The sequence below is a fragment of the Paenibacillus sp. JNU01 genome (assembly GCF_059130585.1).
The window spans coordinates 173,014-230,684 of record NZ_CP169723.1; the positions used below are offsets into that span (position 1 = coordinate 173,014).

At 44.5% G+C, this 57,671-nt stretch carries 44 protein-coding genes (2 of these 44 only partly in view); 30 read left to right on the forward strand and 14 right to left on the reverse strand.

Features of this window, described 5'->3' with window-relative positions; genetic code table 11:
• Together NLBNIHML_RS00650 and NLBNIHML_RS00655 are read left to right on the forward strand one after the other, a co-directional pair.
• A protein-coding gene (locus tag NLBNIHML_RS00650; protein WP_339242315.1) for an NAD(P)/FAD-dependent oxidoreductase crosses the window boundary here: on the forward strand, window positions 1-54 show its 3' end. It extends 876 nt beyond the left edge of the window; the window shows 54 of its 930 coding nt (coding positions 877-930); the start codon falls outside the window, past its left edge; it ends in the stop codon at window positions 52-54.
• A 307-nt stretch (window positions 55-361) separates the two neighbouring features.
• Window positions 362-3,601, forward strand: a complete 3,240-nt coding sequence (locus NLBNIHML_RS00655; protein WP_494353511.1) for a bifunctional cytochrome P450/NADPH--P450 reductase — start codon at window positions 362-364, stop codon at window positions 3,599-3,601.
• A gap of 476 nt (window positions 3,602-4,077) precedes the next feature.
• On the opposite strand, the gene NLBNIHML_RS00660 is transcribed toward NLBNIHML_RS00655, so the two are convergent.
• Window positions 4,078-5,880, reverse strand: a complete 1,803-nt coding sequence (locus tag NLBNIHML_RS00660; RefSeq protein WP_494353512.1) for a collagen-like triple helix repeat-containing protein — start codon at window positions 5,878-5,880, stop codon at window positions 4,078-4,080.
• Window positions 5,881-6,144: 264 nt separating this feature from the next.
• Between NLBNIHML_RS00660 and NLBNIHML_RS00665 the strand changes: the two genes are divergently transcribed.
• From NLBNIHML_RS00665 to NLBNIHML_RS00675, 3 genes are all read left to right on the forward strand, one after another.
• Window positions 6,145-6,732 carry a TetR/AcrR family transcriptional regulator gene (locus NLBNIHML_RS00665; RefSeq protein ID WP_339242321.1) on the forward strand — a complete coding sequence of 196 codons (588 nt, stop codon included), beginning with the start codon at window positions 6,145-6,147 and terminating at the stop codon, window positions 6,730-6,732.
• Between the two features lie 68 nt (window positions 6,733-6,800).
• Entirely contained in the window at window positions 6,801-8,282 is a 1,482-nt protein-coding gene (locus NLBNIHML_RS00670; protein ID WP_339243053.1) for a DHA2 family efflux MFS transporter permease subunit, read from the forward strand.
• 304 nt (window positions 8,283-8,586) lie between these two features.
• The gene (locus tag NLBNIHML_RS00675) at window positions 8,587-9,234 is read left to right on the forward strand and encodes a serine/threonine-protein kinase (protein ID WP_339260908.1); all 648 of its coding nucleotides are present in this window, start codon (window positions 8,587-8,589) and stop codon (window positions 9,232-9,234) included.
• 85 nt (window positions 9,235-9,319) lie between these two features.
• On the opposite strand, the gene NLBNIHML_RS00680 is transcribed toward NLBNIHML_RS00675, so the two are convergent.
• Entirely contained in the window at window positions 9,320-10,297 is a 978-nt protein-coding gene (locus NLBNIHML_RS00680) for an alpha/beta fold hydrolase (protein ID WP_494353513.1), read from the reverse strand.
• A 202-nt stretch (window positions 10,298-10,499) separates the two neighbouring features.
• On the opposite strand from NLBNIHML_RS00680, the gene NLBNIHML_RS00685 reads away from it, so the two are divergent.
• On the forward strand, window positions 10,500-11,477 hold the full coding sequence (locus NLBNIHML_RS00685) for an MBL fold metallo-hydrolase (RefSeq protein ID WP_494353514.1): 978 nt from the start codon (window positions 10,500-10,502) through the stop codon (window positions 11,475-11,477).
• A 51-nt stretch (window positions 11,478-11,528) separates the two neighbouring features.
• Here the strand turns inward: NLBNIHML_RS00685 and NLBNIHML_RS00690 are convergent, their stop codons facing one another.
• Entirely contained in the window at window positions 11,529-12,110 is a 582-nt protein-coding gene (locus tag NLBNIHML_RS00690) for a LysE family transporter (RefSeq protein ID WP_339242329.1), read from the reverse strand.
• A gap of 130 nt (window positions 12,111-12,240) precedes the next feature.
• Here NLBNIHML_RS00690 and NLBNIHML_RS00695 point away from each other — a divergent pair, with 130 nt between their 5' ends.
• The gene (locus NLBNIHML_RS00695; protein WP_494353515.1) at window positions 12,241-12,795 is read left to right on the forward strand and encodes a helix-turn-helix domain-containing protein; all 555 of its coding nucleotides are present in this window, start codon (window positions 12,241-12,243) and stop codon (window positions 12,793-12,795) included.
• Between the two features lie 199 nt (window positions 12,796-12,994).
• Here NLBNIHML_RS00695 and abnB read toward each other — a convergent pair whose 3' ends face one another.
• Window positions 12,995-15,412 (reverse strand): arabinan endo-1,5-alpha-L-arabinosidase AbnB, encoded by a 2,418-nt coding sequence (gene abnB / locus NLBNIHML_RS00700; RefSeq protein ID WP_494353516.1) that lies wholly within the window; start codon window positions 15,410-15,412, stop codon window positions 12,995-12,997.
• Window positions 15,413-15,807: 395 nt separating this feature from the next.
• Between abnB and NLBNIHML_RS00705 the strand changes: the two genes are divergently transcribed.
• Window positions 15,808-19,545, forward strand: coding sequence for an alpha-L-arabinofuranosidase family protein (locus tag NLBNIHML_RS00705; protein WP_494353517.1), 3,738 nt, complete (start codon window positions 15,808-15,810; stop codon window positions 19,543-19,545).
• Window positions 19,546-19,680: 135 nt separating this feature from the next.
• Here the strand turns inward: NLBNIHML_RS00705 and NLBNIHML_RS00710 are convergent, their stop codons facing one another.
• Together NLBNIHML_RS00710 and NLBNIHML_RS00715 are read right to left on the reverse strand one after the other, a co-directional pair.
• Window positions 19,681-21,078 (reverse strand): TrkH family potassium uptake protein, encoded by a 1,398-nt coding sequence (locus NLBNIHML_RS00710; protein ID WP_339260919.1) that lies wholly within the window; start codon window positions 21,076-21,078, stop codon window positions 19,681-19,683.
• Entirely contained in the window at window positions 21,062-21,727 is a 666-nt protein-coding gene (locus tag NLBNIHML_RS00715; protein ID WP_237175555.1) for a potassium channel family protein, read from the reverse strand. The genes NLBNIHML_RS00710 and NLBNIHML_RS00715 overlap by 17 nt, the downstream gene beginning before the upstream one ends.
• A 310-nt stretch (window positions 21,728-22,037) precedes the next feature.
• Between NLBNIHML_RS00715 and NLBNIHML_RS00720 the strand changes: the two genes are divergently transcribed.
• The 5 genes from NLBNIHML_RS00720 to NLBNIHML_RS00740 all read left to right on the forward strand — a co-directional run bounded on the left by NLBNIHML_RS00720 (window position 22,038) and on the right by NLBNIHML_RS00740 (window position 29,141).
• Window positions 22,038-22,943: an ABC transporter permease gene (locus tag NLBNIHML_RS00720; RefSeq protein ID WP_339242339.1), complete on the forward strand. Its 906-nt coding sequence runs from the start codon at window positions 22,038-22,040 to the stop codon at window positions 22,941-22,943.
• A gap of 15 nt (window positions 22,944-22,958) precedes the next feature.
• The gene (locus tag NLBNIHML_RS00725; RefSeq protein ID WP_339242341.1) at window positions 22,959-23,849 is read left to right on the forward strand and encodes a carbohydrate ABC transporter permease; all 891 of its coding nucleotides are present in this window, start codon (window positions 22,959-22,961) and stop codon (window positions 23,847-23,849) included.
• A gap of 96 nt (window positions 23,850-23,945) precedes the next feature.
• The gene (locus NLBNIHML_RS00730; RefSeq protein WP_339260923.1) at window positions 23,946-25,694 is read left to right on the forward strand and encodes a sensor histidine kinase; all 1,749 of its coding nucleotides are present in this window, start codon (window positions 23,946-23,948) and stop codon (window positions 25,692-25,694) included.
• Between the two features lie 4 nt (window positions 25,695-25,698).
• Window positions 25,699-27,378, forward strand: coding sequence for a response regulator (locus NLBNIHML_RS00735; protein ID WP_339260924.1), 1,680 nt, complete (start codon window positions 25,699-25,701; stop codon window positions 27,376-27,378).
• A 119-nt stretch (window positions 27,379-27,497) separates the two neighbouring features.
• Window positions 27,498-29,141, forward strand: coding sequence for an extracellular solute-binding protein (locus NLBNIHML_RS00740; RefSeq protein ID WP_339242350.1), 1,644 nt, complete (start codon window positions 27,498-27,500; stop codon window positions 29,139-29,141).
• Between the two features lie 81 nt (window positions 29,142-29,222).
• Here NLBNIHML_RS00740 and NLBNIHML_RS00745 read toward each other — a convergent pair whose 3' ends face one another.
• Both NLBNIHML_RS00745 and NLBNIHML_RS00750 read right to left on the reverse strand, forming a co-directional pair.
• Entirely contained in the window at window positions 29,223-29,483 is a 261-nt protein-coding gene (locus NLBNIHML_RS00745) for a hypothetical protein (protein WP_339242352.1), read from the reverse strand.
• Window positions 29,484-29,578: 95 nt separating this feature from the next.
• On the reverse strand, window positions 29,579-29,707 hold the full coding sequence (locus NLBNIHML_RS00750) for a DUF4023 family protein (RefSeq protein WP_047842809.1): 129 nt from the start codon (window positions 29,705-29,707) through the stop codon (window positions 29,579-29,581).
• Window positions 29,708-29,911: 204 nt separating this feature from the next.
• Between NLBNIHML_RS00750 and NLBNIHML_RS00755 the strand changes: the two genes are divergently transcribed.
• From NLBNIHML_RS00755 to NLBNIHML_RS00770, 4 genes are all read left to right on the forward strand, one after another.
• Window positions 29,912-30,664 (forward strand): TrmB family transcriptional regulator, encoded by a 753-nt coding sequence (locus NLBNIHML_RS00755; protein WP_339260927.1) that lies wholly within the window; start codon window positions 29,912-29,914, stop codon window positions 30,662-30,664.
• Window positions 30,665-30,787: 123 nt separating this feature from the next.
• Complete coding sequence (locus NLBNIHML_RS00760; protein WP_472478415.1) at window positions 30,788-31,951, forward strand: MFS transporter; 1,164 nt, start codon at window positions 30,788-30,790, stop codon at window positions 31,949-31,951.
• A gap of 218 nt (window positions 31,952-32,169) precedes the next feature.
• The gene (locus tag NLBNIHML_RS00765) at window positions 32,170-32,736 is read left to right on the forward strand and encodes a sugar O-acetyltransferase (protein WP_479491861.1); all 567 of its coding nucleotides are present in this window, start codon (window positions 32,170-32,172) and stop codon (window positions 32,734-32,736) included.
• 38 nt (window positions 32,737-32,774) lie between these two features.
• On the forward strand, window positions 32,775-33,362 hold the full coding sequence (locus NLBNIHML_RS00770) for a sugar O-acetyltransferase (protein WP_494354649.1): 588 nt from the start codon (window positions 32,775-32,777) through the stop codon (window positions 33,360-33,362).
• 199 nt (window positions 33,363-33,561) lie between these two features.
• Here the strand turns inward: NLBNIHML_RS00770 and NLBNIHML_RS00775 are convergent, their stop codons facing one another.
• Window positions 33,562-34,995 (reverse strand): glycoside hydrolase family 1 protein, encoded by a 1,434-nt coding sequence (locus NLBNIHML_RS00775; protein WP_339242358.1) that lies wholly within the window; start codon window positions 34,993-34,995, stop codon window positions 33,562-33,564.
• A gap of 362 nt (window positions 34,996-35,357) precedes the next feature.
• On the opposite strand from NLBNIHML_RS00775, the gene NLBNIHML_RS00780 reads away from it, so the two are divergent.
• Window positions 35,358-36,326, forward strand: a complete 969-nt coding sequence (locus NLBNIHML_RS00780; RefSeq protein ID WP_494353518.1) for a LacI family DNA-binding transcriptional regulator — start codon at window positions 35,358-35,360, stop codon at window positions 36,324-36,326.
• Window positions 36,327-36,537: 211 nt separating this feature from the next.
• Window positions 36,538-36,831 carry a DUF3817 domain-containing protein gene (locus NLBNIHML_RS00785; RefSeq protein WP_339242362.1) on the forward strand — a complete coding sequence of 98 codons (294 nt, stop codon included), beginning with the start codon at window positions 36,538-36,540 and terminating at the stop codon, window positions 36,829-36,831.
• A gap of 100 nt (window positions 36,832-36,931) precedes the next feature.
• Here NLBNIHML_RS00785 and NLBNIHML_RS00790 read toward each other — a convergent pair whose 3' ends face one another.
• Window positions 36,932-37,069 (reverse strand): hypothetical protein, encoded by a 138-nt coding sequence (locus tag NLBNIHML_RS00790; RefSeq protein ID WP_339242363.1) that lies wholly within the window; start codon window positions 37,067-37,069, stop codon window positions 36,932-36,934.
• 119 nt (window positions 37,070-37,188) lie between these two features.
• Between NLBNIHML_RS00790 and NLBNIHML_RS00795 the strand changes: the two genes are divergently transcribed.
• The 6 genes from NLBNIHML_RS00795 (at window position 37,189) to NLBNIHML_RS00820 (ending at window position 43,764) form a co-directional block, all read left to right on the forward strand.
• Window positions 37,189-37,533, forward strand: a complete 345-nt coding sequence (locus NLBNIHML_RS00795; RefSeq protein WP_339260935.1) for a thioredoxin family protein — start codon at window positions 37,189-37,191, stop codon at window positions 37,531-37,533.
• 135 nt (window positions 37,534-37,668) lie between these two features.
• Window positions 37,669-38,691, forward strand: a complete 1,023-nt coding sequence (locus NLBNIHML_RS00800) for a LacI family DNA-binding transcriptional regulator (RefSeq protein ID WP_494353519.1) — start codon at window positions 37,669-37,671, stop codon at window positions 38,689-38,691.
• Between the two features lie 116 nt (window positions 38,692-38,807).
• A complete protein-coding gene (locus tag NLBNIHML_RS00805; protein ID WP_494353520.1) occupies window positions 38,808-39,797 on the forward strand; it encodes an ABC transporter permease in 990 nt (329 codons plus the stop codon).
• 15 nt (window positions 39,798-39,812) lie between these two features.
• Complete coding sequence (locus NLBNIHML_RS00810) at window positions 39,813-40,700, forward strand: carbohydrate ABC transporter permease (RefSeq protein ID WP_017688674.1); 888 nt, start codon at window positions 39,813-39,815, stop codon at window positions 40,698-40,700.
• A gap of 37 nt (window positions 40,701-40,737) precedes the next feature.
• On the forward strand, window positions 40,738-42,381 hold the full coding sequence (locus tag NLBNIHML_RS00815) for a type 2 periplasmic-binding domain-containing protein (protein ID WP_494353521.1): 1,644 nt from the start codon (window positions 40,738-40,740) through the stop codon (window positions 42,379-42,381).
• A 36-nt stretch (window positions 42,382-42,417) separates the two neighbouring features.
• The gene (locus tag NLBNIHML_RS00820; RefSeq protein ID WP_494353522.1) at window positions 42,418-43,764 is read left to right on the forward strand and encodes a glycoside hydrolase family 30 protein; all 1,347 of its coding nucleotides are present in this window, start codon (window positions 42,418-42,420) and stop codon (window positions 43,762-43,764) included.
• Between the two features lie 113 nt (window positions 43,765-43,877).
• Here the strand turns inward: NLBNIHML_RS00820 and NLBNIHML_RS00825 are convergent, their stop codons facing one another.
• Entirely contained in the window at window positions 43,878-44,285 is a 408-nt protein-coding gene (locus tag NLBNIHML_RS00825) for a hypothetical protein (protein WP_244660886.1), read from the reverse strand.
• A 307-nt stretch (window positions 44,286-44,592) separates the two neighbouring features.
• On the opposite strand from NLBNIHML_RS00825, the gene NLBNIHML_RS00830 reads away from it, so the two are divergent.
• Both NLBNIHML_RS00830 and NLBNIHML_RS00835 read left to right on the forward strand, forming a co-directional pair.
• Window positions 44,593-45,582 (forward strand): CgeB family protein, encoded by a 990-nt coding sequence (locus tag NLBNIHML_RS00830; protein ID WP_494353523.1) that lies wholly within the window; start codon window positions 44,593-44,595, stop codon window positions 45,580-45,582.
• A 57-nt stretch (window positions 45,583-45,639) separates the two neighbouring features.
• Window positions 45,640-46,728 carry a glycosyltransferase WbsX family protein gene (locus NLBNIHML_RS00835; RefSeq protein ID WP_494353524.1) on the forward strand — a complete coding sequence of 363 codons (1,089 nt, stop codon included), beginning with the start codon at window positions 45,640-45,642 and terminating at the stop codon, window positions 46,726-46,728.
• A gap of 26 nt (window positions 46,729-46,754) precedes the next feature.
• Here the strand turns inward: NLBNIHML_RS00835 and NLBNIHML_RS00840 are convergent, their stop codons facing one another.
• Window positions 46,755-47,600 carry an AraC family transcriptional regulator gene (locus NLBNIHML_RS00840; protein ID WP_339302608.1) on the reverse strand — a complete coding sequence of 282 codons (846 nt, stop codon included), beginning with the start codon at window positions 47,598-47,600 and terminating at the stop codon, window positions 46,755-46,757.
• A 122-nt stretch (window positions 47,601-47,722) separates the two neighbouring features.
• Here NLBNIHML_RS00840 and NLBNIHML_RS00845 point away from each other — a divergent pair, with 122 nt between their 5' ends.
• On the forward strand, window positions 47,723-49,180 hold the full coding sequence (locus NLBNIHML_RS00845) for an alpha-L-fucosidase (protein ID WP_494353525.1): 1,458 nt from the start codon (window positions 47,723-47,725) through the stop codon (window positions 49,178-49,180).
• Window positions 49,181-49,302: 122 nt separating this feature from the next.
• Here NLBNIHML_RS00845 and NLBNIHML_RS00850 read toward each other — a convergent pair whose 3' ends face one another.
• The gene (locus NLBNIHML_RS00850; protein WP_494353526.1) at window positions 49,303-50,232 is read right to left on the reverse strand and encodes a carbohydrate deacetylase; all 930 of its coding nucleotides are present in this window, start codon (window positions 50,230-50,232) and stop codon (window positions 49,303-49,305) included.
• A gap of 360 nt (window positions 50,233-50,592) precedes the next feature.
• Between NLBNIHML_RS00850 and NLBNIHML_RS00855 the strand changes: the two genes are divergently transcribed.
• Window positions 50,593-51,978: an exosporium glycoprotein BclB-related protein gene (locus NLBNIHML_RS00855; protein ID WP_494353527.1), complete on the forward strand. Its 1,386-nt coding sequence runs from the start codon at window positions 50,593-50,595 to the stop codon at window positions 51,976-51,978.
• Between the two features lie 130 nt (window positions 51,979-52,108).
• Here the strand turns inward: NLBNIHML_RS00855 and NLBNIHML_RS00860 are convergent, their stop codons facing one another.
• Entirely contained in the window at window positions 52,109-52,543 is a 435-nt protein-coding gene (locus tag NLBNIHML_RS00860) for a hypothetical protein (protein ID WP_339260955.1), read from the reverse strand.
• Window positions 52,544-53,546: 1,003 nt separating this feature from the next.
• Between NLBNIHML_RS00860 and NLBNIHML_RS00865 the strand changes: the two genes are divergently transcribed.
• On the forward strand, window positions 53,547-57,671 hold the 5' portion of the coding sequence (locus NLBNIHML_RS00865) for a S8 family serine peptidase (RefSeq protein ID WP_494353528.1). Its footprint extends 1,128 nt past the window's final position; the window shows 4,125 of its 5,253 coding nt (coding positions 1-4,125); the start codon lies at window positions 53,547-53,549; its stop codon lies off the right edge, out of view.

Here is a 57,671-nt window from a genome sequence, read left to right on the forward strand (position 1 = left end):
AGTATTAATACTGAATTGAATTTTGAGAAGTGGGATGAGCCAAGTCAGCATTAGATTATATGAATCAGTGTTATAGAACCAATAGAACCATAGCGATAGCGTCACAAGTTCACACAGTAGGGGATTGCATATGCAATCCTCTACTTGTTGTTTTCAGCCTTAACGTTGAACGATTCCAAAGAGAGGGAGCAACCGGAAGAAAATTTGATATCAAGTTTAAATTGATTTATCATATTATTAAATGATAGATATAACTATCAATTATAAGCAAAGGAGAGGTCATACATGAATGAAAACAGAGCAGCCATCCCTTGGTTGGCGAATACCTTGCTCCATGACGTACAGATAAGAGGTGATCATCATGAATAATACAACTCACATACCACAGCCTAAAATGTATGGACCGCTTGGAAATCTGCCTTTGATTGATAAAAATAAACCAACGTTGTCGCTAGGTGCACTGGCTGAACAGTATGGACCGATATATCGACTTACCGTGCCCGGTTATTCCGGTTTAATCGTATCTGGGCCAGATCTTGTTGCTGAGTTATGTGATGTGTCCCGTTTTGACAAGTTTGTATACAATGAACTCGAAAACGTCCGTGCTTTTGGAGGCGATGGTTTATTCACTAGTAGAACATCAGAGCCCAACTGGAAAAAGGCCCATAACATTCTGCTTCCGACTTTCAGCAAGCAGGCCATGAAAGGTTATCATCCCATGATGGTGGATATTGCCGAACAGTTAATCAACAAGTGGGCACGCCTCAATTCCAACGATACGATTGATGTTGCAGACGATATGACACGTCTTACGTTGGATACCATTGGACTATGTGGATTCAATTATCGGTTTAACAGCTTTTACAGACAGGATCACAGTCCTTTTATTGAGAGCATGGTCAGGGCACTAAATGAAGCGATGCAGAAAAGCTCGCGTTTGAAAATTCAGAATCTGCTGATGGTCAAAACCAAACGACAGTTCCAGGACGATATTCAGACGATGTTCTCTCTGGTAGATCAAATTATAGAGGAACGTAAAGCGAGTTCAGCATCTGAAGAGGTTGACTTGCTCGCTCGTATGTTGAATGGCAAAGATCCAGGGACTGGAGAAATGCTGGATGATGAGAATATCCGTTATCAGATTATTACGTTTCTGATTGCCGGACATGAAACAACCAGTGGTTTGTTATCTTTTGCCCTGTATTTCTTATTGAACAATCCTGAATCCCTTCAAAAGGCGTACGACGAGGTAGATCAGATTTTGGTCAGTGACTCACCACAGTACGAGGAAATTCTTCAGCTTGCCTATATTCGCATGATTCTAAGTGAATCGCTACGTCTATGGCCAACAGCCCCGGGTTTTGATGTATATGCCAAAGAAGACACCGTCATAGGTGGCAAATATCCCTTGAAGAAAGGGGAGAGTTGCAGCATTCTTCTTCCCCAGCTTCACCGTGACAGAGAGGCTTGGGGAGAGGATGCGGAGCTGTTCCGTCCAGAGCGATTCGAAGATACGACGAAAGTGCCTCATCATGCGTATAAACCTTTTGGTAATGGGGAGAGAGCATGTATCGGCATGCAGTTTGCTTTATATGAAGCAACTCTTGTGCTTGGCATGGTTCTCAAACATTTTGAGCTGATCGATTATAGCAATTATGAATTGGATGTTAAACAGACGCTGACGTTGAAGCCGGGAGACTTCCGAATCCAGGTGAAAGCGCGCGCGGCTACGCAGCCGATGAATAAGGCAACTGTATATGCAAAAGAGAAACCTGATGTTGTTCATAAAAATGTAGCAAGCGACCGTCAGATGGGAGAAAATGTGTTCGTTGAAGCAGATGGTGATCCATCACTCCTGGTGTTGTATGGTTCCAATCTGGGAACGGCAGAAGGCATTGCCAGGGAACTTGTGGAGAAAGGTCGTTCGTATGGCATCCCAAGTGAAGCTGCAACTCTGAATGAATGGATGGGCCGTTTACCCCGTCAGGGGGTGGTTCTCATCGTCACTGCTTCGTATAATGGTAAACCACCACAAAATGCTACAGCATTTGTAGACTGGTTGAAGGAAGCGGAGTCAGAGGATGCACGGGATGTGAACTATGCAATTTTGGGCTGTGGAGATCGAAGCTGGTCGGGAACATACCAGAGTATTCCGCGATTAATGGATGAGAAACTTGAAAATTTAGGTGGCAATCGATTGTTATCCCGCGGTGAAGCCGATGCCGGAGGTGATATCGAGAAACAAGTCGAGGCATGGCAGCATATGTTGTGGCCGCAGGTGTTGAACGCTCTGGGAATCAACGCGGAAGTAGTGAAGCCAACCCGGCCAAGCACAAGGGGAATTCAAATGGAGTTTGTCCATCAGGAAGCTGAGATGCCGCTTGCACAAACATATGATGCCAGCTATGCCACGGTATTAGTTAATAAAGAACTTCAGGAGATGGGAAGTGGGAGAAGCACACGTCACATTGAGGTGTTGCTTCCTAAAGGTATGACCTATAGAGAAGGCGATCATCTAGGCGTGTTGCCTAACAATCAGTCGCAGAATGTGGACCGGGTTCTGAGTCGGTTCGGGTTAAGTGGAGATGTCCATGTACAATTAACTTCGGACACGAAACACCTTACACATCTTCCCCTTAACCGTCCCGTCAAGGTACAAGAGTTGCTCACTCAATGTGTGGAACTGCAAACACCTGCTACCAGAACACAGTTGCAGGAGTTGGCTAATCATACGGTATGCCCCCCTCATAAGCGTGAACTGGAAGGCATGTTGGACGAGAACGGCTATAGGGATTATATTCTTGCCCATCGAATCACCATGTTGGACCTGTTAGAAAAATATGAGGCGTGTGAGTTGCCTTTTGAAAAGTGTATTGAACTATTACCGCCGCTTAAACCCAGATATTATTCAATATCCAGCTCACCACGACTGAATTCGGAGCAAGCAAGCATAACCGTATCGGTAGTAAGAGAGCCTGCGTGGAGTGGCAGGGGCGAATACCTTGGCGTTGCCTCATCATACCTCGCCAGTTGCCAATCCGGAGAACGTATACTGATGTTTGTACGGACGCCGGAATCCGAATTTGTTCTATCGGAAGAAGCCGATGTTCCCATGATCATGGTGGGACCGGGAACGGGGGTTGCACCGTTCAGAGGGTTCCTCCAGGCAAGAGCTGTCATGAAACAGAGAGGTTTGCCGCTGAGTGCGGCGCATTTGTTCTTTGGATGCAGGGATGATTCAGATTTCATCTATCGTCAGGAGTTAGAACGATTCGAACGAGAAGGCATTGTTAAGTTACACACTGCTTTTTCTCGTGCGGAGGGCAAGCCCAAAACGTACGTACAGGATCTGATGAAAGAGGATTCCGAGCAGTTGCTTCATATGCTCATGAACAATGGAAGAATCTACGTATGTGGAGATGGAAGCCAGATGGCTCCTGCGGTGGAAGAGGCTTTGCAGCAGGCGTATCAGAAGGTGCAGGGAGCAACGAGCCAGCAAGCGAAAGAATGGCTCATTCAGCTTCAGGCTGAAGGACGTTATTTGCAGGACGTGTGGGCAGGTAATAAACGAACAGTTGAAACCTCTGAATGTATCTATTAAAACTTAAAATGAAAGAGTAGTTCACATAAAATAAATAAAATATTTTTAAAATATGAAAAATATTACATTTTGATAGAATAATATCATATTTGATGAAAATGTACTTAAATACGAAAGGGAGATGAAGATGAAAAAGAAACTTATGATTGGTCTATTAACCGTCGTTGCATGTTTCAGTCTTGGCTCCACATCTCTTGCAGCCAGTATACCTTCAACTTCAATCAATTCCAACGCTTGGTGATATTCCAATGACAGCAAGTTATAATGTTGATCCATACTGGGGACAACCTCACACTAAAATCAGTTGATGGTCAGACAGGTTACACATGGACCGTGATATACGCAGGTTATGTTAACTATTAAGTAGTAATGGAACATTGCTGTTAATCTAAAAACAGCCGTTCGATCTGGACTTTCACATCCAAATCGGCGGCTGTTTTTTAGATTAGGCACTTTGTAAGAGCGAGAAATGATTCTTATCTGGAATCCTGAATTGTTGCAGAGCTATTATTGGCACTCAGATCGGTAAGCGGATCGAAAGGAGGCCCTGTTATTGTACCTGCGAGCAGTGCAATATCCACCGCATTGACTGGACTGCCCCATGAATTTCCAGAGAAAACCATAACGGCCTGATCATTCACAAATCCTCTGGTATTATAAACTACATTACTGATGATTTCTCCAGTCGTGTTAGGGTTGAAGTATGCTGGTTGACGCAAGGAATAAAAAATATTATTGCGTACAATTAATCCGGTCATATTTCCAATCTGGGTGACGAGACCACGATTAACAACCCAACCTGAAGAGGGACCTGCTTGAGGAGGACCGAATATGGTATTGTTTTTTACGGTGTGGTTGGTTCCGCCTAATTGAATAAACTCAACAGCATAAGGATTGTCACTGGTGATCGTTAATCCGTCTACAGTTACTCCGCTTCCAATGATGGTGAAAGGGATAACAGCAGCTTGTAACAGGATAATTGTACTAGGATAGCCCATTAAAGTTACTCCTGCTTTATTAATAGTAATATTTGCAGTAATAGGGTATGTGCCACCAAGAATATGAACGGTTCCCGTTGGAGATACCGCGGTTACACCTTGTTGAATCGTTCCAAAGGGACTAGCTTGTGTTCCATTTCCACCCACCGCGCCTTGTAAAACATATACGTTAAAGGGATCGGGCAGTACAGTACCCGTAGCTCCCGTAGCTCCCGTAGCTCCAGTGGCACCAGTGGCACCAGTGGCACCAGTGGCTCCGGTGGCTCCAGTAGCTCCGGTGGCCCCGGTGGCTCCAGTAGCTCCGGTGGCTCCAGTAGCTCCAGTAATCCCCGTAGAACCAGTAACTCCGATGGCACCTGTTGCACCTGTATTACCCGTTGCACCCGTAGGGCCTTCTGGACCGCCTGATGGACCAGTATCACCCGTTGCACCCGTGACGCCCGTCGGACCTGTATCCCCAGTAGCGCCTGTTGATCCTGTAACACCTGTCGGACCTGTATCCCCAGTGGCACCCGTCACCCCTGTAACACCTGTTGAACCGGAAATACCTGTAGCTCCCGTAGGACCTGATGCCCCAGTAATGCCGGTGGCCCCCGTAATACCGACCGCACCCGTGAGACCTGTCGCTCCTGTATCCCCAGTGGCGCCCGTCACCCCTGTAACACCTGTTGAACCAGAAATACCTGTAACTCCAGAAATACCAGTAGCGCCTGTGATGCCCGTTGCCCCAGTAGATCCTGTGGCTCCAGAGACACCAGTAGGTCCTGTAGATCCTGATGCACCCGTAGCTCCAGTCGTGCCGATGGCACCAGTGAGCCCCGTTGCGCCAGTAGCACCTGTATTTCCTGTAGGTCCAGTAGGTCCTGTAAGTCCCGTAGTTCCTGTAGCGCCTGTTGTACCGGTAGCCCCGGTAGCTCCATTAAAATTCTCACTGCCAAATAATTCGGAATAAACAAGTCGATGAGCAGCAACTAAAGAGCCGGCACTGTTTTTCCCCCAAACAGAAACTAAAATGTCCTCAGGGGTTGCGCCTGTATCTGTAATAACGAATTCAAAGCTGTTGATATCGGCAAAATAACTACGTGTAGCTACTGCGCCAGGTAAAATGGTGAATTGCTCACTCACATATAAAGCTCTGGTTGTAATTAATGAATATCCCTGTATGAGTATAGTCGCGGCGTTTACAGCACTCTGATTTTCAATTTTAATTGAAACCGTCTGGGTGGGTCGTACGCCATTTACTGGACTATTATCAATAGGGCCAGTTAGCAGGATTGCCAAGTTTCTCACTCCTTTTCTCAGAAATCGTGATTATGTGTAATTCACTCACACTGATGTATGTTTATTCTGGATTAGAGAAATGTGCCCTACTTTCTGAGAAACAAATGTAAGAAAGGTAACAATAAAAAAATAAAGATGGCGTGATGAATCCATATGAAAATGCTTACATCTAAAATTTGAAATAAAAAGGATTGACAGTGCCTATTTAAGCGGGTTTAATTATATAGACCGATTGTTATAATTATTTGAAGGAAGTGGCTTTCGTTGAGTGAAAAGTCTAATGCTAGGGAGTCCATTGTCAGCACAGCAGCGAGACTGTTTTTTTCACAAGGATATCATGCGACCGGTCTGAATCAGATCATCAAAGAGAGTAATACGCCAAAAGGGTCGTTGTATCATTATTTCCCTCATGGCAAGGAAGAGCTTGCGCACGAGTGTATTCAAAAAGCCAATGAACAGATCCTGCAGACATTTGAGAAAACATTTGCAGCCCATGATAATACAGGGGACGCCATTCAGAGATTTATTCATGATTTGGCTCATGAAACAGAAGCAGCCGGGTTTACCGGATTTCTGCCATTTAGCTTCTGGGCAGCTGTGGAGACATCGTGTATTAGTCAGCAGTTGCGTATTGCATGTCAGGGTGTATTTGCAGATTGGCAGGATATCATTAAGAAACATCTGATTCTGGATGGCGTTGGTGAAGAGAAGGCGCGGGAGACTGCACTTCTGATCATTTCTTTGATGGAGGGAGCACTGATTATCAGCCTGACCAATCAGGATAAACAGCCTCTGCTGACGGCTGCTGAGTATTTGTCGGTTGTGACGAAGAACGCCAAACAGGTTCAATGAGTTATAGCAAGAGCCAGAGAAAAAGAAAGTTCGATACGTTTGAGGAGGATGGGATCGTGGAGGTTTCCATGAAGGCTGATTCTGCACAGAATCAACAAGAAACGAAGCAATACAAGGTATTTCCGATTTTGTTCGCAATGCTGCTGAGCGGCTTTATTGGTCTGTTTGGGGAAACGGCATTAAACGTGGCTTTGACGCCACTTATGGGTCTGCTTGAAGTAGGACCTACAACGATTCAATGGTTAACCACAGGTTACTTGCTTGTGTTGGGAATCCTGGTGCCGGTATCCGGTATGCTGTTGCAATGGTTTACAACCAGACAGCTATTCACAACGTCCCTGATTTTCTCCATTGCAGGCACATTTGTTGCTGCGCTTGCACCTAGCTTCGAAATTTTGTTGGTGGCACGGGTACTACAGGCTGTAGGTACAGCACTGTTGCTGCCGCTGATGTTTAACACGATATTGGTTATTTTCCCGATTGAAAAACGTGGTGCTGCCATGGGATTAATCGGTTTGGTTATCATGTTTGCGCCAGCAAGCGGGCCAAGTATCTCCGGTCTGATCCTGGCTAATCTGAGCTGGCACTGGATCTTCTGGATTTCGCTGCCGTTCTTCATTATCTCACTGGTATGCGGCTTGCTGTTCTTGCCGAATATTTCGAAATTGACCAAGCCCAAAATCGATGTACTATCCATTATCCTTTCTACTCTAGGTTTTGGTGGTATCGTATACGGCTTCAGTAGCGCAGGTGGACATGGGGATACCGGTGGGGGCTGGACAAGTCCGATCGTTGTATCCACATTGGTTGTTGGTGTGCTGTCCTTGTTACTGTTCAGCATCCGTCAGTTGAGAATGAAACAGCCTATGATGGACTTGCGTGCCTTCAAGTACCCAATGTTTACGATTGGTTTGATTCTTGTCTTCATCTGTATGATGATGATTCTGTCTTCCATGTTAATCCTGCCTATGTATCTTCAGCAGGGAATGGCTGTGACAGCGTTGACTGCTGGATTGGTACTATTACCAGGCAGCTTGTTGAATGGATTTTTATCACCAGTCATGGGACGTTTGTTTGATAAGTTTGGACCGAAATGGCTTGTGATTATTGGAATGACTGTCGTGGCAATTGTTCTGTTCTTATACACAGGTATTGAAGCGACGACTTCCCTTGGTACGATTATTACGTTGCATGTGTTCATGATGGTCGGCATTTCGATGATTATGATGCCTGCACAGACCAATGGTTTGAACCAGTTGCCTCGTGAGTATTATCCGCACGGTACTGCAATCATGAATACATTACAGCAGGTATCCGGAGCAATCGGTACTGCGGTGGCGGTAAGTATATTGAGTGCAGGGCAATCCAGCTTTCTAAGTAGTGTGGCGAATCCGGAAACCCCGGAGAATCAACTGGCAGGTTTCACATCAGGAGTACAAAACGCTTTCGTCTTTGCTTTGGTTCTGGCGATAATCGGTTTGATCACTTCACTCTTCGTAAAACGAGTCAAGGTTGGATCTACACCAGAGCAACAAGGTCCAATGCATTAATATTATACCTATGCAATATAAAGAGCGATGCGTTCCTTAACCATAAGGATGCATCGCTCTTTTATTAGGTGAAATTTATTAGTTAATAATTTGTGTTGACGTGAAACGGGTTTCAGCCATTAGAGTAAGTGTATAGCCAGTCTTCGGCAGCACAAAACATTGAATTTCTGAGCAAATACTTCATGTTCCTGCAAGATTGTATATGTTCATACTAATATAACAGGGTAATATAGAATATATTCGTGCAATTTTAATTAATCGAAAACGATTTATATCTTTTATCTTTATGCAAGGAGACCTCATTATGATAATCATTCATCCCATCGATAACACGATCGAAAAGATGCTGTTACACTACGAAAAAAATGGCCATCTCACACTACAGGCTTCGCTTATTAGTAATAGCTCGGTTGTATATAGATTGCAAGACTATTGTCTCAAGGTATACGCTTCACGAGCAAGATTGGATGGGGAGATGGAAAGTGAAGCAATTAGGTCATTGCAAAATAACCCTTATGCACCTAAATTGTATGCGTATTCACCAGGGGAGTACATCCTGACAGAGTGGATTGACGCATGTAATCTGAAACAATACCGTGCGGCGTATGGACATATTCCTCCAAGCTTGATATATGATATGTTCTCGACAGAGCTTCAGCAGATTCAAGCCGGATATTGGGATTGGGATGTTATCCGATACGAAAATTTACTTTGGACGGAAACCGGAAATGTGAAAAGAATAGACTTTTGGTTGTGTGAGCCTGTAAGAGCCAGACGCGAGAGCCTGTATGAGCAGGTCATTCAAAAGATTGAACAGATCTACAATGGGGATCGAATCGAAATGGAGGCAATGGCGCAGTATTTCATTCGTCACCAGCTTACTTCTTCAGAGATCCAGCAAGCCTTCAACGATTTCCGGTCTCAACGGCCAAGACTGGCGATAGCACAATAAATCATACTTAAAACCCCAGAGATATGGATAATCTTTGGGGTTTCTTTTTTTACTATAGCCTTGCATTACTTTGGCAGATTGTAAGTTACTTCTTCACCATAGCCAATATTTCATCGGCAACGAGGTCAGGATGATATTGATGGATGTAATGGTCGGTATCTTTAATGGTTACCTGTTTCGATTCATCTGACCAAGATTTGAATTCTGCTTGTGTTTTATCCCATTCGGGCTCACTTGCACCAAAGTAGTCAGCCGTCAGTATGGTGAGTGGAAACGCAAATGGTTGCTTGTGATCTACGACCACTTTTCCATTTTCAGCTATTTCACGCAATTCATCCAACGTGTTTTCATTACCATAGTTGTGTAGTAGGGCAGTTGTATCCAATTTTTTTAAATCTTCAGGTACAAGTTTCAGTTCATTACGGTTGGCATTGGATGTTTCGACAACCAAGTCAGATTGCATGGAGAGGCGGAATAGTCCGGTTTGGATACGTAATTTATTAGCAAAACCACCAATTGTGTCTGCCAAAGAGTCATCGTCCTTCGAATAATATTCAGGGCTTCCACCATCAATCATGACGATACCCTTAACGAGATCCGGGTATTTTTGTGCGAAACGGATGGTCTCCAGCGAGCCGAGCGAATGTCCAACTAATACATAAGGTGGCTTCTGTCCAGATACCTGCAACAACTCGTGTAATTCTTCAGCTATGGTATCAACATCACGTTTCTTATCGGTCTGATCACTGTATCCATAGCCAAATCGATCATATACAGCGAATTTTGTGTTGGGAGCGAGCTTTTCATATAATGGATAATAATCTACATAGGGATTAGCGGTACCCCAGCCGGAGGCGAGCACTACGGTTACATCGCCTTTTCCACCCGTATATAGATGCATATTTTCACCATGTACTTTGTACAACTCTCCAGGGGGCACAAGTATTTTTGCATCTTGTCTTGCACCTATTTGTTGGTAGATTACCCCTGTACCGAGAAGCAACAGAAGCACCGCCAGGTCGAATATCAAAAACTTGACTAATCTTTTACGCCATTTCTTCATGGTTTCTCACACACTCTCTCGATGTATTTTCTCAATTATATATGCCCAATCTTATACGAGAGAAAACCGTGCCTTAATTCTATCTTAATTAACCGAAAATTGAATATCACCAGCCAATGAATTAATATATAGCTACGATATGAATATATGTTATCCAAATGTTTAATCATAGATTGATTATATAGAACAGAAGGTATGAACAATGACAAAATACGAAAATCAGCTTCCGACATCAGCTGGCATGAACTTTAAGTCCTTGGTCAGTATATTGAGAGATTCCATGCGTGGAGATGTTGAGCGGAGGCCATCAGGTACGATGCCGATAGTGATGTGTGAACCTGCAGAGTCATTCAGTGCATCCGATCATCCGCAGGTTACATGGTTCGGCCACTCGGCGTTTTTGCTTGAAATCGAGGGTCACAGGTTGCTCTTTGATCCGATGCTGGGCAATCGTCCATCCCCTGTATCCTGGGTGGGTACCAAACGTTACAGCACGAATCTACCGATTCAACCGGAGGATTTCCCGGCTCTGGATGCAATCATTATATCGCATGACCATTATGATCATCTGGACTATGACTCCATTCGCAGATTGAAGGATAAAACAAAGCGATTTATCGTGCCGCTTGGCGTCCGTCGTCGACTGATTCAACTGGGCGTGCCTTCGGAGCAGATTACCGAGCATAACTGGTGGGATGAGTTATCGTTCAAGGGTCTGACATTTGCTTGTACGCCAGCACGACATTTTTCAGGCAGAGGATTATTCGACCGCAATTCTACCTTATGGTGTTCGTGGGTCATCGTTGGACAACATACAAAAGTGTTCTTTAGTGGTGACAGCGGATACGGTCCTCACTTCAAGGAAATTGGCAGTAAATACGGTCCATTTGATCTGACTTTGATGGAATGCGGGCAATATGACGAACGGTGGTCCAACATTCACATGATGCCGGAAGAGACGGTGCAAGCGCATTTGGATGTAGGTGGCCAGTTGCTTATCCCGATTCATTGGGCCGCATTTACGCTGGCTTATCATGCCTGGAATGAACCGGTCGAACGGATCACCAAGGCAGCACATGCTATGAATGTTAAGATTGCAACACCTAAAATTGGCGAGAAGGTTGTACTTCATACGGATCACTACCCTACACATCCATGGTGGAGACCGGAACTCGGTTGAAATTAAAAGCGTTCAGCTCATTCAATGAGTGGACGCTTTTTCTGTTGCATTTTACATCAGGATCGATAGGGCACTGTAGATTAACATTATACCCATCACGATATTAACTGGACGTTCATATCGCAATAGAAAGCTCTGGAATAATAGTCCACCAAAAGCCCAGGTCATATTGGCGCTAATCCCGATGAAGGTGAGCAGCAAGGAAAATGCGATAAGTTGAACATGGGATTGCCCAAGAGGCAGAACAAAAACGGATATGGCCGTAAGTCCATACAGAATGACTTTGGGATTAATGAATTGCAGGGTGAACCCAAATAGAAATGAATAATGATTCACTGTGTTTTCTTCCGTATCTGCAGGTTTGCTTCGCATAATTTTGATTGCCAGGTAAAGCATGTACACACATCCCAACAGGTTCAAAACGGGTGTGATCTTGGGGATATATTGATGCAGAATAAGGTTGAAATAGCTGGACAAAAACATAATAAGCAAGCAACCGGCTGCAACTCCACTAATAAACGGTAGGGTCTTGCGGAAACCCTTATTTCTTGCATGCGTCATGGAAATGATATTGTTGGGGCCCGGTGTAAATGATGCGATGATTGCGTATGTCACCAAAGGTATGATGTTCATGTGTCCTCCATGTCTTCTCAAGTTGTGTGATATAATAAACTAAAATGTGCGCTATAACGTATGTTCTTTATAATTGTACAATACGTACGCTATAAAGCACAACTTGTTTATATATGGAGGAGGATGGATTTTGAAGAACATTAATAATATTCTTGCCCAAAACTTGAAACAGCTTAGGGAACAAAGAAAGCTTAGTCTGGACAAGGTTGCCGAAATGTCCGGTATCAGTAAGACCATGCTGGGTCAGATTGAACGTGGCGAATCCAATCCATCGATTGCAACCGTATGGAAGATTGCCAACGGCCTGAAAATTTCTTTTACTGCTTTGATCCACGAACCGAAGTCAGATACTACCGTTGTAACGGGCGATGATATTCAAGTATTGGTGGAGGATGAGGGAAGGGTACGAATATATCCTCATTTTCCTTTTGAAGAGGGGCGGCGTTTTGAAATATATATGATGGAGATGGACTCTCAGTCTGCGTTAAATGCAGAATCGCATATCGAAGGTACGGAAGAATTTATTACGGTCTTTGAAGGGGAAGTTACGATTCGAGTTGGGACGGAAGAATATACGGTGAACCAAGGGGAATCCATTCGTTTTGGAGCGGACAAGCCTCATGCCTATGTTAACGCTGGTGCTAAGACCAATAAATTAAACATGGTTATTCATTATTCGAAGTGAACGCCAAGAGCCAACTGTGAAGGTAACGAACGATGAACGAATGTATGCATACATGAATGAAATGACAATAAAGCAGCCTGGTCATTGAACTGCACCTCCTTCAGTCTGACAAATGACAAAGAGGATACCGTTCAAACCATTGGCTGCTTTATTGGTGTGTGTGTTCGTTATGCAGAACAGCGACTATGTTATGGCTGGGTTAAGGCTTTTCTTTGGCCTGACGCTGAATTTCCTTGGCTGTTAATGCTTTATCGTACACTTTAACATTATCCAGACTACCTTTGTAGAACGGATCAGCCTCATAACGACTTTTGCCCAGATAAGCTTCTGTCACTTGCAGATCCTTCGGATTAAAGGAGATCTCAGAGCTGCTTGCAACAGATGTACCATTCACATATAGAGTAGCCACATCCCCTTGAAGAGTTACAGCCACATGAACCCACTCCTTGGAAGGCAAGGGATTTGCAGCAATCAGACTCTGATCCCGTCCCTCATTATGGATGGTGAATTGTAATGCTCCATTATGCTGGGATGGAGTAAGGAACATGTGTCTCGTCAAGCCATTTCCAAAGTCGAAAATACGCTGCCAGGACCCGCCACCATCCCAATTGACCCAAGCGCTAAACGTAAAATCCGTGGTATCAGTCAGGAGTCCAGGCAACTGGATGTAACTGTTGGTCCCGTTAAATGTGGCAGCCTGATTTTTGCCACCTGCAGCAGAACTCACCACATTATAGGCTTGTCCATGATATTTGTTCTTACTGTCATCCTGTGCGATTTTTGCAATTTTCTTGTGTTCAAACGTATACTCCCCGAGCAATGGGCTTACCGCTTGCTGCGGAATAATCACGTTGAACGTTTTGAAGCTTACCGCAGTACCTTTACGAATAGTAGCAGTTAATTTCACTTTGGCATCCCCCTTGCCAGCGCGTGGTCGCTGCACTACACCAGTAGCTGATAGAGCCGAAGGGTTTGAGCTTTTCCACGTAATGTCTGCATCACTTGAGCCCTTTGAAGGCAGTGAGAGATTAAAGAACACATGATCCGTATTACCAATGCTCAGATCATTTTTTATTGCATCTACAATGTCCTGATCACTCCGTTCAACACCTTGACTTCCCCAGACGGCAATCCCGGAGGAGGAGAGGGCGCTAAAGGTCAGAACCGTACTTTGGGATTCCGAATTCCATTCATGTGTGAAAACGCCGTTGTACACAACGTTATTCGATGTAATCTGAACTTTGTTGTCTGTGCCGAGACTCCATGTTCCTGTCACGGCACCATGAATCTTCCCATCTACTGTGAACTGAACGGCCTGCGATGGCTTGATGTCCGCCGTGATGTCCTTACCGTGATTCACCCACTGGTACTGACCGGAGATATCCTGAGCTGTCAATTGCGTTGTATCCTCTCCCAAGGCAGCATAGCGATACGGAGAAACGACGGGCCAACCGTCTGCATTCATATGCATCTCATGTACGCGGACTTCATGTTCTTCACCACGCCCTGGAAAACGGGAATGGAAGATCAGATATTGTTTGCCTGTCTCCGCATCAATATAAGCTGAGTTGTGTCCCGGTGATACATAACCTGTTCCCAGGCCTGTGCCTGGATCGCCAATCTGTCTCTCGAACAGGAAGTTCCCCATTAATTTGACTCCAAAAGGCTCAATGGAACGATCATCAAATAGCGGTTTATCCTTGTCCGCTTTAACGTTGATCATATCGTTTCCTTCGGCATCTAGGAAAGGACCATCCGGCGTTTGGGAACGAGCAACTCGAATGTTATATCCTCCGTCAGCACCCAGTCCGCCGTAAGACAGGTACAGATAATAATAATCGGTTTCGGGACTGTAGAGCATATAAGGTGCTTCAATACGACTATGGTTTCCTCCGGTCAGCTTTTTGCCATAACCTTGATTCGGCAGCGGTTTGCCTGTCGTCTCATCCATCTCCAGAATGAAAATTCCCCCGGAGTAGGAGCCATACACCATCCATAACTTGCCGTTTTTATCATAAAAGACATCAGGATCAACCACATTGGGATGAATCGTTGCATCGTAAATGGTACCATCCTCACTGATCTGATCCCACATGCCAGATTTCAACAGTATGCCTTGGTCCTTATAAGGTCCTTCAATGTTATCTGCGACAGCAATTCCTAGGGCTGAGCGTGGAGAGTCTCCTTTACAGGCATTGTAGTACATATAAAATTTACCGTCTGCGAGCTGAATGACATCTGCCGCCCATAACGTATCTGTCTGTGCCCATTCCAGCGCTTCAGCGAATTCCTTGGTTACATTGGGGACAACAGGATTGTTATCCGTAACGCCGGAGGCGACGAGGTCCCAGTTCAGAAAATCTTTGGACTTGGCTACTTGCAGGTGTGATCCAAAAATATAAAAGGTATCCTCCACCTTAATGACAGAAGGGTCATGAACAGAAACATTTTTGAATGATGGAGCTGGATTTACGATTGGTGTAATGGAAGTCTGTGCGTTACCCACAGTTGCCCCTGAACCATTGGCGAACACCGAGACCGGCGTCAAAGTTGTTGCTGTAAGTAATACGGTGCTTAGTACAGAAATGTTAAGTACATTTACCCAATAACGTTTCATATTTTTCCCCTTTCCTAATTCCCGGAATGAAAAATAACGCGATACTTGGCAACACACGATATAAGGTTCAGCAGACCTCCTTTGAGTATCCTATCATAATCAAGCGCTTTCATTTGATATATTATCAATTGGTTTATATGTTTGTAAACCATAAATATGATGGATTTATAGCAAAATGAATAAAAATAAGAGCAGAGAGATGGACCGACCAAGCTTCTTACATAGAAATAAACATAAATAAAACAGGAGTCATTTTTAAATTTAGGATTGAAATGAGGCTCTGTAATGCGATAGTATTACGTTTAGATTATGTCTTTAAACTTTTATCAATCATTTTATAATTATGCGAATCAAAATAGGGGAAGACAATTCTACACTACATAGGAGGTTAGCACATGACTTCGTATCAAAACCAATTAATCGCACGGTACACATTCGAAGATGCTGTTCAGATCGGTAAAGACAACTCCGGGAATGGGCATGATAGTTTGGCAAAAGGCGAGATTCTGCCAGTGGGATCCAAAGTGAAAGGCAGATCGGCTGTAACTTTTAGCGGGGGAGTGAATGGAACTTCTTATCTGCAGTTACCTTCGGATCTACTTCGGAATGTAAGCGATAACACAGGAATTACAATTGCCACTTGGGTGTTCCTGGGCAAGGGGTCTAATGTGTGGGAACGCATTTTTGACTTTGGCAAAGGAGAGAAGGGACCGTATATGTTTCTGACGCGTCAGCTCCTGGGTACGTTATATGCCGGAGATAATCTGGTTGTTCACCCAAGTGGGGGAGTTGTAAGCGGTGAATGGATGCATATTGCACTCTCCGTGGCAGGCAGCCAAGGAGGGACGCTCAGCAGTGCAGGTCCGATTGTGTATGTGAACGGGGAGAAAGCCGCAGACGGTTCGATCAGTCAGACATCCAGTGGCAATTATGCCAAACTGCGCAATTGGTTTGATACGTTCAAGGACCCTGAGAATTATAACCAGAACTATATTGGACGCTCCCAATACGCAGCTGATGTGGATTTTGCAGGTTCGTTGTCCGACTTTCGGATCTATGGGGCAGCGCTCACCATGGATCAGGTGATTGAAGTGATGTGTGAATCACTGACAGATGAAGCGATTGTGAAGCTAGCGGCAGACAAGTATTTGTCCTTCCCTAACCGAATTATCACCAAAGATGTGTCACTACCCACACATTTACTGGGTGATAAAGTGACGGTACAGTGGAGTTCCAGTAATCCGGAAGTCCTGTCTGAGAATGGAGAGGTTCAGGCAATTACATCAGCACAAGAGGTTACGCTCCGTGCGCTTCTGAACAAAGGTGATAGCAAGCTGAGCCAAAGCTTTGACGTGTCTGTTGTGCCGGCGCACGTCCCGCCGTATACGATCACCATCCATGGAGATCAGAAGGTGGCTGACATCAGTGAAGTGATGTATGGTTTGTTCTATGAGGATATTAATAACGCCGCTGATGGCGGGATCTATGCGGAGCTTGTTCAGAATCGATCATTTGAATCTTTTGCATTTGATACATATTCACATGATTCGGGGGAATGTGGTTGTTCGACAGGTCGAAATCGTGAACCTTTGTTTGCCTGGTCAGGGGATACCGAGAAGATGCTCGTGCAGCATACGGAGGGATTAAATACACATTTTAACGTGCAAGATCCCGAAGTAAATGCTTATTATGTCACCGTTCAGGATGGGGCAACGATTCGAAATCGTGGATTCTCAGACTCCAACCAGCATTGTGCCATGTCTATCAAGCAGGGTGAGGCGTATGATTTTACCGTATGGGCAAAAGCAGAGTCGGCAGGAACAATCACTGTTCAATTACAGGATAGAGAAGACACTTCCATCAGTGATTCGGTAACGTTACATGTTGAAGGCGGGAACACATGGAAGAAATACGGCTTGTCACTTACCGGAAAACATACTGTACTTGGTCAACTGGCACTTACGTTTGCGAGTGACATATCTGTTGATATGGTGTCTTTAGTGCCTCAGAATGTATGGGGAGCTGATCCGACAGAAGAAGGAATATCCGCTACAGCACATGCCAACTACACAGGTAATCCGAACTATCGATTGAGAAAAGATCTAATTCAGGCACTCGCAGATCTGCATCCAAAGTTCCTGCGTTTTCCGGGAGGATGTATCTCGGAAGGGTCCTTCATATGGGACAACGTATACGATTGGAAGGATTCTGTAGGACCCGTTGAGCTGCGCAAAGAGAATTATAATGTCTGGGGTTACATGATGACGATGGGGCTTGGTTATATGGAGTACTTCCAGTTGGCGGAGGATCTGAATGCTGCTCCGGTTCCGGTGATGGCTTGCGGTGTGTTATGTCAGGCACGTTCGGATTATGCTCACCCTGCGGGTGGCGCATTAAGGGAATATTATATCCGCAACTTCACCGACCTGATCGACTTTGCACTCAGTACAGATGTTGAACACAACGAATGGGCGGCGGTACGAAGCCAGATGGGACATCCTGAACCGTTCGATCTTCGTTATCTGGGTGTAGGTAATGAGAACTGGGGCACTGAATTTTTTGCCAATTTCGAAGTATTCAAAAGCTCGATAGATGAGTACATGAAACGGAATTATCCGGATCATGAGCTGCACATTATCTCGACGGTTGGTGCTCAGGCGGATGATGATGCGTATCAGGAAGGATGGAAGTTCCTCAGCGGAAATCTGACCGGATCAGCCCAAGTTGCTTTTGCAGATGGTACAGAGGTCATTGAGGAGACCGTAACCTGGTATGAGAATCAGGACAATTATATGGACACCATCGCAGATGAGCACTACTATCGATCCAATGAATATTTGCTGAATAACGTGGATCGTTACAACTACTATGACCGGGCCTATCATGAAGACGGAAGTGTCGACTGGAAAGAAACATCCAAAGTGTTTGTGGGAGAGTATGCTTCCACGGACAAAAATACACTGGCAGGTGCGGTTGCGGAAGCTGCGATCATGACCGGCTTTGAAAATAATGCGGACGTTGTTCGTCTGGCTGCCTATGCGCCATTGTTCAACAAAGTACTAACGGACGGGACCTACCGCTGGACGCCGGACTGCATTTGGTTTGATGATGAAACGGTGTGGTACACACCGAATTATTATGTGCAGCAGCTTTTTGCAAAATATATAGGGGATCAGGTCCTTGCGACTTCGTTCTCCACATATAGCAAAGGCAAACCGCTGAATCTCATTCCACGTGGCGGCATCGAGATTGCGACAGGGAATGCAGACATCGTGGTGAAACGAGTCACCGTCACGTCCAATGTGGATGGCAGCTTGATATTTGAAGAAGATTTCAGGGAAGGTACAGAGCTTAGTGAGGCATGGAGCCAGATTCCCGGATCGGAAGGATACATGTTAACCGCAGGAAAAGGGCTCATCTTGAGAGCACAAACTACTGGATTAAATGGACTGTACCTGCTGAATGGCGAATGGACCAACTACAAGGTGCACGTTGAGGCGGAGAGAATTTCGGGTGAGGATGGTTTTTACATCGGCGTGGGATTGACGGATATCTCACCTGAGAACAAGGATGTCATCGAGTACGCAATCAGTTACGACGGGAACGCAACAGGCGTGAAGGTGTACAAACAAGGGGTCGAGGGTTATACACTGGGAGATTACTCATCCAGTTCAGCAGCAGGTAATCTGAGAGCGGCCAATTATGAACCAATCGAGAATGGGACCGATTATAGGATTACGGTTAACTATGGTGGGGATACAGGAAAGAATCTGATCTGCTCGTATACAGATGGTCTCCATCCCAGCAAAGTTCTGGATTACAAGCTGGAAGCCTACAACCGGGAAGTATTCCAATCCGTTACGAAGGACGCACGGCATGTGTATGTGAAGCTGGTGAATGCAGATGATGTGGATAAATCAATCCGGATTTGCCTTCAGGATCTGAATGTGGAAGCTTCAGCCAGACTGCTCACGCTTACCGGAGAAGATCATTTGGTGCATATTCCAAATGTGAATCAGAAGAATGATGAGAAAGTGGTTCCCCAAGAACAGGAGATAAAATTGAATGGTGAATCAGTGATTGTTGATTTGTCAGCTCATTCGGTAAATGTTCTTATTATGGATCTTCAGTAAGAAAATATATAAACAAAGGCCCCTTTATGTAGACATCAGTTGTCTCCGATAAGGGGGCCTTTTGCTATTGAACTTGTTTTGACATAAAAAGCAATTAACTTTCGCAATAGGATTAACATGTCGTAGTCCGGTATGTTAACCAATAAGGACATGGTCCTCTGCATAACCGATTTTGGATGTGCGTTTCTTCTGAGCCAGTGCAAAAGCCAGAGTTAATGGTCCCAATCGTCCTGCAAACATCGTAATAGAGACTATAATTTTACCGGCAACACTCAACTCACTCGTCAGACCCATCGAGAGTCCTGTGGTGCTAAATGCTGAAGTAGCTTCAAACAAAACATCCAGAAAATGATTTTCTAGAATGCCTTCGGATATGGATAGCAGAATGGAAATCCCAAGCACAAAGGCGAGAGAACTTAAGACAACAGCGAGTGCACGCATTACTGTTTCTTCTGCAATTTTACGCTCAAAAGCATGAATCTGTCCGCCGCCCCGAAATGTTTGTATGGTCGCAAGAATAAGGACCACAAAAGTATTGATTTTAATTCCTCCACCTGTTCCGCCGGAAGAAGCCCCAATGAACATTAGGATAATAATGAAAAATTGGGATGTGGCCAACATACTTCCAATGTCAATGGTATTGAATCCAGAGCTTCGAGGAGCAGTACCCTGAAACAGAGAAGCCCATATACGTTCACTGTAAGATAAATCAGCAAACGTAGAAGGGTTCCAACTCTCGAGTAAAAAAATAGTGAGAAATCCAAACAAGTACAGAGAAAAACTACCGATTAACACAATTTTTGAATGAAGGGAGAGCTTTCTCCATGAACGTTTGCGGAATACATCCACAACCACAATGTAACCCAAGCCGCCAATGATAAAGAGCGTAATGACTGTGAGATTAACAATCGGGTCACCAACAAATGGGGTAAGGCTATCACTCCAAAGAGAGAAACCCGCATTATTGAAGGCAGAGATGGAATGGAATATGGCGTAATAGAAAGCTTGTCCCCATCCCAAATCACTCTGCCAGCGCAATGTAAGAACCACCGTAGCCAGAGCTTCAAAAGCAAAGGCTATAAGTACAATATACATGGATAACTTAACCAGACCTTGAGCAGAGGAGGTGTTGGTGGCTTGTTGAATAAGAAGCCTCTGTTTTAAACCAATCCGTTTCCCCAGAATAATGGCAACCATTACACCTAGTGTCATAAACCCCAGTCCACCAACCTGAATCAAAATCATGATGATGACCTGTCCGAATGTTGAAAAGACACTCCCTGTATCCAGTACGATAAGCCCGTTTACACAGATTGCAGAAGTAGCTGTAAACAGAGCATCAATTAACCCGATTGATTTTCCGTTACTGGAAGATACCGGTAGTGCTAACAATATGGCTCCGATCCAGATAAGGGTGAAGAAGATGATCATGATCAGTTGAGGAGGGCTCATATTATTTTTTAGCTTGTTCACAATGGATTCAATCTTATCTAGCGGCGAATTTCCATGTGTGCTTTTATTTCTTTGGTTCATAGTCACTCTCCAGATTCCGAATGTCATCGTTACTGCCTATTAACAGGAGCATATCTCCCGCACGGACTATGTCTTCTGCCATGGGTGAGATATTCAGGTTATTCCCCGTTTTGATGGCGATAACGGTACATCCATATTCTGCCCGAATGTTGAGTTCCAGAAGTGTCTTCTGATTCATACTTAAGGGTGCTTTGATTTCAACCAGATTATAATCTGAAGACAATTCAATGGAATCAATAATGTTGTCTGAGCTAAGCTGATTCCCCAGCCTTGTGGCCATGTCACGTTCAGGATAGACGATCTGATCCGCACCAATCTTGCTAAGCACACTACCATGGTTATCATTTTTTGCTTTGGCTGTTACTTTGGGTACATTAAGTTCTTTCAATAACAGAGTGGTCAGTATGCTTGCTTGCAGATCTTCGCCAATCGCGACAATGGCGTGTGAAAAATTGCTTGCTCCAAGCTCCATAAGGACTGATTTGTCAGTGCAATCTGCTTGTACCGCATGGGTTGCCACCGTTGAAATCTCCTGAACAAGAGTTTCGCTTTTGTCTACAGCGAGCACTTCATGCCCATTTTTAATGAGTGTGTGTGTCAAGCTTGAACCGAATCGTCCAAGACCAAGTACCATAAATTGTTTTTTCATAATATCCCTCATTGTAATCAAAATAAATAACAGTTTACTCTACACCCTAATGGTAAATATTACATTACGTACACTGGAATGTAAGGTTTCATATCGTAGTTGCAAATTCCTTCCACCATGTCTATGTATAAGCATATCTCAAAAGAGTTCATTCTAATGGCTTAACAATAGAATTGCAACTGATTCGTTTCTTTTTTGGTATGCTATTGAACTGTGGAAAGCAGTCAACAAAAGATACCTAAAGTAAATAGCCCACACTGTTGCGGTGAAAGGGCTGCTCCTATAATAAACGTTGAAGGAGGAGTCAGCTATGCGTTCCAACTACAAACAATTCATCCGAAACGTTCCGCTTCATCTTATGATTCTACCCGGACTGCTGATTATTATTGTATTCGGTTACATTCCGATGGCGGGGCTCTCTATTGCCTTTCAGGATTTCTCTCCCATTGCCGGATTCAAAAATATGAACTGGGTGGGGTGGGATAATTTCAGGTATCTGTTCGATCTGCCCGGTTTCTCGCAAGTTGTATGGAATACGGTGTTTATATCAACGATGAAAATTGTGTCCGGCTTGGTTATTCCGGTACTTGTAGCCTTATTACTCAACGAGGTTCGCAAGACAGGTTTCAAAAGAACGATTCAGACTGTAATTTATATGCCTCACTTTTTCTCTTGGGTTATTCTGGCGGGAATCATCGTGGATGTGTTATCTCCCAGCACGGGGATCGTTAATATGTTGCTAAAAGCCCTCGGAATTGACCCAATTCAATTCCTGGCCAGTAACGAGTGGTTTCCATACATACTTGTCATCACAGACCAATGGAAAGAATTCGGATTTGGTACGATTATCTATCTTGCTGCCCTCACGAATATTGATAAGTCACTCTACGAGGCCTCTGTTATGGATGGAGCGGGAAGATGGAAACAGACATGGCATATCACACTGCCCGGCATTCGCCCGATCGTCATTTTGATGGTAACGCTTAGTCTGGGGAATGTACTCAACGGCGGTTTTGACCAAGTGTTCAACCTCTATAATCCATTGGTATACGAATCAGGAGATATTCTCGATACGATGATCTATCGGATCGGATTGCAGGATGCACAGTATTCTGTATCCACAGCGTTGGGGCTGATCAAATCTGTCGTTTCGTTCATTTTTATCGGACTTGGTTATTTCTTGGCCTATCGGTTCGCGAATTATCGGATATTCTAGAAAGGAGGCAGAGTCATGCACCACGCTTCAAGAGCCTATCGGTGGTTCCTAGGGTTTAACTACGTCATCCTGACGATTCTTGCCTTGTTATGCCTGTTCCCGATTGTGAATATATTAGCGATTTCATTTAGTTCAAGTGATGCGGTCAAAGCGGGGAGCGTCACATTCTGGCCTGTGGATTTTACATTGTCCTCCTATCAATACATTCTGGAAAATCAGCAATTCCTGAACTCATTCGGCACGAGCCTGCTACGTGTCATTCTGGGGGTTACGACCAATCTGATCTTCACAATTCTGGTAGCTTATCCGCTCTCCAAAGAGGCTGCCAAATTCCGTTCAAGAACAGTCTATGCCTGGATATTCGTATTCACCATGTTATTCAGTGGAGGATTGATCCCGGGTTACCTGGTGGTTAAGGAAGCGGGCTTGTTGGATTCCATCTGGGCTCTAATTTTGCCGGGTGCTGTTCCGATCTTTAATGTACTTCTAATGCTTAATTTCTTCCGGGGATTGCCGAAGGAACTTGAAGAGGCCTCCTGGATGGATGGGGCAGGACATTTCCGCACGCTATGCAGCATCTATCTTCCTATTTCACTTCCCAGTATTGCGACCATCACGCTGTTCGCCATGGTGGGACACTGGAACGCCTGGTTCGATGGCATGATCTACATGAAAAGTCCGGAAGGTTATCCGCTTGCTACATATCTTCAGTCCATGTTACAGCAGGTGACGATGATTCAGAGCGAGATGATGACGCTGGAGGATGCGACACTCTTAAGTCAGGTATCGGATAGAACTACCCAAGCTTCCCAGATCTTTTTGTCCGTTATTCCGATTCTACTTGTGTATCCGTTCCTGCAGCGATATTTCGTTCATGGGCTTGTCGTCGGAAGTGTAAAGGGATAAGATCGGTAGGAGGAAAACCAATCGATTGAGGAGCCGATTTCTGGCTCCTTTTTTTGCTATTGAGGTGAGAAGAAAGAGGAGAGGAGAGATGGAGCATTGAGATTCATTTGGGGGAGATGGAGAGAGTCATCCATTGTCGTCAAACTGATGATTGCTTTTATACTGGTCATTCTGCCCCTGTACGGGATAAGCATTATGATTACACAACTCAGCTCCAAACAAATGCAGACGGAGGTGGAGAAGGCCCATGAGTCCAAATTGTACTTCTACCATAATCATCTGCAATTCGAATTGGAGCGGATGAGTGCGCTGGTTACTGAATTTTCATTTGATGAACCCATGTCCACGCTAAGTACAAGGGCTGCGATTATGAGTAGCTATGAAATCACGTCCAGCCTGAACAACATTCACAATAAGTTGGGTCAGATCATGGTGACGAGTCCTTATATTAGTGATGTTGTGTATTACGTTCCCGCTCTGCATAAACGAGTCAGTGCGGCGGACGGGATTCGGGATGTAGAGGATACCGAGTGGAAGAATCTGCTCGCGACAATGGGGAATCTGAATGGCGAATTATCGCATTCCAATAACGTTCTCTATTTCCTGAAAAGCAATCCGTATAACATGAACCATGAGGAGCCACCCAATTTCATATTAGGAATACGCTTGTCTGCTGAAGAACTGAAACATCGTTTGCAGCAACTGTCGGAAACGGGTGAAAGTGAGATTACACTGAGTTTTGGTGAACACCATAATGTAGTCATCTCTTCTTCAGAGCAGGCAGCACCTGTAAAACCGATTCGAACAGTTCCGCCTGAACCGTCTGAGTCCATGCAAGTTACAAAGTTCCAATCTGATTCATATCTCTATTATTCTTTACACGATAAAGATCATTCGTTCACGCTGACAGCCACTATTCCGCAGGATGTGCTGAGCGCACCACTGGAACAATATAACGTATGGTTATGGATGGTGACCTTCATGTCAGTTGTAATTATTATTGTCTTCTCTTTTTCGATCTATAGATCGATTCACCAACCTTTATCGTTGCTCATCCGAGGATTTAGAATGGCTGAACAGGGCCAGACAAGTGTATATATTCCTTCATCCAGAAGGGATGAATTCGGTTATTTGTACTCCCGATTCAACCATATGATAGAACGCTTACATATTTTGATCGATGAGAATTATGTTGCGCGCATTCGAACAAGTGAGGCGGAACTCAAACATCTGCAATCCCAGATTCAACCTCACTTTCTATACAACAGTCTGTTCAGCATCAAGCAAATGGCTGAGGTGGAGAATGTGGAGCTCATTCAGGAATTCACCGACTACCTGGGTCAATATTTCAGGTATATGTCTCGGGATTCTCATACGGAGGTATCGTTGGGGGCTGAGATTGACCATGCGCTGGTCTATGCATCCATTCAAAAAATCCGGTTTGGTTCGAGGATTCAATTGGAATTAGAGGGTCTGGACGCAAGATACAGAGTCATTTCCGTTCCCAGAGTCATGATTCAGCCGATCGTAGAGAATGTGTTTGAGCATGCACTAGCCAAACGCAGCGAAGGAGGTATCCTACAGATCTCGTACCAAAAGGGCCTGGACAATCTGTCCATTCGCATTGAGGATGATGGGGATCAGTTAAGTGATGAAACATTGATTTATCTGCAATCTGCATTTGAGGAAACAGAGCGGAAACATGGAAACGAAGAGATAACCGGGCTCATCAATGTGAATCAGCGATTAAGAATCAAATTCGGGGCTGGTTATGGTCTTACAGCGCAGCGAAGTGAGCTCGGTGGGTTGTGCATTATAGTGAAGATTCCATGGGAGGGGGAGTAACGTCATGCAGAGAATGCTCATAGTAGATGATGAACCCGTTATTCTGGACGGACTGTATGCGTTTTTTCAAAAAGCAAATCTTCAGGACATGGAGATAATCAAGGCATACTCGGCCTATGAAGCTATCGATTGGCTGAACTTGGTAAAGGTTGATATTGTACTCAGTGATATCTGTATGCCTGGCATGGACGGCATGGAATTAATTGAACAGATTATGGATCGGTGGCCACGATGCAAAGTCCTCTTGCTGACAGGTCATAACGAATTTGATTATGCACACCAAGCTATTCGGAATCCTTGCGTTGTTGATTACCTGTTAAAGACAGAGGGCATGAATCACATTCGTGCTGCGGTAGAACGGGCATTAACACAAATCTCCGAAGAGAATGATTTTCGCTACCAAGCTGCATGGTTTCGGAGTAAATTGCCCCGAGCGCTGCCCCAGTTGCAGCGTCAATTGCTGCTGGATGTGCTTAAGCGAACGGAAAGCCATGATAACATTTCACTTCAGGAAGAACTTGATGCTGTACAGCTACCTTTCGAATCCGATCAACTCGTTATTCCAGTAATCATCCGGGTAGAAGAATGGAACAACTATCAGTCCCAGGCCGATCGCAGCCTAATCCGCTATGCCGTTGCCAATGTTGCAGAGGAACTGCTGCAGGACAAGGCCAAGGTGAAGGCAATTGATCTGGACACTCAGGTCATCGCTTGCTTTATTCAATCGCAGGGGGTGCATCCGCCCCACGTATCTAATACTGAAGGGGAGCGAGGAAGTCAGCTGGATAACTGGCAACAAACTCTTCGTTTTGTCTATGGCACACTGGAGTCTGTGCAGCAATCCTGTGCGGACTGTTTGAACCTGTCCGTATCCATCATGGTTAGTGAGCAGGCGGTAGAATGGAACAGGGTTAATCAGGCTATTGCGCAGTTGCGTCTATCGATTCATGAGAGTCCGGGGCTGGGGATGGAGAAGCTGCTGCGTGTCAAAATCCAGGATAAATTGCCTTACACTCCTAGCATGATGAATCAACAGGGTGTCGTAGTTCTGCATCTGGAGCACATCAAACAGCGAATAACAGCAGGTGACCGGGAGTGGATGGAGTCCTTCCATAAATGGACCGAGGCTGCGAAGAAAGGACTTCAAGATCCGTTCTTTCGAATGAAAACCTATACTGGCGCAGCCAATGTGTTCATTGAAGTCCTGCACGAATTAGGGCTGTATGAATCGGCAATGGAAGAGATAGCGCTGTCCCGAATGCTGCATTTTGACATCCATACCGCATGGTCCGAACTGGTTATCTTTTATCAATCTGCATACGAATGGATGATCTCCAAACGAAGCAATGCTCGTCTGAATGACCAATCACAGATTCTGATCACGATCCATCATTATATCAAGCACCATCTGGAGGACGACCTCTCACTCACACGGATCGCACAGGAAGTCTCTCTTAACCCTTCTTATCTGTCACGTTGGTACAAACGGATTACAGGCAAAGGCATATCCGACTACATCCATGACCTTAGAGTGGAGCGAAGCAAAGAGTTGCTTCTGGGTTCGACCTGTAAGATGCATGAAATATCTGCGAGGGTTGGGTTTAGCGATCAGCATTATTTTTATCGTTTCTTCAAAAAAGCGACAGGCTGCACCCCTCAAGAGTATCGGGATCAGAAAAGTTAGAGGATTTCTCAAAGGGTAAATCAAAGATACTAGATGTAAACGGGGTACACTCGAAGTGATAGCGCTTCCTTTGTAATATAAAATTATACCTCACGGGAGGAGAAAAAAGGGGGATTCGCATGAATATATCATTCAAGAAGTTCTCATTATTAACATTAACCATGGTACTAGCCACCACACTTGCAGCCTGTTCGTCCGGTGCGGGAAGTGCCGAGAATGAAGCTGAGCCAAACACACAGCAGGATGCGGGAGGACCACTTACGAAATACGACCCACCCATTAAATTAACTTCTACCATGAATGAAACGGGGAAAGAATCGCTAGCCGAAGGAGATACACACGCCAATAACATCTGGACCAGAGGGTATAAGGATGAACTCGGTATTGATGTATCGTACGAATGGATTGTTCCGGATGCCAATTATAACGATAAGATGAATGTTACGCTCGCGAGTGGTGATCTGCCGGATGTACTGAAAGTGAGCGCTGTGCAATTCGAACAACTGCATGAAGCGGGAATGCTGGAGGATCTGACCGAAGTATATGACAAGTATGCATCCGAACTGGTGAAGGAGTTCATGTCTGCTGAAGATGGAGCAGGTTTGAAGCCGGTAACCAAGGATGGAAAAATATACGCCATGGTTAGCTTCCCAGGTTCGTTGGATTCCTCGGATATGATCTGGATTCGTCAGGATTGGCTGAAAAAGGTTGGGCTTGAGGCACCTAAAACCATGCAGGATGTCATCCAAATTGCGGAAGCCTTTACCTTCGAAGATCCAGACGGAAATGGCAAAGATGATACGTACGGCATTGCCTTAAACAAGGATTTACCTATCAACGCGTTCTTGCTCGGCTATCATGGTTATCTCGAAACCTGGATTAAGGATGCTTCAGGTCAAGTCGTGAATGGAACGATCCAACCGGAAGTGAAAGAAGGATTGCGTGAGCTCCAGACTCTGTATCAGAAGGGCGTTCTTGATCCCGAATTTGGCGTTAAAGATTTTGCTAAAATGATGGAGGATGTGAATGCTGGCAAGTCAGGCATGTTCTTCCTGCCACAATGGGCACCTTTCCAGGTTAGCAGTATGATTAAGAAAGACAAGAACATCGACTGGATGCCTTACCCGGTTCAATCGATTGATGATCAGCCAGCAAAAACACAGAACCATCTTAGTCTGGGCGGCATATTTGCTGTTCGCAAAGGTTACGAGCATCCCGAAGCGTTAATTAAATTGCTCAATTTCCAGGCTGAAAAAATGTTTGGTGAGTCTGCGCAGGAAGAACGGGCTGCTTACTTAAATGGACTGACAGGTCTTGGTTTTCATAATGCGACGGTTTCTAACCTGCCAGCCAACAAAAATGTGAAGGCGCAGGACGAAGTGGAGCAGGCGCTTCAAACAGGAGATACGTCCGGATTGGAACTCGAAGCGAAGCTGTTCTATGATGATATTATGGATTATCGGAATGGTAATCTCGACAAGTGGCATATGGAGCGGATATTTGGCCCAGAGAGTTCGCAAGGTGTGATTAAATATTATCGGGATAATGACCTGATTGTCATGAATGAATTCATCTATGCACCAACGAGAACAATGAATACCAAGCAAGCTACGCTGGATAAATTGAGAGCCGAGACGTTCCTGAAAATCATCTATGGTAACCTGTCGATTGACGAGTTCGATAACTTTGTTGCCAATTGGAAGAAACTCGGCGGTGATGAGATTACACAGGAAGTGAATGAAACAATCGCTGCTAATCAATAAAGGATTAATTGTTATAATCCAAGAATGAAAAATGAGAAAATGGTGCTCTCCTAAAGGGAGCACCATTTTTTTCGGGTCTGATTATCTGCGTTTCAATAACAGAACTCCACTGATGGCTGATGTTTTCTGGCGGTATACCACTTTGAATCCAATATCGTTGTCCAACAAACAGTTTAATGCATTGATCAATAATGCCCCGGGAACTAATGTAAATGTACACGGAGCGGTGTTTCCAATCACACGTACGCTTTGAATTCTGCGCGCAGAACCAGGCACGAGCGGATTTCTGGACCAATAGATTAACACCAGATCTGGTTGTCGAACAGCATTGACACGAGCCATACTAATCATCTCTTTTCTATTAAAGGTTCTTAATAGTAGATGAAAAGTAGAGGAAAAGGTGCTAGACAGAAGTCATGCTGTTCAATAAATAGACTCTACTTATTCGTAGAATGCTGTTTCGATGGTAACTTGTCTCCAGGTGTTCCCTTGCCATTGTTTTTATTGTGACGCGCTTTTTCGGCATTTTCATTAACTTTCTTCACAAAATCTTGCGTGCTTTCCATTAAAAATTACAGCTCCTTCCACAAGCAAAATGGGTATCCGATTCTTAATATAACCACTGGAAAGTGATTTTATTTTGGGGACAACGCTTAATTTAATTTTGATTCAAACAATCCCACGTTAGGTGGGACATACTGGACATGGGAAGTATAGCCGTCTAAACTAGATAGACCAGACATAATAAGAAGGGATGCGCCGATCCAAATATGTTGCAGAAATTCGGTTTTACACAATATGAGAGCCAGGTATACGAGGCTATATTTGCACAAGATGAACCGCTTGATGCCACATCCATTGTTAATTACTCGAACGTTCCCAAAGCCAAAATATATGAAGTGCTTAATCGACTGATCGACAAGGGAACGGTGCTGACCACGATGGATGGAAAGAAAAAATTATATATGGCCGTAGATATTCAGTCCGTTATTCATAAGATCAAGGCAGATTTTGATAAAGATATCGAGGAACTGAAGAGTTACAAAATCAAACGTACATTCACGGATGAACATATCTGGACGTTAAAAGATGAATCATCCATTGGATCAAACATTGAACAACTTATCGAGGAAGCGGAATCATCAATTCTTTTCCTGGCATGGAATGAGCGAATGGAGAAATATCGTGAACTGCTGGAGCAGAAGGAAAAGCAGGGAGTGTACGTTGAAGTGTTAGCCGTAGGGGGAATGGAGACCTCCTTAACGCGTAAATACTCGTTGATTCCATTACTTGACGCGCCGGAGCCATCACAACTGCTCATTGTGGATCATGCTTATCTGTTGTTTGCCGGTGTGGAACACGATTCATGGCGAGCCATCAAGACGATGTCCAAACCGATTGTTAAAGCCATGACTGATTATTTCTACCATGATGTTGCCCTTACTCAAATTACAAAAAAATATGGTGACCAACTGTTGCAGGATGCTGAAATCGAGCGATTGCTCACCAGGTTGATCTATTAAACTATTCTCCAAGAGAATAGTTTTTTTGTTATAACTTTATTTGAAAAAACAATGAAAATAACTATTGAAACTTTCATTCCTATGAGTTACTATCGTAGTTGTAACTTTTGAGGAGGATTCAACATGAATAAGAAAGTATATGTGCTTGCTATCGCAGCATTTGTGGTCGGAACCGTTGAACTGATCTTGGGCGGCATTCTGGACCTGATTGCTACGGATCTTCATCTATCCCTGGCTAAGGCCGGATATTTAATTTCTATTTTCTCACTTGTCTATGCGTTATCTGCGCCGATTTTATTAAATATGACGGCTAGATTCGAGCGTAAAAAGGTATATATGTGTACGCTATTTGTATTTCTGATCAGTAATCTCATCTCTGCGTTCAGCACCAGCTTCTACATGCTGATGGCGGGTAGAGCTCTCGGAGCCGCGACGGGTTCACTTATTTTTGTGCTCTCCCTGACGCTTGCAGCGCGCATTGTGGAACCACAGTATAAAGGACGCGCGGTGGGGACCATTACCATGGGAGGCAGTGCCTCACTTATCCTTGGTGTACCACTCGGTATTTTTGTAGGAAACTTGGCTGGCTGGCGTGAAGTGTTTATGTTGATTGCCATACTGACCGCAGTGGTTATGGTAGCTATCTGGATTGCGATGGATCGAGTGCAGCCGATTCCTGCTGTATCCCTGAAGAAACAGCTTACAGCGCTGTGGAATCCGAAAATGTTGGCAATCCATGCGACGACTTTGCTTGTACTTGCGGGTCATTTGACTTTATATGCGTATTTTACACCATTTCTGCAAGAAACCCTGGGTGCCAGCGCAACGATGGTTACCTTTATCTATATGATGTTTGGGATCGCTGCTGTTGCAGGTGGAGGCATTGGGGGCATGTTATCGGATCGTCTGCATCCTGCTAAAGCGATCGTCATTGTTCTGATTCCCTTTATCGTGAGTATGGCTATCATCCCGTTTAGTGTTCAATTGCCTTTGATTGCCTTCTTGATATTGTTAAGCATCTGGAGTGCACTGAGCTGGACGGTTACACCTGTACAGAATAGTCTGATTATCAAAACGTCACCGGAAACAGCTGAAACACTAATCAGCACCAATTCCGGTATAGCACATGCAGGTATTGCACTCGGTACCTATATCGGTGGCATGGTGATCGATCATTCATCGATTCTGCACACCGGATGGGTCGGCTCTGTACTCATTTTGCTTGGTTTGGTGTCTGCCATCTACGCCATTAGCGTGAAGGAAAAAACCATTCAGGCGGTTGCTTAGAATAAAGAACTTAGACAAAAAATTTGAACCTCTGCAATCCCCTAGTCAATGGGGTGTAGAGGTTTTTGGCTACTTTACGAGATTGTGCGTGAGTAGAATATACTGTTTTCATATAGAGCAAGACTTGTTTTATTCATCGTAATCTATATAATTAAAATAGTTTTAAAAAGTATTATCTAATGTTAAATTATATGATGTGTACCAAGGGAGCAGTGATCATGACTACAAAGACGGAAAAACAAAAAATGCTGGATGGCGAGCTGTACATGGCTTCTGATCTCGAATTGTCTAAGGATCGAGAATATGCACGCAGAATGACGCGCACATTCAATCAAACGACAGAAACGGACGGAGAGCTTAGAACCAAGTTACTGAAGGAACTGTTTGGATCTACAGGTGAACATCTGGGTATGGAACCTAATATTCATGTGGATTATGGATATAACATTCATGTGGGCAATCATTTTTATGCCAACTTTAATTGTACGATATTAGATGTGTGTGAAGTTCGTATTGGAGACTATTGTTTAATGGGGCCAGATGTACATATCTATACAGCTACTCATCCACTCCATCCGCATGAACGCAATACGGGGGCAGAGTATGGCAAGCCAGTCACGATAGGGAATAATGTCTGGATAGGGGGAAGAGCCGTCATAAATCCGGGTGTTAGCATAGGGGATAACGTTGTTATTGCTTCAGGCGCTGTGGTTACGAAGGATGTTCCGGATAATATGATCGTGGGCGGCAATCCAGCCAGAATCATTAGAGAGATAGAGCTTTAACAAATGTATAGATAGAAGATGGGAAGTGCCAGGATATGATGACTGAAAAAGAAAAATCTCAATTAGGGCTCTTATATAATGCCAATTATGATCAAGAGTTGATTGAAGAGCGTTTGTATGCCAAAGGACTTTGTTACGATTATAACCAGCTCCATCCAGGCAAGATCCATGAACGAGAAGCGTTAATTAAGAAACTGCTCGGGAAAACGACTGATCGTTTCCTGATTGAACAGCCCTTTGTATGTGATTATGGTTATAATATTCAAATTGGTGAGAACTTCTATAGCAATCATAATATTGTCATGTTGGATGGAGGCAAAATCAGTTTTGGAGATAACGTTTTTATTGCTCCAAATTGTGGATTTTATACTGCTGGCCACCCTTTTGATGTAGAGCAGCGCAATGAAGGTCTGGAGATTGTTGGACCCATCACGGTAGGGAATAATGTTTGGATCGGTGGCGGTGTGACCGTTCTTGCCGGAGTTACCATTGGAGACAATACGATCATTGGAGCAGGGAGCGTAGTGACCAAGAATATACCGTCTGGGGTGATTGCAGCGGGCAACCCTTGCAGGGTCATTCGCGAGATAACCGAAGAAGACAAAACAAAGTACAACAGGATGTAGTGAAGAACATATAGTAAAGAATAGGATAACAGCCAATGAGAATGCCCGATGTTTATCGTTTAACATCGGGCATTCATAATAAAATCCCCCAGACAGTAAACATGCCAAGGTATCGTATAACCGACACTTTTTCACGTGATTTTCTGGGGGATAGACGGATGTATCTGTTACATTTGCTTAAACATTTGCTTGAGAAACTTTATCGCTGCAAACTTTTCCCGTTACTGCTGATCACTTCTTTGTACCAATGGAAGGATTTTTTACGGTAACGTTCGAGTGTTCCAGAACCATCGTCATGACGATCAACGTAGATGTAGCCATAACGTTTTTTCAACTGGGCAGAAGACGCACTGACCACATCAATGCAACCCCATGATGTATAACCCATAATTTCAACGCCATCTTCAATGGCTTCGCCAACCTGAACCAGATGATCATTCAGATACTGGATTCGGTAATCATCTTCGACTGTTTTCTCACCGTCAGCACCCGTGATTAACTCATCGACAGCGCCAAGACCATTCTCTACAATAAACAGTGGTTTCTGATAACGGTCATAGAACATGTTAAGCACATAACGTAAACCTTGCGGGTCAATCTGCCATCCCCATTCACTTGCTGGTAGATAAGGGTTAGGTACGCCGCCAAGCAGGTTACCTTCACCTGCGATTTGTTTCTCCGGGTCTGCCGTCTGACAGATACTCATGTAATAACTGAAAGAGATAAAGTCTACCGTATGAAGCAACATTTCCTCGTCGCCAGGTTCCATATGAATCTCGATTCCATTCTCCCGGAAGTAACGTTTCATATAACCAGGGTAGCGGCCTCTTACATGCACATCACCGAAGAAATAGTTGCTGTGTTCGAATTCCATGACTTTAATCATATCGTCTGGGTTCGGTGTCAGTGGGTAGGTGGGCATACTGAGCATCATACAACCAATCTGTGCCGTAGGAATAATCTCATGACAGAGTTTCACAGCAGAAGCACTCGCTACAAATTCATGATGGATCGCCTGATACAGATCTTGCTTGCTGAGCTTCTCCTTTGGCGTGTAGATGCCTCCACTCATGAAGGGAGCTTCCAGAATCGAATTGATTTCGTTAAAGGTAAGCCAGTATTTTACTTTGTTTTTGTAACGGTTGAAGACAGTGGTTGCATAACGCTCGTAGAATCCAACCATTTTCCGGTTAACCCAGCCGTCGTATTCTTTGGACAAGTGAAGAGGTGTCTCATAGTGGGATAACGTTACGAGTGGTTCGATCCCGTATTTGTGACACTCGTCAAATAGATCGTCGTAGAACTGCAGACCTTCTTCATTCGGTTCCAGCTCGTCCCCTTTTGGGAAAATCCGGGACCAGGCGATGGAAGTACGGAATACTTTGAAGCCCATCTCTGCAAACAGTTTTACATCTTCCTTGTAACGATGATACAGATCGATACCGATCAGTTTCATGTTATCTTCGGTTGGTTCTTCCGTGATCGGGCCCATGATGCCTTTGGGAGCTACATCCTGAGTAGATAATCCTTTGCCACCTTGATTGTATGCACCTTCAGCCTGATTGGCTGCAATTGCGCCACCCCACAGGAAATTTTCCGGGAATTGATAGGTTTGATTTTGAGAGTTGCTCATGTGTATCGCTCCATTCATCAAATTTTATTTAAGAGGTTGTTCAAAAAGCCCGCTTTTGATTACAAAAGATGCCTAACGGCATCATCAGCATCGAATATGGAATTCAGCCGAAATGCCCGTTGCTCACGTAGTTTTCCCTACGCTCTGCTACTCCATTTCTATCTTCATCCCATCTTCTCGGTACTGAAAACCGATCTTTTTCAACACGCACTTTAAGGTGATCCATGTATGACATAAAAAAGCTTAAACGTTGTAACGGGTTACACGTCAAGTTTTACTTTTGATCCCAATCTGAGGCATACTATTATTCGAAGTAATCTTGGTTAAACTTATATCGTTCGTTAGCAAGAAAGGAGTCTCCGATGTCCAAGTTTGATGAAATTATGAAGCGGTCCGGTTACTCAAAAGCGACAGTGTCACGCGTGATTAATCATTCTCCGCATGTTAGTGATGAAGCAAGGCAGATCATCACGGATATTATGAAACAGTTGAATTATATTCCCAACCGAAATGCGATATCGTTATCAACAGGGCAAACGAAGCAGATTGGAATTGTGACCTCTACCACAGGAGAGATCATTCTTACATTCATGAATCAATTCATTGATACAGCTATGGATTTTGGATTTCAGACGATTATCTATACATCCCGTGGAGATCCGGAGATTGAATTGCAAGCGTTCGAAGATCTGCGCAGTAAACGAGTCGATGGGCTGGTGATTATCGCTTGTGTCAATGACCCTCGCAAGTTGAAAGCATATTGTGAGTATGGTCCCATTGTCTCCTGGCAGCGAATGGGGAATGACGAGATTCCGTCTGTCGCGATGGATCAGGCAGAAGGGTATACGTTAGCTCTGGAGCATCTGGTTTCGAGAGGATACACTCGAATTGCAAATGCATTTGGCAGGGCTGAAAGTTTGAATACCCAGAGCCGCCGTGAAGCTTATGAATTTTATATGAAGAGCAAAGGGTTACCTGTGTGGTCTGAAGCGTATCAATATTCTGTATTCAGCTCCACAGATGGCGAAGAAGCGATGTGCAGAATGGCAGAGGGGCCAGAACTTCCACAAGCTGTATTATGTTCGAATGATTATGCAGCCATCGGCATTCTGAGTGAAGCACGTAGACGAAATATCCAGGTACCGGAACAACTCGCCATTGTGGGGTTTGATGATATTGAGCTTTCCCGTGTTCTCGGAATCACGACCATACACAATCCGATCGCAGAGCAAGCCACCCAAGCATTTCACCAATTATGGGCTGTATTGGGTAAAACAGAGCTGAAAACCGAGAAGCTGACATACCAGCTGATTGAGCGTGAGACAACTTGAATCCGTAAGACCTGAACCTGATGGGGGAATCGGGTTTTGTGGATTCAATAATTATTCAAATTTGAAGCATTTTCGAATTAACCTCATACGTTATACTGAGGATAAGCTTCAGAACAACATATCTGTACGGAGATGTGGCGTGAAGTTTTCGTATCATGTTACAAGTTACATATTTCACAAACGATTAGCGGGAAAGGTGAGAATGGACCTTATGAAAACAGTGACAGGCCGATTCAGAATTGCGGGCATATGGGAGGGTGTATCATTACTGCTATTAATTTTTATTGCTATGCCTCTGAAATATTTTGCAGATATCTCTTCCGCTGTAGCCGTAATGGGCATGATTCATGGTATTTTGTTTCCTTTGTACCTTATTGCGCTAGTGCATCTGGCTGTGGTCAAAAAGTGGAAGATTACGCGCTGGCTGATGGGTGGAGTGGCCGGTCTTCTGCCATTTGGAACTTTTGTATTTGAATCTTATCTTCGAAAGAGAGATTGGAATTAATATGTAATAAAAGAGGCAAAATCAATAAAATACAAATCAAAGCAGGCGACCCAGTTACGGATGTTATCCGAAGAGGTCGCCTGCTGAGTTCTATCGAGTTTTATTTCACTACACCTGTTTGACGATCGGACAACAGGCTTACTCCAACATCGCCAGAGGCATTGGACACAGGTGCATAGGCCGAGAAGGAAGTAACAACAACTAGGGCAGTGAACAGAAATAAGAATGATTTTTTCATACCATAACCTCTTTCTTATGGGGATATATTCCATTTAATTGTAACGCACATAGGCTATACTTGAAAAGAAAAAATTTTAACTAAGAAAGCCATTGAATGATGGAAAGGGTTGAGTTTCTGTGAAAGATATTCATGAATTAACATCCATAGAAATGGTTGAAGAGGCTATTCAGCAACATGAATTCGTTTTTTTGTATGTATCTCGTCCGGAGTGCAATGTATGTCACGCTTTACTTCCGAAGATCAGGGCGTTGCTTGAACCTTATCCATCCATATATTTGGGGCACATTGATGCTAACGTAGTGGAAGAAGTCGCTTCCAGGTTTCTTATTTTTACCGTTCCAACAATGATCATGATTGTGGAGCAGAAGGAATATATTCGAGCGGATCGTTTTGTGCGCTTGGAACGTCTGGAAGAGCAGCTGCAACAGATTTACTCCATGTATAACCAGGATGGGGAATAGAAAGCGAAAGCTTCAGGAACGGCGGCTCATACGTGAGCCGTTTTTTGTGCTCGAAAATTAAAGTGTTGCCATGAAAACGGTTTTATGATAATTTAAACATTATAAAAACGTTTTTATAGCAAAGGAACAAAAATTATGGCAAAAATAACGATTAAAGATGTAGCAAGGGAAGCTGGCGTATCCATATCTACCGTCTCCAACGCTTTAAATGGTGTAGATGTCTTAAACCCGGAGACGAAATCACATGTCCTCAAAGTGGCAGAGCGATTGAATTATGTGCCCAACCTGAATGGCAAGCTGTTGAAGTCCGGCCAAACCAAAATGCTCGGTTTTTTCACTACAAGTGTATCGGGCCCGTATTTCTATAAGCTGGTTGAATCGATGTCTCGCGAATGTGATCGTCTTGGGTATGGTTTGAATGTATTTGTGACCAAGGATAAACACGTTATTATGAGTAATATTCTGGGTCGGCGGGTGGATGGTGTCATTATATACGAAGAGCTTCGGATCGATGAGCAAGATATTATCGCCATGGAGAAAGACAAGATCAAGGCTGTTTTTCTGGATCGGGTCTATCAGAGCGATACGATGGGAAGTGTCATTTTTGACTCGTATGTGGCTGCTTACGAAGCAACCAAGTATTTGATTGGGCTGGGGCACAAGAAAATTGCTTATATATCCGGTGTGGACACGATGTTCGATAGTGTGCAACGTAGAGATGGCTATCTGGCTGCTCTGCATGAATACCAGCTTCCAATCGATGAAGATTACATTATACAGGGGTATTTTGAAGAGGATAGCACATATAGTGCTATAAAATCTTTTCTTCATTTGCATCCCAGCAAGCGGCCGGATGCATTTCTTGCAGGGAATGACTTGAGTGCAATTGGCTGTATGCATGCGTTGAAGTCAGAGGGCTTTGAAGTGCCTCAGGATGTTAGTGTCGTAGGTTTCGATGATATTGATATCGCACAGTATTTTTCTCCACCGCTCACAACGGTAAGAAATCAGATTGCAAGACAGGGTATCCTGGCCATCAATCAACTGGTAGGCATGATCAAGGAGAAAGAACAAGGGGCAGCGCAAAAATTGGCGGGTGAACTGGTGGTTAGAGGTTCAAGTCATGTGAAGATCGACCGGAAAGACTATCGTACATAAGTTGACTCAGCTGCTTCTCCGGTCTTTTTTTACATAAATACAAACAAAGGGGGTTTTTATGGCGAAAAATAAAAACGTTTTTATAATAAACGTAAGGCGGAGGGGAGTACAAAAACGTGGATAAATTAGCCGTAGAAACTTCAACCGGTAAACAAACGATCGGTCCTAACGGAAAGAAGCCCATCGGGCAACGGATCAAAGAATTCATAGTGGATTATCGAAGACAATGGGAGATTCAATCCATGATTATCCCTGGCATTATATTTATGATTATTTTCTGTTATATCCCGATCTACGGATTGACGATTGCCTTCAAAAATTACACGGTCATTGATACGCTTTCCACCGCTCCATGGGTAGGACTGGATAACTTCAGAATCATTTTGTCTGACAAATACTTCTGGGATGCAGTTGTGAACACACTGGGGATCAGCTTTTTGAAACTGGGGATCGGCTTTGTCATTCCGATTATTCTTGCGATCATGATCTATGAGTTAAACAGCGGACGCTTCAAAAAGTTTGTGCAAACGGTTTCATATTTACCCCACTTTTTGTCATGGATCGTACTCGGGGGAATGCTGATCACCTGGTTTTCAACAACGGGCTTATTTAACCAGTTGTTGCTTAGTCTTGGAGTGATATCGCAACCGCAGAACATTTTGCTGGATGCAGGCAAGTATTGGTGGATTGCTACCTTATCGGATATTTGGAAAGAGGCAGGCTGGGGAACGATTCTGTATCTGGCGATTATGGCGAAGATAGACCCTACTTATTATGAAGCTGCCAAAATCGATGGTGCAAGCCGTATCAGACAGATATGGAATATCACATTACCTAATATGCGCTCCATTATCAGCCTCAATCTGATTCTAACTGTAAGCGGTTTATTGGGGTCGAATCTGGATCAGACTCTGGTTCTCATGAACTCCCAAAACCGCGATAAAGCGGAAGTCATCAATTCATACGTGTATCGTATGGGGATGTCTCAGGGTGACTTTTCATATGCCACGGCCGTTGGCTTGGGTGTCTCAATCATATCTGTCATTCTGCTCGTCACGGCGAACAAAATTACCAGCAAATTAAATGATAATCAATCTGTGTTGTAGAAGGAGGCATCCCGCGTGAATGGAAAGGTGGCAAAAGAAGATCTCGATAGTCGGATCTTTGATACCTTAAATATGATTTTGTTAATCATCTGTACGATCGTTATTTTGGTTCCGCTCTGGAATGTCATTATCTCTTCCTTTAGCTCAGGCAAAGCGTTGGCGGAAGGTGGATTCATCTTCTGGTCACCGGAATTCTCGCTAGAGAATTACAGAGCGGTATTCAACGATCAGGGCATATGGCAGGCTTTCTTCATATCGGTGTCCAAAACAACGATAGGTGTTGTTACACATGTGTTCTTCTGTGCCATGGTTGGTTACGGTCTGAGCAAAAAGTACATAAGAGGCCGTAAATTATATGTTGCCATGGGTGTCATTACAATGTTCTTCTCGGGCGGCATGATCCCGACATACCTGTTAATCAAATCCCTTGGATTGTTAAACAGCTTCTGGGTATACATTATTCCGGCGTTATTCAGTTTCTATGATGTCGTGATTCTGATGAATTTCTTCCGAAATGTCCCGGATTCTCTGGAGGAGTCGGCTAAGATTGACGGCGCAGGGGATTGGCATATTTTCCTGAAAATATTCATTCCACTCTCCATGCCTGCCATGGCTACAATTGCGCTATTTAATGGGGTGGGGCAATGGAACGACTTCATGACAACCAAGTTATACATTACCGATCAGTCACTGTATCCACTTCAGATGATGCTGTATGAGATTATCGTTCAGTCCCAGACCCAATCCATGCAAAATGTTGGGGGTTCGGCTGTGATCGAAACAACGACCAAAGGCGTGCAGTTGGCCACGATTGTCATTACAACACTCCCGATCGTACTGATCTATCCCATCGTTCAGAGATACTTTATCTCGGGAATGATGCTGGGTGCGGTCAAGGAATAGGAGCAACAAAAACCCCATTATGAGGAGGAACAAAAACATGTTGAAGTTGAACAAGGCATCAGGAAAAAAAGGGATTACATTGTTCGCGACATTACTTGCAGCAGTGATTATGATAACAGGTTGCAGCGGTGGATCTGGGGGCTCCAGTGAAGGGAATTGGGTATCCATTGAAGATCGGTATACGGTAGACCCGGAAAAGCCGGCTTGGCAGTTGGATAAAAAGGAAGAAGCTACAGACCTGACGTGGTACGTCAATGCGGACTGGTGGAACACCGATTTTGGCAAGGACATTGTCACGAAGAAAATTAAAGAGGACCTGAACATCAATATTAAATTCATCACGGGTGATGATACCAAGTTAAATACCTTTTTCGCCGGCGGAGATATGCCTGACCTGCTAACGGTATTTGACTCCAATTCTCCAGTGGTACAAAAAGCCGCTACCTGGGCTATGCCGCTGAACGATCTGGCGGAGAAATATGATCCTTATTTTAATAAAGTTGCGGCTGCCGATACATTGAATTGGTTCCAATTGGCGGATGGCAAAACCTATGGTTATCCGAACTATTCCAATACACAGGAAGATTATGATAGCGGTAACATTCCTGCCAAAACGGCATTTATCATTCGTAAGGATGTGTACGAAGCTTTGGGTAGTCCGGTCATTGGAACGCCAGAGGAATTCCAGAGTGTGATGAAACGAATTAAGCAGGAGTTTCCTGCGCTGATTCCGTTTGGATTCAACTCCATTGGTGAAGGAACGGGTTCACTCGGGGATACATTGCAAGATTTCATCGGCGTCCCGCTGGAGACCGAATCGGGAGAATTCTACGATCGTAATCTGGATGAAGATTACCTCACGTGGTTGAAGACATTGAACACCGTGTACAGAGATGGCAATATCAGTGATGACAGTTTTGCTGATGATGGAACGGCTTTTGAGGAAAAAGTAAAGTCTGGTAAATACGCGACCATGCTGCTTGACGGTACACCTCAACAAGGAGGAAACCTGCAAATATACATGAGTGCCAACCCGGGCAAAGAATATATTGCAATTGATGGTCCGCAGAGCACCAAAGGCAATGCTCCGACATTGAATCAATCCGGGATAACCGGGTGGATGATCAATTACATCTCCAAGGATTGTAAAGATCCGGCCAAGGCGATTCAAATTTTCACATATTTGCTCAGTGAAGAAGGACAGACACTTATGAATTACGGGATCGAAGGGGAGACCTTCCAAACCAAGGCCGACGGTAGTGTCGAATTACTGCCAGCAGTGAAAGACATGCAACTGAATAACGCAGATCAATTCAAAAAGGATTATCGGATGGGTGAGTTTATGTTCTTCGGCCATGATCGTCACAAAGCACTCAGTGCAGATGCTTTTCCGGAAGCGATTAAACAGATGCAGGAGTGGGGCAAAGGCAAGCTGAAACCACACTTCATTCTGGAAAACATTAGTCCGGACCAAGGTACTCCTGAAGCTCGTGCGTTGTCAGCAATCAATACGAAATGGAATACGACACTGGTCAGCATGGTGCGGTCCAAAGATGATGCATCGTATGACAATGCATTGGCTGCTTACAAGTCATTTTTGGGTGAAAACCGCTGGGAAGAGATTGTGAAGGTACGAAGTGAAAAGATGAACTTGAACAAAGAGAAACTAGGTATTCAATAATAGAAAAATGAAATATGAAATATGAAGGAGAATCTTATGACTACATTCAAAATGTACAAATCCACAGGAGAAGATGAATTATTTGTATCCGTGTCCTCGGATCAATGGCAACCTCTTGCCCCTGAACTGGAGACAACCACCATCCATCTGAATGATCAGCTAACGTATCAGGAGATGGACGGATTTGGTGCTTCTTTTACGGATTCATCTGCCTATTTGATCAACCAGATCTTGAGTGAGGAGCAGCGGGAAGAGGTTATGACCCGGCTGTTCCATCCTGAGAAAGGTATTGGGCTCTCGGTCATACGTAATCCGATGGGCGCTTCGGACTATGCGAGAACGGTATACAGTTATAACGATATGCCAGAACAGCAGACAGATCCAGAATTAACCCGGTTCAGTATTATGCATGATGAAGAGGACGTTATTCCGTTAACGCAAAAGGCGTTAGCATTGAATCCTGAACTGAAACTGTTTGCTTCACCATGGAGTGCTCCCGGCTGGATGAAAACGAGCGGATCGATGATTACCGGACAATTGAATACGGAATGGTATCCTGTTTATGCCGAATATTTCGTGAAATACATTCAAGGGTATAGAGAGCATGGATTACCGATCCATGCCATCACACCACAGAATGAGGCGCTTTATGAACCAGGGCATTATCCCGGTATGTTGATGCCGGCTGAAGCGCAAGCGGAATTTATCAAAAACCATCTCAAACCAGCCTTTGTTCGTAACGATATTCAAACCAAAATTCTCTGTTACGATCATAACTGGGATCAACCGGACTATCCACTTACTGTGCTGGAACAAGTGGGAGAGGCAGTGGACGGCGTAGCCTGGCACTGGTATGGGGGTGATGCATCTGCTCAAACAAAGGTATACGAAGCCTTTGCAGGCAAAGAAGTACATTTCACCGAAGGCTCAGGTGGGGAGTGGATCCCGCCATTTGAACAAGCCTTCTCGAATGTGATGAGAACGGGGATTCAGATTCTGCGCAATTACAGCAAGTCGTTGGTACTTTGGAATATGGCACTGGACGAGAACAATGGGCCTACGGTTCCTGGTTTTGGCCGCAGTACGTGCCGTGGTATCGTGCAAGTGAATCAGCAGACGAAGGAGCTTAAGTATACACTCGATTATTATGCCTTGGCACACTTTAGTGCCTTGATTCGTCCAAAGGCTGTTCGCATTGAATCAACGTCCAGTGATCATGCGATCTGTTCCGTGGCTTTCAAAAATGTAGACGGTTCCGTCGCACTAGTCCTCTTCAATGATGGAGATGGGACGGGTAACGTACAGGTCAAGCTGCGTGACGATACATTGATGAAGTTTCAGCTGGAAAGCAAGAGTGCCTTGTCTGTATTAATCAAAGGTTGATCAATGGATGAAGTTATAAATAGGTTTCATCAGAAACGAAAGCAAAAGAAGCGACGTCCGGAGAATACATGGACATCGCTTCTTTTGCTGACATTACCTGTGGATGGATCACCTTATAAAGGTTGAATGGCAAGATTGGGCGTTCCACTACTCTCATCAACGAACAGAATATATTGATTGCCAGCGGTCCCCGTTAAGACTAGACCGGGTTGACCTGCAACACCAGGATTGTAATACCTGAGCTGCTGTACAATCGGCAGAGCTACTGGAAGCACTGGTTGATTAAGTGCCATTAATTGTGTAGTAGCCTTGACGCTGTCTCCAGCTTCAATAACACCGCCTACACCCAGATTATTAACGATAGAGGAGCTGGCATTGATTTGGAGGCTGCCTGCTACGGTCTGGCTACCATTGACCTGTAGATCAACGCCAATGGTTTCATTACCATTGACTTGCAGATCCTGATTAATGGTCTGATTACCGGTGACAAGGATACTATCAAATGTTGGCAATGAGATCATCTCCTATATAGTATTCTTATATTCTATGAGGACAAGATTTGAACCGACCCGGGTGACTACACATTATATGTACGAGATAAAGCCCGTTTTACATGATGAGCCAGTGAAGCCATTAATAGAAGAAACCATGCCACTATTTCGTGCATATTGTAGCCAGAGAATGTTTTCGTACGGAACGGGAGGGTTTGCTATCCGAAAGAAGTCCAAAATGCAGGTTAAGTCTATAAAAAAGAATCGTTCAGTTCACGATGCAAACCGGTTATTTCTGAGACAGATGCATGCAGTACTGAACAGAAAACTCAAATCCATGCGCAAACATATGGCAGTACAGCAGTCGGATCTCAAGCAACAATGGTTAAAAATGATGCAGGAGGAACATGCAACTAATCGAGTAAAGTCCAAAGTGATCTATAAGGAGTTAAATGTGCTTCTGATTACACCGTGTAATGACCGGGAAATGTCATCACATTGTGTACTGATTGAACATAGCCTTAAACATCTCGTGAGGCATGTAAATGAGATTAAATATATAGAATCCGTTTCAGCCAGTCTGTCTGCTATGGAGGTTGACCTGATTCTGATTGTTGGAAGTGATGAACAATTGCCGAATGAGAATATCACAGCTCTAAAAGAATCCACCGCCAAAAAAGCAATTTGGTTGTCTCCGAATCAAAATGGAAGTCAGAGCGAAGCCATATTGCCATGGTTTGATCACGTGTTTGTGCAGCATTCATGGTCAATAAGTGACCAGTTGCATCTGGCAGGCTCTGCTCTTAATGAACTATTAATGCCCCCTGATCCCCATATTTTCTGTCCGCAAGCTGTTCCCCCGGAGTATGAATCGGATGTTTATATCATCGGGGATGCAGAACCGGGTAGCATCATCACAACTTTTGCCAAATCGGGTCTTCTGGATAACAAAAACGTTCGGGTGGACGGGAAGGGGTGGACTCCGCTTGGGAATTTCTATCCCGTTCAAAGACATGAAGCTCGTCAGATGTTGTATAACGGAAGCAAACTGGTCATTCATAGTGGAGAATCAATCAAACATTTGATGGAAATTGCCACATGCGGGACGTTTCAGCTCATAGGGCCATCGCTGAATCAGAGTAACATGGTAGACCTTGGTATCTTTCAGCAATACACTTCCGGTGAAGAACTCATTCAGAAGTTTGAATATTACTGGCAGAATATTGATGCAAGAAGACTGGCCGCTAGCCATGCTCTGGCATACATGAAATACAATCAATCCCATCTGCAAAAAACACTGCGACTGTTGGATATCATTTTTATATAACCATCAAGAATCTCAGGGTGTATGCTGTATCATGTTGCTCCATTGGAGGCGTTCTGATTGAAGGTAATTGCTCTGCATCTACCCCAGTTTCACCGGATTGAGGAGAATGACCGTTGGTGGGGGGAAGGTTTTACTGAATGGACCAATGTAAAAAAAGCCACTCCTCTATATTCGGGTCATCATCAGCCGAACCAGCCATTTCAGGGGAAATATTATGATCTTTCCGATCCAAATGTGCGAAAGTGGCAAGCAGAAACAGCTAACCAGCATGGCATTTATGGATTTTGTTATTATCATTACTGGTTCAAAGGCAAACGATTGCTGGAAAAACCGGTGAATGAAATACTGAGCAGTGGAGAGCCTGATTTTCCATTTTGTTTGTCTTGGGCCAATGAAACATGGACAAGAAAATGGGATGGCCAGGAATCGGACATTCTCATGGCCCAGAACTATGGGGATCAAGATGATTGGGAAGAGCATTTTAAATATCTGGTAAACGTATTTAAGGATAAACGATATATTCGAGTCGAAGATAAACCGCTATTTCTGATCTATCGGCCAGCAAGCATTCCTCGATGTGAGGAAATGATACAGTTTTGGCGTGAATTGGCTCTGGAGCATGGCCTGAAAGGGATCCATTTTGTGCAGACCATTGGCGGGTTCCCTACATTTAATCATCAGATCTTTGATGCAAGTATGGAATTTGAACCACATTACACGTTTGCACATGGACATATGAATGGAATCTGGATCGAAATGAACATTGAGGGTCGGCAGCATATTGCTGTGAATTACGACAAAGTATGGTCCTCCATTCTGGAACGAACACCTCATCGTAACGGAGAAATGATCTATCCAGGTGCTTTTGTCAATTGGGATAATACACCGCGAAGAGGCGTTGACGGCCAGAGTACGCTAGGGTCAACCCCAGAGAAGTTTGGGATATATCTGGCGAGGCAGATGGAGAGAGCGAGGACAGTGTACAATAGTGAATATCTCTTTGTTAACGCCTGGAATGAATGGGCGGAAGGGGCATATCTTGAGCCGGATCAAAAATATGGTTACGCTTATTTGAGAGAACTCAAAAAAGTAATCCAGCAAGAGTTGTTGAACAGAAACAAGTCTGAGGGAGGGAGTTCCGAATGAGGGAACTCTCTCTTAATTATGCTTGTTCATAAACCCTGTTTCGTAGTCAGTACTGTTGTTTGTCTACGGTACTCCGTAGGTGTGAGCCCTGTATGCTTTTTGAACTGTCTGGAGAAATAGTACAAATCACTGAAACCGAGATGCTCTGCGATGGCAGTGATTGTGTTCGGGGTGCAGGTCAGTAATTCCTTGGCTTTATCGATTTTTTTGCCAGTAATGTAGAGGATCGGAGGAAGGCCAATCTGCTGCTTGAAGAATCGAATGAAATAATTCGGATGCATGTAGGCGATCTGGGCCAGATCCTGAACTGAAATATTCTCTTCAATGTTGGAATCAATGTAAGCCAGAATGGTGGATAGCTTCTCCATAACCGGTACGTTAATAAAAGAGATCTGATCCAGATCGAGATTCATTATATAGTGGGACAGTAACTCGGTCAGTTTGCTCTTGGCCATCATATGGGCATAGACTGAGTCGGATTTTGCATATGCAAGGATACTGCTGAAAATCCCCTGAATCAACTCAGGTTGATCCAACGTGCAGCTATTCGGAAATTTCAGAATTTGGAACAAATTGATTCCTCCAACCTTTGCACTAAAGTGACACCAATATTTGAGAAAAGGACGGTCATTAATGGCAGAGTAGGATTGTTTGATTCCTTCCGGCATTAAAATAAGCTGATTAGGCGTAGGGTAAAACTCTTCGTTCCCAATCTTGAGCCAGCCTTCACCTTCACATATGAAATAAAACTTGCTGTAATCGGGTGTATAATCCAGATCTCTCCAATCGATGTCGCAACGATTATAATTGACCATGAATAATTCAACTTGCAGATTGGACAGATAGTTTGTAAGCAACGTTTGGTGGTTCATGTTATTCATCTCCATACAAGGTTAGTATTGTCCATCTAAAAGTTAGTGTTCTGCATGTTTAACCTGTGGCCTTAACACTACAATACAAGTGCAGACGATAACGGAGGGAATGAGAACAGTTCATGGACAAAAATGAATATTTGCAACAGATCGAAGCAACAATTGAGAACGGTAAATTTAAGGACAACTGGAGTTCGCTCAGCGCTTTCCAAGTTCCAGAATGGTACCCAAAAGCGAAATTCGGTATATTCATCCACTGGGGGCTGTATTCCGTCCCAGCTTATGATAGCGAATGGTATTCGCGAAATATGTATATTCAAGGCTCCAAGGCTTATGAACATCACCTTGCGGTGTATGGACCTCATAAAGACTTTGGCTATAAAGACTTCATCCCGATGTTTCGTGCAGAGAAGTTTGATGCCGATGAATGGGCAACTTTATTTAAACAGGCCGGAGCCAAATATGTTATGCCTGTAGCTGAGCACCATGATGGTTTTCAGATGTACAAGAGCTCTATCTCTCACTATAACACATATGAAATGGGCCCCAAACGAGATATTCTGGGCGAGATGAAGGTTGCATATGAGAAGCAGGGATTAACCTTATGTGTATCGTCCCACCGTGCGGAGCATTGGTTCTTCATGTCTCACGGGAAGGAATTCGAGTCAGATATTCAAGAGCCCCTGAAACGTGGTGATTTCTATTGGCCTGCCATGCCAGAACCGGATCATCATGATCTGTATGGTTCGCCTCCGACCGAGGAGTATCTGGAAGACTGGTTGATTCGTTGCTGTGAACTGGTAGATCAATATCAGCCCAAGGTCTTCTATTTCGATTGGTGGATTCAAACGGTTGCATTCAAACCCTATTTGAAGAAATTTGCGGCCTATTATTATAACAAAGGCGAAGAATGGGGCGAGCCTGTTGCGATCAATTATAAACATGAGGCCTATATGTTTGGCAGTGCCGTTCCGGATGTGGAGCGCGGACAGTTCGCTGATCTCAAGCCTTATTTCTGGCAAACGGATACGGCTGTCGCTAAAAACTCATGGTGTTATACGGAAAATAATAACTATAAAACGGCCGAGGAGATCATTCGGGATCTCGTCGATATTGTAAGCAAGAACGGAAATCTTCTGCTGAACATTGGCCCCAAAGCAGACGGCAGTATACCGGATGAAGATCGCGACATTTTGCTGAGCATCGGCAAGTGGCTTGAAGTGAATGGAGAAGCCATCTATGACACGACATTCTGGCGTACGTTTGGCGAGGGTCCAACCGAGGTGAAGGAAGGGCAATTTACGGATGGGGATACCAAGGCGTTTACGAGTGAAGATATACGGTTTACGATAAAAGAAAGCAGTCTGTATGCCACAGTCCTTGCCTACCCGGATAACGGAGTGATTCACATTAAATCGCTGAAGGAAGGTTCTCATCATTTCCAAGGCGTTATTCAAGACATTCAAGTACTTGGACACGAAGAAAAACCGCAATGGGAGAGAACTACGGACGCACTGACAATCACAACGACAACTGTGAAGAGTAATGCACCGATTGTTTTCAAAATTGAATTGGATTAATCTCAAAGATCATTCTCAATACGGTTATTATTAAAAGGGCGCATCCAGGAGTATTGTTCTCATTGGATAGCGCTCTTTGGTTTGTTTAACTTTTGCAGTAATAATCAATATTCTGCAATGACTTACACTCTTCTCCGGGTTCGAGCGGTAGACAGGCGAGACTTGATACCTCGTTTTTTGAATAATCGAGGTGTCTTTCGTTTGCGTTTAACTGCACGATTCGGGTTGTGACGGGAAGTTTTCTTATTAATGGGTTGTGGTGTTGATGGACGTATGGGGAGTTCACATGGTTCCTCCGGTGATTTTTTCAACGCTGTGTAGTTAACAGGCAAGATATTCAATGCCCGCATCGTACGGGGAATTACCTCGTTCATGAACACGGCAAGTTCCCGCTCACGAATGTCCGTCCATTCCGAAATCCCAAGCAGAATATCATCCACATAGCCGGGGTGACATACAATCTCAGTGGTTCCTTCTTGCAGCTTAAACAAATGATGAAGCAGTCGCTGCAAACCTTCATTGTCTCCATAAGTATCCAACAATATCATCTCGGTCATTCGGGGGACAGGCGCTTGGGGAATGGAATGAACGATCTGAGATTTGCGGAGTGGTACATTTTCCCGAATGGCTTTTTCCGCCATAATTTGATATATCATGGGATCGTTCTGATGCAGCAAATGATGGGCATCCAAATGTGTAGGGTAACGAAAGGCTTCTATAAACCGATTCCATTGTGCATCAAGTTCTTTGATGATATCAGCGGGATCTCGTACATATACACTATTTCCGTTATGAAAAGAACCATCTTTTTTCACTAAAGAAGATACGCTTCCCGGATCGCAAACAGGGCATCCGTAGGTGAGGTTGAAATGCAAACCGATCCCGAAATCAGGTAGCGACTGTGCAGCATGCACTGCATGATCAAAGCCAGGCATATTGACCATCATCGAAGTACTCGTAATTCCTCCTGATTGATAAGCTTTAATAATGCCTTCGTTAATGGCAGGTGACAATCCAAAGTCGTCTGCATTAATAATTACTTGCCTGCTCATGTCCAGTGATCCCCCTCCCTCGGATTGAAAAAATCGAATAGTATCTAGCTAATATATTAAAGGAACAAACAAGGGGATCGTACATTCACACAGGTTTGCTAAAAATCTTGCTCTTATCAAATCAATACATGACCGTTTCGTCGAATGTGTCAAATTCAGTCTAAACACTGCAAAGTAAGGATGTATGTCCATCCCTGGGGAGAAATATTCAGTTCATATTGCGAATATAATTCACGTAAGTGCTGTCAGTATGGCTCAAACAGACTTGGTATGAAGTAATCTCAGCTGCACAATATCGCGGAAGCACAATGGCGTTATGGGTATGTTTACTCGGACTCACTAAGGAGGCGATTCCGTCAGATGAAGCCAAAAAAACGTATAAAATTTGGTGGAAACATATTTAAGAAAAATAGAGGAGGAGAGGAACATCACAAGTGCTTTGAAATCGAAGCGGAATTGCTTTTCAAGCTGATTGGCGAGTTGAAAGGAGCCATTGTACAGGTTTTTGCCAATCCGACTTCACACAATGTTTCGCTTCTGATCGAGGTGTTGCGTAAATTACTGGCCCTGATTCATCACTCGGATTTGAAAAAGGGAACCCGCGCAGACCTCGAAGCAGTCTTGGAGCTCACAATTGTATCTGCAGAGGCTGTTCCATTCTCTCCAATTAGTGTGGCGACCAATTTGCAACAATTGCTGGATGTGCTACTCTCTGTTATTTTACAGGGAAATATCGATTCGGCTGAAAAAGATCAACTGGTCATTTTGATTCGGGCGACTGAATTGGCTATTACTACAGGGCTAAGAAACATTGGGAGTCAAGGTCCGGCTGGACCTGCAGGGCCTGCGGGTCCTCAGGGCGTACCTGGACCACAAGGCCCGGCAGGCCCTGCCGGACCTCAAGGTAGTGCAGGACCTGCTGGTACACCGGGAACAGCAGGTGTCACGGGTGCTACCGGCGCAACGGGTGCGGCAGGCCCTGCGGGTGGTGCAACAGGAGCGACAGGTGCAACGGGGAGTACTGGAGCTGTTGGTGCAGCAGGTGTTACAGGAGCAACAGGTGATCCTGGTGTAGCGGGTGCCACGGGAGTCACAGGTGATGCGGGTGCAGCCGGAATTGCGGGAGTAACCGGGGCTACAGGTGCCACAGGTGATACGGGACTTACCGGCGCAACCGGGATTACGGGAGTAACTGGCAGCACTGGCGTAACAGGCGCTACGGGTTCGGGAGCTATTATACCGTTTGCTTCTGGCGGACCTGCCATATTGACAACCATTGCTGGTGGACTGGTAGGAACGACAAGTCTCATCGGTTTCGGAAGCTCGGCAACCGGAGTCAGCATTCTGGGTGGCACGATTGATTTGACGGGGACGGTTGTCGGCCCACTCATTAACTTTGCGTTCTCTGCCCCACGTGATGGCGTGATCACTTCCATCGCGGCCTATTTTAGTACCACAGCAGCCTTGGCCTTGGTCGGTTCAACGGTGACCATCACCGCGCAATTATTCAGTTCACCTACTCCGGATAATGCATTCACTGCGGTACCAGGGGCCATCGTTACACTGGCGCCGCCACTCACAGGTATTATTGCTTTGGGAAGCATCTCCAATGGCATAACAACCGGATTGGCGATACCGGTGACAGCAGAGACACGTCTTCTGCTCGTATTCTCCGCGACGGCAACTGGACTCAGTCTTGTGAATACCGTTGTTGGCTATGCAAGTGGTGGCGTAAACATTACATGATGCGATATACATTTTGATCTGGGGCCGATTCAATCGTTTCTTTCAAAATCATAAAGTAACCCCATGACTCATGAGAGCCATGGGGTTTGAACTTTTTATAAATAGCTGTGATATCTGTTACTATCAAGCATTAGTAGTAAATGTCATAGCTTCCACCATAACTATTTGGTGAGTAAGCTACAATTTTATGATAACCATACAAGTTACCAAGTGTAATGCTTTTCGTTCCAAAATCAGACACGATTACTCTTCCACTTCCCTTCAGATTTCCACTCATATCTTCAACATTAAACACATATTCCCCTGTTGTAAGAGGATTAAATCTAAAGGTGACACTTCCACTCAAGTATATATCGGTACTGTATCCTCCATTGAAATATTCTCTTATGGGATTTTGAACAAAAATATTAATATCTTGTGCTTGGGACTGTTGTTGAGTCTGAACTTCCTGGGAGGAAGGGGGAGTTACCGTATGAGCTTCATCAGCGAATACCGCTGGAACAGATGCTAAAAGCATCGCCATGGAAGAAAGAGCTGCAATTGCTGTTTTTTGATATTTTTTCACAATCAAACATCTCCTTATGGTATATAAAATTTAAAATAGAGTAGAGTTCGTACTTGTCACAAAGACAAAAGATCAATAGAGCAGTAGCTTTCCTCACAGTCATTTCCTAGGATGAGAGTAAGGTTGATCTGGCGCCAAATGTATGTTACAAGATAATCGTACATTTTATTCCAAATATATACAATAACGTTTGCAGGATTTTCTATGCTTACTTTTGTTAAATATATACTTTATTCATATATAGTTCAGAAATTAACATTTATTAGATCGAATGATTACGGAGAAGAGCCCCGCGATTCAAACGCACGATGAACGAAAAAGGTAACAGCAGGATAGATGTCTACTTGACCTCTTGGTTTGAATAGTAACCTTGACCTTCAAAAAGTAGTTTCATAGAACTACTAAATTTGATCATTTAGCAGAATGGAATGCATAATTGCGAAAAAATAGTATGAACGCGTAAGCGACATGAGACACATAAAAGCATTTAATAGGCTTATTTTCTATATTTTTCAATAAAAGTGCTTGTATATATCGAATAATGATTCTATACTATACCAATAAAATCCAATTAAATTCCTAATTGACTATTATATGTAATTTAAATATTTGCACACTTACTCGAATCACGATCGAAAGTCATATTCACCACTCCTTAGAAAGCGTTCTGCTAACGCTCCTGATTACCCTTCCATATGAATGCTTATAGACATTCACTCTCGTCGCATAACTCAAACATCCAACCTATTACACTCGCGTCTTAACCCTTGAGGTATCAAATCTCCTAAACTTCCAAGTGAAAAAACATAGATGAATCGGTGTGTCTCTTCTGACTCATACTGTCCCTAATTCCCTAACCAAACCTGTAAAGGAGGTGAGGCTTTATGTGAAATCCAGGGCGTTTATTCCGTCCGTAATCAAGGTTAGTCTACCGTTTTATTCTGCAGAGAAGGGCATATGTACCAGACTAAATTACAAAACCGGGTAAAGGGAGTGGAAAAGTTTGATAAAGATTAATCGGTTACGCAAGCCCATCTCTATAGGGCTCTCGCTTCTCCTTGCATTTTCGATCATTCATCCGGTTTCAGCTGAAAACTCCACATCATCCAAATTGGATATGAAATCTGGACTTGCCAAAGTTTCGGAGGCTAAAGTAAACGCCAAGTTGACCAAAGAATTTGAAGGTAGTGAATATGTTACCTATCTGGTGAAAATGAAGGAACAGGTGGATACAGCAGCAGTCTCCAAGCAGGCCCTGGAAAAGGCGACTATCGCCAAACAAACGCCTTCAGCCACAAAGCTGTCCGTTCGGAATTCAGTCGTCAGTTCTCTGCGAGAAACGGCCTCACGTACACAATATCCATTGGAAACTTATCTGGAAAAGGAAGTTGACTTGGGCAAGGTCAAAGAATATAAAAGCTATTTTATTGTCAATTCACTGGCAGTGACGAGTACCAAAGAAGTCATGGAACAGATTGCGCTGCTGCCTGAGGTAGAGAAGATTCTACCGAATGAGACACGATACTTACAGAAAGCCGAAGTGAGTAAAGAACCGGCGAGTGCGGCACCAGCCAAAGATGCTGTGCAAACGCCAGCAGCTAAAGACGCTTCAGTCGGAGTCAAAGATAAAGAGCCTGCTGCAAAGGACAAGCTTGCAACAGAGAACGTGGAATGGAACCTGGATTACATCAATGCGCCAGCCGTATGGGATCGGGGCATCGATGGAACGGGGATTGTCGTTGCCAATCTCGACAGCGGTGTGGACTATACCCACCCTGCGCTTCGCAGCAAGTGGCGGGGACTGGATGCTTCGGGCAATATTGTTGATCCCGAACTGAGCTGGTATGATCCACACAGTAATGCTTCGCTTCCTGCGGACGGAGACGGACATGGTACTCATACAATGGGGACGATGGTTGGCTCGGAACCAGATGGTACCAATCAGATCGGGGTTGCTCCCGGTGCGAAGTGGATAGGTGTACGGATATTTAATCCGGAAACAACAGATGCCATTATTCTGGATGGCGGACAATGGTTGATCGCACCGGTGGATGCAGAAGGTAATCTGCACCCTGAACTTGCACCGGATGTCGTCAACAACTCATGGGGCGGAGGCGCAGGACTGGATGAATGGTTCCGGCCGATGGTGCAAGCCTGGCGTGATGCTCAGATTTTCCCGGAATTCTCTGCAGGAAATGTGAGACTGGGTAACCCGGGCGGACCTGGTTCTGTTGCTAACCCGGCCAACTATCCTGAAAGTTTTGCTACAGGAGCAACGGATATCAACGGAAATCTGGCTTCGTTCTCCCTGCTGGGTCCATCTCCGTATGGCGAGATCAAACCGGAAGTATCTGCCCCTGGTGTCAATATCCGTTCAGCAGTTCCGGGTGGTGTCTATGAGGGAGGCTGGAACGGAACGTCAATGGCAGGCCCGCATACCACTGCACTTGCTGCACTCCTGCTTCAGGCCAACCATTCCCTTACGGTGGATCAGCTGGAGCAGATCATTACAGATACGGCCACACCGAGAACAGATAGTCAGTATCCGACATCTCCTAATAACGGCTACGGTCACGGCATTATTAATGCGCTTGATGCTGTGGGTTCTGTACTCGAAGGAATCGGCACAGTATCCGGCAGAGTCGTTACAGCCGGAGATGATCTGGAAGAGCCGGTACTGGAACACACACCTGTCAATTCAGCCTTTACAGGCATTGATATTCCATTAACGGCTCATGTGACAGATAACGTCGCGGTAGTCTCCGTCGAGGCTTTTGCCAAAACGACAGGTACCAACCAGTACGTCTATCTGCCGATGAATCGGATTGCCGGAGATAGTAAAGATGGAACTTACACAGCAACCATTCCTGCCTTTCTCATTGAGCCACAAGGTGTGGAGTATTATATCCGCGTGAATGACTATGGCAATAACGGATTCGATAGTCAGGTATACAAGGTGGCTGTCTCCAATGGTGTTCAACCCGGATATCTTCAGGATTTTGAAGAAGATCAGCTGGGCTTCACCACTGGCGGTACGGGAAGTACATGGGTATGGGGAGCACCAAGCAGTGGTCCTGGAAGTGCATACTCCGGTGAAAAGGTGATTGCAACCAACCTGCAAGGTACTTATCTGGCGAATAGCAATGCATATCTGCTTGCGCCGCCAATTGATCTTACTGAGAGCCCGGAAGGCGCGTTATTGTCTTTCAAACACTGGTATGATCTGGAGAATAACATCGACTTTGGCAAGGTATATATCGCTTCCGAGGATAGCGATTATGTGTTCGAAGAGTTGTTAAGCTTCACGGGTACGGGTGGTAACTGGAAAAAACAATATGTGGACCTTCGCGCATACGCGGGTCAGCAGGTATTTGTCAAATTCAATCTGACCAGTGATAACTCGGTGCAAAAGGCTGGTTGGTATATTGATGATTTCGCAGTTGAAGAATTGGATGAGCTTGCACCGGGAGCTCCTGCGGGATTGACTGCAACTGCTGATATTCTGGGCAACGTAGCCTTGAACTGGACTGGAGCGAGTGATGAGGATCTCGAATCCTATGTCGTATATCGTTCCACAACCGCAGGTACAGGTTATGAAGCTATTGGAAGCACGACAGGAACAACGTTTACGGATACAACTACAGTTACGGATTCGACCTATTACTATGCCGTTGCTGCACTGGATTATAGTGGAAATGAAAGTGACAAGTCTAATGAGGCCTCCATTACAGTGGAGGTGCCTGAGGATATCTACATCGATCACTTCGACGGCAGTGATGATAATGGCTGGACTCATTCGGGAACCAAAGATGAGTGGGAACGCGGCATTCCGGTAACGGGACCTGCCAGCGCCGTTTCTCCGCCGAATGTGTGGGCGACTGATCTCGACAATACGTACGAGAATGGATCCAACTATTCGCTCGTATCTCCGGTCATCGATTTGACGGATGTATCCGAAGGAACACTCACGTTTAATCATTGGTATGAGATTGAGAGCGGATACGATTATGGATATGTGGAAGTCACCAAAGATGGTGGGACAACATGGTCAGAACTGGGCAAATTCTCACATAGTACAAACGGTAAACAATGGACACCGGTATTTTATGATCTGGATACACTTACAGGCAATGAAGTACAATTCCGGTTCCGTCTGACTTCAGACAACAGTGTTGTGAAAACAGGTTGGTTCATTGATGATTTCCGTGTACTGGGTGTTGCGGTGGAGACGGTTACAGAGGACAATGCCGTCGTGCTTAACAGTGACAAACCAAAACCGTCCTATGATAACCCATGGTACAAAATTACGCGGACAGACAAAGCGGAATTCAACAAAACGAAGCAACAACAACCGGAAGTCGAAAAACCAGGCACAGGTTCGGTTAATCCACAAAGCCTGCCTGCAAGTGCAACGGTTACCGTACTGGAAACCGGACGTTCGGTGAAAACGGATTCGGCTACAGGCAAGTACAGCTTCACACACGTAGCAGGTGATTACACATTAAAAGCTGAGGCATATGGATATTATCCTCGTACCCAGCAGGTGACAATCACCGATGGCAGTGGAGCCAAAGCCAACTTTAATCTGGAGGCAATCCCGCATGGACAGATTGAAGGTGTAGTAACGGATGAGCGGACAGGACAACCACTGGCTGATGCTTCCGTTCTCGTGGTGGAAGATGCGAATGTAGGTGAAGTTCACACAGGTTCAGATGGCAGCTTCGTTATTCAGGTATTGGAAGGAAGCTACACTCTATCCATCCGGGCTGCGGATTATTACAGTAAGACGGTTACTGTGACTGTACCTGGTAATGGTACGGCAGAGGCGAATGTTGCCTTGAAGCCGTTCATCGGTTTTCCAGGGGAAATTGCTTATGATGATGGAACAGCAGAGAACGCACGAGCTTTTAACGCTGCGGATAACGCTTGGGCAGTTCGAATGACACCAGAGCTGGAGACCGCACAACTGACGGGTGCATCGTTCCGCTTCTGGAACACCGAATGGCCTGTACCTGGAGGTACAGCGTTCCAATATGCCGTCTATGATGCATCGGGTGCTGGCGGAGCTCCGGGACGACAACTAGCTGGACCATTTGACGGTACTGCACTTCGTAACGATCAATGGACA

What these genes read in the sequence shown, in the direction of transcription:
- abnB (WP_494353516.1), bottom strand. Translation starts at nt 15,412, where the DNA reads ATGAAACGTTATTGGGTAAATGTACTTAACATTTCTGTACTAAGCACC.
- NLBNIHML_RS00655 (WP_494353511.1), top strand. Translation starts at nt 362, where the DNA reads ATGAATAATACAACTCACATACCACAGCCTAAAATGTATGGACCGCTT.
- NLBNIHML_RS00820 (WP_494353522.1), top strand. Translation starts at nt 42,418, where the DNA reads ATGACTACATTCAAAATGTACAAATCCACAGGAGAAGATGAATTATTT.
- NLBNIHML_RS00785 (WP_339242362.1), top strand. Translation starts at nt 36,538, where the DNA reads ATGAAAACAGTGACAGGCCGATTCAGAATTGCGGGCATATGGGAGGGT.
- NLBNIHML_RS00780 (WP_494353518.1), top strand. Translation starts at nt 35,358, where the DNA reads ATGTCCAAGTTTGATGAAATTATGAAGCGGTCCGGTTACTCAAAAGCG.
- NLBNIHML_RS00790 (WP_339242363.1), bottom strand. Translation starts at nt 37,069, where the DNA reads ATGAAAAAATCATTCTTATTTCTGTTCACTGCCCTAGTTGTTGTTACT.
- NLBNIHML_RS00715 (WP_237175555.1), bottom strand. Translation starts at nt 21,727, where the DNA reads ATGAAAAAACAATTTATGGTACTTGGTCTTGGACGATTCGGTTCAAGC.
- NLBNIHML_RS00815 (WP_494353521.1), top strand. Translation starts at nt 40,738, where the DNA reads ATGTTGAAGTTGAACAAGGCATCAGGAAAAAAAGGGATTACATTGTTC.
- NLBNIHML_RS00670 (WP_339243053.1), top strand. Translation starts at nt 6,801, where the DNA reads ATGAAGGCTGATTCTGCACAGAATCAACAAGAAACGAAGCAATACAAG.
- NLBNIHML_RS00675 (WP_339260908.1), top strand. Translation starts at nt 8,587, where the DNA reads ATGATAATCATTCATCCCATCGATAACACGATCGAAAAGATGCTGTTA.
- NLBNIHML_RS00840 (WP_339302608.1), bottom strand. Translation starts at nt 47,600, where the DNA reads ATGAACCACCAAACGTTGCTTACAAACTATCTGTCCAATCTGCAAGTT.
- NLBNIHML_RS00770 (WP_494354649.1), top strand. Translation starts at nt 32,775, where the DNA reads ATGACTGAAAAAGAAAAATCTCAATTAGGGCTCTTATATAATGCCAAT.
- NLBNIHML_RS00830 (WP_494353523.1), top strand. Translation starts at nt 44,593, where the DNA reads ATGCGCAAACATATGGCAGTACAGCAGTCGGATCTCAAGCAACAATGG.
- NLBNIHML_RS00775 (WP_339242358.1), bottom strand. Translation starts at nt 34,995, where the DNA reads ATGAGCAACTCTCAAAATCAAACCTATCAATTCCCGGAAAATTTCCTG.
- NLBNIHML_RS00725 (WP_339242341.1), top strand. Translation starts at nt 22,959, where the DNA reads ATGCACCACGCTTCAAGAGCCTATCGGTGGTTCCTAGGGTTTAACTAC.
- NLBNIHML_RS00710 (WP_339260919.1), bottom strand. Translation starts at nt 21,078, where the DNA reads ATGAACCAAAGAAATAAAAGCACACATGGAAATTCGCCGCTAGATAAG.
- NLBNIHML_RS00755 (WP_339260927.1), top strand. Translation starts at nt 29,912, where the DNA reads ATGTTGCAGAAATTCGGTTTTACACAATATGAGAGCCAGGTATACGAG.
- NLBNIHML_RS00845 (WP_494353525.1), top strand. Translation starts at nt 47,723, where the DNA reads ATGGACAAAAATGAATATTTGCAACAGATCGAAGCAACAATTGAGAAC.
- NLBNIHML_RS00750 (WP_047842809.1), bottom strand. Translation starts at nt 29,707, where the DNA reads ATGGAAAGCACGCAAGATTTTGTGAAGAAAGTTAATGAAAATGCCGAA.
- NLBNIHML_RS00855 (WP_494353527.1), top strand. Translation starts at nt 50,593, where the DNA reads ATGAAGCCAAAAAAACGTATAAAATTTGGTGGAAACATATTTAAGAAA.
- NLBNIHML_RS00720 (WP_339242339.1), top strand. Translation starts at nt 22,038, where the DNA reads ATGCGTTCCAACTACAAACAATTCATCCGAAACGTTCCGCTTCATCTT.
- NLBNIHML_RS00850 (WP_494353526.1), bottom strand. Translation starts at nt 50,232, where the DNA reads ATGAGCAGGCAAGTAATTATTAATGCAGACGACTTTGGATTGTCACCT.
- NLBNIHML_RS00735 (WP_339260924.1), top strand. Translation starts at nt 25,699, where the DNA reads ATGCAGAGAATGCTCATAGTAGATGATGAACCCGTTATTCTGGACGGA.
- NLBNIHML_RS00800 (WP_494353519.1), top strand. Translation starts at nt 37,669, where the DNA reads ATGGCAAAAATAACGATTAAAGATGTAGCAAGGGAAGCTGGCGTATCC.
- NLBNIHML_RS00680 (WP_494353513.1), bottom strand. Translation starts at nt 10,297, where the DNA reads ATGAAGAAATGGCGTAAAAGATTAGTCAAGTTTTTGATATTCGACCTG.
- NLBNIHML_RS00760 (WP_472478415.1), top strand. Translation starts at nt 30,788, where the DNA reads ATGAATAAGAAAGTATATGTGCTTGCTATCGCAGCATTTGTGGTCGGA.
- NLBNIHML_RS00705 (WP_494353517.1), top strand. Translation starts at nt 15,808, where the DNA reads ATGACTTCGTATCAAAACCAATTAATCGCACGGTACACATTCGAAGAT.
- NLBNIHML_RS00745 (WP_339242352.1), bottom strand. Translation starts at nt 29,483, where the DNA reads ATGGCTCGTGTCAATGCTGTTCGACAACCAGATCTGGTGTTAATCTAT.
- NLBNIHML_RS00685 (WP_494353514.1), top strand. Translation starts at nt 10,500, where the DNA reads ATGACAAAATACGAAAATCAGCTTCCGACATCAGCTGGCATGAACTTT.
- NLBNIHML_RS00765 (WP_479491861.1), top strand. Translation starts at nt 32,170, where the DNA reads ATGACTACAAAGACGGAAAAACAAAAAATGCTGGATGGCGAGCTGTAC.
- NLBNIHML_RS00690 (WP_339242329.1), bottom strand. Translation starts at nt 12,110, where the DNA reads ATGAACATCATACCTTTGGTGACATACGCAATCATCGCATCATTTACA.
- NLBNIHML_RS00825 (WP_244660886.1), bottom strand. Translation starts at nt 44,285, where the DNA reads ATGATCTCATTGCCAACATTTGATAGTATCCTTGTCACCGGTAATCAG.
- NLBNIHML_RS00740 (WP_339242350.1), top strand. Translation starts at nt 27,498, where the DNA reads ATGAATATATCATTCAAGAAGTTCTCATTATTAACATTAACCATGGTA.